Here is a 57,671-nt window from a genome sequence, read left to right on the forward strand (position 1 = left end):
TATTACAACCAAAATATTTCAATCCACGCACTCACATAGAGTGCGACTGGACAACCCTCGCTGCTTAACCGATATGCGACATCGGAATTTCAATCCACGCACTCACATAGAGTGCGACCAGGATAGGCACTAGCAGTAGGTATGAGAAGGAATTTCAATCCACGCACTCACATAGAGTGCGACAGCGAAAATGAAGGAATTCATACCCTAATGATATCAATTCCATGCATTTTCGAAAAAAACGATGCCAAAAAAGCTTGAATCGACTATTGACTTCTAACGAAGAAAGCTAATCCGAATCCATTTCGACAAATTTCGAGGTGCGAAGGACCCGGGGTTTTTATGTGAGCTTCACATTCGCACCGTAACCAAGACAATACACTCAGGATACCACAAAACATTTCTCTGTCCCAGAGAATGCTCTATTTTCTAAAACAATAACGACTCTGCCCCATCAATTACAATTTGTGCACCAGTAATGTGACGCGAATGATCAGAAGCCAAAAATGTCACCAAATCAGCTACCTGCTCGGGTTGACCCGGCCCATCAGCCAACGGTTGCCCTCCTTCGGGAAACTTGACGGGGATGGTAATTTGCTTTAACCCTTCCGATTTCTCCGTGGTTTCATCAATATTCGTCGAAATGGCACCCGGATAGATGACATTCACACGAATACGGAACTTAGCCAGCTCCAGCGCAGCCATTTTAGCAAAACCGGTTTGACCCGCCTTCGATGTGCTGTAGGCTGACATTCCAAAGCTGGTAAAGCGCTGATTTCCATTAATGGAGCTGGTAATAATAATGCTGCCACCACCGTTCTTTTTCAAATGTGGTATTGTATACTTCACCGTCAGGAAGGTACCATCCAGATTCGTGGACAATGTTTGCCGCCAATCCTCAATGCTCAGATCCTCGATCGGTCCGACGACCCCGTTAATCCCGGCATTAGCAAAAATGATATGCAGACCGCCAAATAATTCAACCGCTTCCAGAACTGCTTTTTCCACACGCACCGGATCAGCAATGTCCACGTCAAATGCCCGAGCTGATCCTTCACGTATGGCATTAATTTCTCTTTCCGTCTCCAAAATGCGCTCATTACTTACGTCAAAAAGAGCGACATTCGCTCCTTCTCTGGCCATTTGAATGGCCGTTGCCTTTCCAATCCCAGAACCAGCCCCCGTGATTAGAGCGGTTTTGCCTTCAAAGCGCGCGCCTCCTGCATATATGTAGCTCATATGTATCGCTCCCTTTCAGTAATCTGTATAATCACAAGATTACCCAAAAGGATATACTTTATAATCACCATTTTTGCGCATTTTTTGCTATTCCTTTGCGGTATTTAAGAAAAGGACGAATATTACGCGCATTAGCGCGTCTTTCCTTCTCCTCCTCGTTACATTCTATAAATATCTTAACGAATCGTATTTTTCTATGTATTCATCAAAAAAAGGACGTTATACAACCATGGATATGGATGCATACGTCCTTTTGCTTATTCATTTACCACTGAAGCTCAATAAATGCAGCATCATCATCAAGTCCCCCGGTATGGGATGCGTCCAATAATACCTGTATCTGCTCATCAGGGACTGGCTCGCGAATGGGGTCTAAATCGGATAAACCGTCCGTATACACCTGTAATCTCATAGGCATATCTGCGGGTATGCTTCTTTCGTACCAATGAGGCTTCCCACCAATCGGCCCACGACTTGTAGACCAGCGCTCCGATGTAGAAAAGGTATGATCGAACAGCTCGCTAATTTCCTCGGCACCGTTCCATAGTCGCAAACGTGAATCCCCTTGCCAGGCAAGTCGGAGACGGCCACGGCTACCACGCTTCGGCAGTTCGATTTTACCGCAAATATACATGGACTGGCTTCCCTGACGACGTTTATCTTCCAATACCGAGCGCATTAAGCCTGATTCATGATCCAAAGGCTGCCGATCCAGTTCCTCTGCCGCTGTACCTGCCAAACGTTCAAGGTACACTCTTAACTGATCAACAGACAGATCTTGTCCCCGTTCCATCCAATCCAGTAAAGAGGAACCCAGATAGCGGGCTGCAAAATCTCCTCGGTAACTGAGCCCGACACCATCACACAAGACAAAACAACAGACGGATTTATGAATACGTACTGCGGCGAAATCCTGTCCGCTTTCCCCCATACTGGCAGATTCGGCAGATCTTCCATAGCCATAACGACACATAAAACGACTGTGATGAGATGATAAAGGCTGATCGCCTGTCTGAGAGCTTATGTAAGCAAATTGCTGAGTCAGCCTTGCATTCATTCCCTTTTTTTTGCTCGCGGGGAGCAGGGACAGCAGTGGATTCATGCTTTTACCTCCTTACCGTACAGGCGTTGCAGCCGACATTTGGAACCCAATGGACACCAGTTCCGCACAGGTTCCGGGCAGCATCATAATGGCTCCTTCACCTAACTGATAATCTGCTTCAAACAGCATTTCCCGATAACTTTCAGGCAGTACAGAAGACATATCACGCAATTTCACTGCATGTTCATCCTGCAACGGCGTATTATGCGTCAGACCTTTCCAGCGACGGGGGTCCTGAATAGGCGTTTCCAGCAACCTGTCGGATAAAAATATATTCTCCACCAGTACATTACCGTCCGGTACACTCATGCTCATAATGCGCTTCGCAATCGGTTCCGGATCATCGCCTGTGGAAACCCCATCTGTCATATGACAGACCAAAGGTGCAGGACAGTCCTGCATCCCTGGTAATTCTGCCTGCAAAATACGCTCAGCTTGCAGGAAGGCTTTTGCTGAATCTGAAAATCGTTTGGGTGTCAAATCGGGCAACGAACCAATGGCCGCGATTTCATCAATTCCCTTGACACCATTCAGCAGGTCATACACGTCGTCACTATAAGCTAAAATCGCAATCCGATAGCGTGCTGTCAGCCGATTTCCTTTGGTTGATCGGAAAACCATCTGCCGGATCGCCAACGATATAGCTTCATATACAACGTCAATACGCCGCCGCCCCTCCATCAGCATGTTCATCGACGCGCTGATGTCAATCAGGTAAATGATCAGGGCGGGAGTGCGTTGTGAAGCCTGTATTGTATAATTCATGGTTTGTACATGCTCCCCTCAGTTACCTTCTATCTTCATCTGTTTTGTAGCTATCATTCCGCCCATATATAAACATATGAAATATTAAATTTTAGGCAGTCTAAAATTCGTATCGCCTAAAAAATTATAGATCGAGGAAGCCCGATATCCCACTTCGCCTACAGAACGATAATAAGAAGGATTACTATCATATAGTGTTCTAAAACGCTTCGCAAAGCTCTTTGCCTTCGCAGCGCTTCCACCTTCCTGAGAGGCATATGCCTTGTTGTACAGGGAAATAAGCTGAAGAACGTTCTCCTTGTTTCGTGCATGCATAGACTCTTTTTGCTTTTGTTCCGCCTCGGCTGCTGCCTTACGAGCTGCCTCTTCCTGGGCGGCACGGGTTTCCTGCTCCTTTTTCAAAGCCAAGTATTTTTCATACTTTGCCTGTTGATCATACGCTTTTTGCTTCGCCAACTTGGCAGCCGCCTGCTTATTTTGTTCCTTTTGGGCGAGATAAGCTTCATATTTAACCTGTTGATCGATAAGGGCTTGCTGTCTCTTCTGCTCTTCCTGTTGCTTTTGAGCGGCAAGTACCTGCTGTTTGGCCTGCTGTTCCGCTTCCTGGCGTTGTTTCTCCGTCAGCAATTTTTGAGCGGCTTCCTGCTCGGCTGCCAGCTTTTCCTCGGCCGCCTTTGCAGCCTTCGCTGCCTCTTCCTGCTTGGCCGCCTCGATTTGCCGCTGATTGGACTGATCTGCAAGAATATTCACGGCTGGGATTCCAGCTGCCAACAGAACGACTGCGGCCGCAGTTGTCACGATAAACGCTTTGGAGCGATACCAGGCTTTTGATTTTTCAGGTTGCTCCGGCGTCTTGGGATTCAACTGCTCCTCTAGCCCTGTGATCGCAGCCGACACCTCCACATGCAGAGGACTGCCGTCTTCTACAAAATGATACAACGACCGGTATACTTCCAGCGCTGCAGCAGGTTTGTTCTGCTGCTCCAAATCACGTGCCTGTCGGAACAGCTTGTCCGTTACCCCACGCTCTCCCTGCTCCAGGGCAGCCTGATTTAGCAGTGCAGCCTGTTCAGCCTTGAGCGGTGCAGGTGCTGACAAAGAAGATGCAGCTTCACTGGAAAGGCCACTCACCGCTGCCGATTCTATTGTTTCTGTCGCAGCAGGCTCCGGTTCTATAGCCTCAACTGGAATTTCCTGCTCAGTAACTGCATTAAGTACAACCAGCCATTCGCCAAAAGTAGGGCAACTGCTTAAATCCTGACTATCCCAGGCGCGGCTGAACAATTCTACCACCTTGCTGCCCCAACGGGATTCAAGTGATTTTCGTAAAATAAAATAACGTTCGCAAGGCGTCTGCATTTCATGCTGATCAAAATAACTTTCGCCCCACGCTTTGTCGACTACAACACGGTCAGACCAGCCTAGCATTTCTCCTATAATAATTGCCCCTGCAAAACGGTCTGCATACGCACTCCATAAACCGCTGTGGACGGTACGATGGGCGGCATACCCTGGCGAACCTGCCAATAGAGCGTCTGGACGATCCATTTTAGTACTATACATTTGTTCCACGTCCACCAATTCCACAGCTGACGTACCTTGAGGCAGTTCCACTTCAGAAAAAAACGGAAGCATCACATTCGGCGCCGATAAATCACAGTGCGCCAATCCTTTTTGCTCCATAGCTGAACCGATCCCTGCCAATGCTCTGGCTAAAGCCAGACTATCGGAAGCCTCAAGCTGACGCTGATCTGTGAGACAATCGAACCATGTCATACCGTGAACCCATGGCATCAGCACCGCATACAGCAAATCAGGCTGCTCGGCGATCAGACTTCCGTTTCTTTCTGGAGTGAGCACATCACGCTTGCATACCTGCAAACCGGGAATATCCCCGTATGCTTCCATATGCTCAGATTGATAAACCATAGCCGGGATGCGGAACTTCGGAAAAAACACTTTAAGGGCTTTTGCCTCATGCGGTGCTCCGTTTTTGGCATTCAGTTGGTATACAATTCCCTGCCGCCCTGCTTGAGCATAGGCTAAACCGGGTGCAGCGGGATGTCGTCCAACCACATAACCTGTGCCGTTTATGATCAATTCGTCTCCCGGATTCGGTTGAAAAGACATGAAACATCCCTCTCCTTACATCATTCAGTATGCTAGTTTTCCTCACCTTATTATATACATCTATGGATGGCAAGAAAACCGGGTATCCGAAGATCGCCCGGTTTTTCCTGAACATCCTGTGCCAAACCGTGAGGAATGGCTCACATATTGCTTCTTATAGAGTGGTATATGACAAGTTAATGCCTATCAGGCAAGGCAACTTATTTCGTTTGGTCAACCGTACGGAATTTGTTAGCGATAGCTGTCAATTCTTGGCTGATGCTGTTCAAAGTCGTTACGAAAGCTTGCATTTGTTTGCTAGCTTCCTGAAACTCTTGGAAGAAGCGTTGTTTAGTCATACCTTCCCATTGACCTTCCATACCTGAGATGGACTGTGTCAAACTGGAAACGATCTGTTGGCTTTGCTCACCACTTTGTTTAAATTGGTTAGCCACCTGATCAACCTGTTCTGGGGTAATTAAAATGCGTCCTGCCATTTTTTGCGTCCTCCTTGATGATAAAAATGTTTTTGTTTTATCTAGTTCAAATTGTACTATGGCTATTTAATTCCCTACAAAAGGCAAAGGACCTAATTGTAACAATCCCACTTTTTAACTATAAAACAGCATCTAACAGTATAATATTAACAAAACAACCACCTAATAAGTCCCATAAAGTCGGGAATTGCGAAACGAATCAAGTAAATTTTGCAGTCGATCCAGATTGTCCCGGAACGCGATCCCAACTAAGCGACAGGCTGATCTCTTGTTGTAGACGGATCAGTAAAATACCAATCCTGCGGACTGCTAGAAGACGCCTGCATCAGAATATCCTGATGCAACGTTTCTACATCCGAAGACTGTACACCAGCAATGGCATGTACGACAGACTGCGGGTTTGAAATCAGACTGCCTGTTTCCGAAGCTTGCCCAGGCAGAATAGACGGTGATTGCTGATTCGACCAATCGAGCATTGTGACGGGTCGTCCCAATGGTTGGCTGGCAAATGACAGAATCGTTTGATAGTTGTGGTCAACAGACTGAAACTGCTCTGCCTTTCGGTTCAGTTGTGTACCTGATGTATAGAGGTAAGCATGGATCTGTTCTGACATCCGCTTGGCCTGCATCCAATGATTCAAGATCGCCTCGCGTGCAGATACATCCCAATCCAGCGATTGTAACGCCTGCTCCAAACCTGCTGTTAACTGTTGAATTTGCTCCGCCGCATGCTGTAGCTGCCCGCTAAGCCCCCGAAGCACATCCGGTTCAACTCGAATGCGCATATCCATCACCCTTCTTCTGTCACTTCTTCATTCACTGCCGACTGTTTCAACCAATTTAATAATAAATCCACAAACTGATCTCTTGAAGCCATAGCTGCAATCAGCCAGTCTCCGTTACCACTAGAGCTCATCCGAAATATCCAGTTCATTGCAGGACACAGGACAAAGGCTGCCCGTTGTGATTCCCACTCCCTGCCGTTCCATACCAGCAATTGCAGTTCTCCTTCGGCTACACGAGAACTCAAAGACTGAGCCAGTCTTACAGCCCCCTCTGCATCTCCGCTAGCCTCGGTCAGTTTACTGCTGATCAGAGACACACTTTCTCCTGCCGATTGCTCGTAAATTTTATTAAATGCCTGCTTGGAGAACATAAGTGCGGGGGATTCAGGCACAAGTCGATCTACCCAACCCATTTTATCAATCAATGTCTCGCAAGCCTTTTCCACATTTCCCAGATCGTACAGTCGATACTCATCGGGTTCATCAGCGGATTTCACGAGTTCCACTACACGCTCGTTCGTGCAATGGAGATAGCCTTCAAACCGCTTACCTCCCCGCACATAGCGTATACGGCAAGCCCTGTTGGATAATCCCGCGATAGCGACTCTTGAAAAAACGGTAGGAGGCATTGCTAGCTCTTTGCCCTTATCTACCCGCTTTAGATACCCCTTTTCCAAAAGAGTAGCTTTTACCTGCTCCCACTCTTCCGCCAACTCCTCTGCTAGATAGCCCTTAAACGGATCTTCCACCCCAAGCAGTCTGTCAGAACCCAGTACGCCTGCCAGAAAAAACAGTTCCTTCGCCTTGAGGGTTATTAACTTCTGCTTGGAAGCTTGAAACGTTAACATTATGAGCCACCTCCCTTCAAACTACAACATGCCATCGGTCACGAATTTTCGTTATCCAATCCTCACAGCTCACTTGCTCTGAGAAGGGAATTGCCGCTTTTATCCTGGTAAATTTGCGCCGTACGTAGTATCCCTGCCCAGGTGGCAGGACTTTTAGGCCACCAGCAGCGGCGTTCGCCTCCGAATAAGGGATACGAAAGAACGATAGATCATTCGAATCTAGTGTTCCAAATAGCATACCGCTTTGGCTTGCCTTGACATCATTAAACCAGTCCACACCAAAGGTAGGGAAATCAGATGGCACACCCGAGAGCACGACATGCACATTGCGATCACGTCCCAACCGTACAATGGCGGAGAGCTGATCCTTTATCATAAAATCGTTCAGTTGCTTGCTTAACATATCCGCATCATCAATGACCAGGAGCAATTCGGGATCATTCCCCTCCTTGTTCCGCTGTTGAACGATATCATACACTTTCTGTACCAGAGGTCCCATTTCTTCCTCGCTTTCGGCAGCAGCCTTAACATGAGGAAGATGCCGTAATCTAGATAGTCCTCCGCCTCCATAGCGTGTATCGATCGTATAGACTTCCAATTGATCGGGTGATGTGTAATAAGCAAGCGATATAATCCAGCTCATTAGAAAAGAGGTTTTTCCACCCTCCATTGGACTACCCACTATAAAATTGGGCCCTTCTTTCAGATTCAGGAGAAAAGGCTCAAGATCGTCACTCTGTAGACCTACAGGTACTTCATAAGGAAGTGCACCCGATGGTCCACTTGTTCGATCCCACTGCTGAAGCAGTTCCGACAGTGGAATCCGCTCAGGTAATGGGAGGATGGCTGGTGCGTGCTTGCCTTTCCATTCCTGCACAATGCCAGCAATATTGCGGCGTAACCGTGCTGATCGCTCCGCCTCATCTTCTCCTGGTGAAGGCAATGCCGTCTGGAACTCCAGCGGAGGAACATGCCCTTTAACCAGAGCGCGGCCTGGAATTAACGGTCCTGGCGTTTTGGCTGGTCGTCCTACCGCATAGTAATAGTCACTCGGGTCGGACATTTCAAAAGAAACAGCATTCGGTATGTTACTGCGGAATTTCTCAAACACATCGGTAATCCGGTTCGCTGTAATGATAAACGTAATACCTAGACTGCCTCCTTCTCGCAAAAGAGATTCCAGCAGTTCATTTTCATCTGGATAAGCATTACGGAAATTAAGATATCCATCAATAACTACGACAATTTGCGGAACATCCTCAACAGCAGAACGTCGATAAGAGCTTATTGTTTTGACACCAGCCTCGGAAAGCATTTCCTTGCGTACGGCCACCATCTTGAACAGATAACGGAACAGTCGCTTGATCCGGTCATCCTCCTCAGCCATCATAACAGCCCCGATTTGGGGAAGTTCCCCAAAGTCGCGCATCGTTCGACCCATATCAATGATATAACCGTTCCAATGATTCGCTGCAAAACGCTGAGCCGTGGACATCAGCAATGTATGCAAAAAGGTCGTCTTTCCCATGCCCGGCATGCCATACACAGCCCAATGACCATGATCCAGCGATGCATAAATTGGCTCCTGCCGCTGATTCGGCAAATCATCCACCAGACCAATAAGGGCCTTCAACTCCAAAGGTGATGATGTACTATCTATTTCGGTGCATGCCGGCAGATTTGTTAAATCCAGCAATTCAGGCAGCGGCGGAAGCCACGGTCCCTGAAGTCGTTCGATCCCTGCCTTAGCAGCCTCATTCGCAATATAATCAATAAATACTTGAAGCTGTTTAGGGGCTTCTTCTCCTTTTAAGCCTGAGCTTGCCCGTTCGCCGCCCGTCAGTAGCGCTTCACGTTTCCCGTTCAGTCTCACTTCATGTACAGGTAGTGCAGAAGAAATATCGCTGTTGCCTATATACGGCGCACCGCTCCAAGCAAACTGCATCTCTTCAAACACCTCGTCGCTACCGACCTGGAAATATCCTCGTCCCGGCTTCGTAATCCACGCGGCATTCGGTATTTTCAACATGTCACGGCTATCACCTTCGCTTTGCACCCGTAAGCAGATGCGGAACCTGGAGTTACTCCAGATCTTATCATCTACGACACCTGCGGGCTTTTGCGTCGCCAAAATCAAATGGACACCTAGTGTCCGCCCAATCGCGGCAATACTGATTAGCTCGTCCATAAACTCTGGCTGATCCCGCTTTAATTGTGCAAATTCATCAATAATAATAACCAGATGAGGCAGCGGTTGTTCCTGCCGCTGCCGGAGTAGTCTGTAATATTCATCAATATGCTGTAAATTGCCTGCATCGTTCAATATCTTCTGTCGACGAACCAGTTCTGCTTTAAGAGATATTTTGGCGCGTTCAATCAAATTATTGTCCAAGTTCGTGATCGTACCCACAACATGCGGCAAGTTAACGAACGTGTTGGACATGCCTCCACCCTTGTAATCGATCAGCATAAAAGCAAGATCATGCGGATGAAACTCGGCAGCAAGCGAGGCTACGATGGACTGGATAACCTCACTCTTCCCTGAACCCGTTGTACCGGCGATCAAGCCATGGGGACCATGTCCTTGACGCTCTATCTTATCATGCAGGTTAATCATAATCCTCTTACCGCCTGCTCGCACGCCCATCGGCACAGGTAAGGTATCGGGATGGCGGTTACGTCGCCACCGATCTGCCACGTTCAGTTCTTCCACACTCGCTACGCTCATCATATCAAACAGAGGCAGCACAGCGGGAATGTCAGAAGCAGAGGAACGCTTCAAGCGAATAGGAGCCATGTACCGCGCCAATGCATCGGCTTCCTCTTTTGACAAACGATCCGGTTTAAAACTTTGCTGTTCAACCTCTGCCGATTCTGATTTGCGGGCATATACGCCCTGCTCTTTGGAAGCCTCCACAATCAGCTGACACTGCATCGGCAAAGCCTCTTTACGAGAAGCCAGCACAATCGTACACGCATCAATGGCTCGACCGTCCTCCAGTAACAACGGCAGCAACGGTTCCTCCTCAATCAGCTGGGTGTCAGATAAAACAACGATATAACACGGGACTTCCATCCCTTTGCCCTGGCGATCATTGCGATTATTTTTACGGCGGTTCAGTCTGGCAAACAGAAAATCAGCTAATTGATGTGCACTGCTACTGCGGTCTGACATCATTCTCTGGATGCGGTCATCATCCCACACATGTGGGAGCCAGCGCATCCAAGTCCATTCACTTTCCTCTCGCTCGTCATAGAAGGAAGCAATTTTCACTTCATCTGGCGAGTGACGAACCGTCACCTGTGCCAAAATGACTCTTAACGCAGCAAGGGTATGCTCCCGGTCGCCGACCAATCCAACCACTTTGGATTGAAACAGCGGTAATGCAATGGAAGCAGCGTCTACCAGACGAAATTCCTCTTCCAGCTCATCCGCAGCTCCCAACAAAGGATCTCGGTCATAACCATCTGGACGTGGAATTTGCAATTTAATATGAAAGGGAACTTGTCCAGTCCCAATACGCACCTGCAAAAAGTCCTCATCCTCCGGTGATCGTTCCCAGAGTGAACTATTGCGGTTTTTGACGATTTGAGTGCATATTTGCGGGTCACCGTGAATTTCATATAGTGTGCGAATTTGCTCCTCGCGTTTCATTTCAAGTTCTTCACGATGCTTTTGAAGCTGTTCCCGGTACATCCGGTCCCGTTCCTCCAGATTGCGCTTGTATTCCTTCTTATTATTTAAATAGACGAAAAAAGGAATCGTATAAGATGTAAGCATCATGACCACAGTGACCATCTGGAACATCAAATAGTTACTGTTACCCATCTTGCCTGTTTTGCTCATATATACGTAAAAGCCTATAGTCACCAACGTCATCATTAACGGAATAAGTATAGATATAATAGAAAAAGACGGCTTGCTCGGCTCAGCCGGAGGCCGTAAAATCTCCAGCTTCTCCTCTCGGAGCGCCGGCCTTAATCTCGGGGATCGCTGGTATAATGCATTCAAGACAAAAGTCCCCCTTTTCGCTTACTATTTCATTTTACCAAGGTTTCATATAATTTCATGTGTGTATTTACCCATTTTTTTCACTTTGAAACAGAGAACGCCTTCCATACACAGGCGCTTCGTCCTGAGTTGTCGAAAAAGCGCGCTGAATACGCACAGTACAGCCTTCCCGTAAGCCTGATCCTGTGAGTAGCTGGTTATCCCCCACCCTGAACCAAAGCCCTTCCGGGAACTTTGCTTCCATAATATATTGCATGCCTTCCGCCGGAGGCTCGCCGAAAATGCGCACACCCAGCATCAGCTTTAAATGTTCCACCGAGTATTCATCAGCTACCTCGATGTCAAACCACTCTGTTTCCTGTCGTCCTGAAAGCACGGTCAGGATCATCTGTCATCCCTCCCGATCCTTAATATATAGCAAAGTTCACGCAAAAAGCCTATTTCAACGGAAATATGGCTATCGTAACTGTAGCATCCGACTATTAGACTGTCAATTTGTTACAAAATACCCACTCTAAAAATTAAACAGCGACTTTAGTCATATTCTCTCACATTAGTAGAGTCATTGGTATCAATAATATGTATTTAATCGTTTCTAATACGGCTATATACGTCATTTTGTCGATTAGTTAGAACTAAATTCGATTGTTCCCTAGATTGTTGTGAACACTTTGTAAATTTTTCAGACCTTTATGTTTTTATAAGGTGTTTTTAAGGTAATTTTAAGAAACGGGCACTACAATAAAGCCATGAAATAACTCAGGCGAGGTGATTTTTGTGAGAACATTAATTACATTTCAAAACAAACGTATTCCCGTATACTTCAATCAAGAAAATAAGCAACCGGTACAAAAAACTTTAAAACTTCTAAGTAACACTTTGGAGAATAAAATCTCCAGCGGCAAGCGTGCCCTTCAAAAATGTCTTAACTCTTTGATCAGTATAGAGATTGTCGGTTGTGAAGCCATCCTGCATAGCGTTAGTGAAAATGATTCATTGGCATTGTCCCTCTATTAAGAGGGACTTTTTTTTGTCCACATTAGACACAAAAAAGAGAGGGGCATTTCAGCACCCTCTCCATATCAGCAGCTTTGAAACATGATACATGTGACTTACCGCAGCTTATTCATTTGATCAGACTCTATTTAAAGTATTCTGCGATAACCTTTTTTACCGCCTCGTTCCTTATTCTGCGCCTTCTCAATCCGTATTCTAAACAGTTCTAGTAAATTAGCGCGTGTATGCTCTTCCCGGCAGTTGTCCAGCTTTTTTAAGATAAAACGGTCAATGGACATATGACTCAGGCTCCTTTACAGCAAGCTGCCCCTGCTTTTCAAGGGGATGATCAGGCTATCCATTTTTAACCATTCTGTACGTTGTTTAAACAGGTACGTTCCTTAAGGGATAAAGCAGGCGGGATTACATACCCTTTAATTAGGGTAAATACATAAAGTTTCGAAAATTTTATCACGTTAAGCCTGGAAGCTATGGACAAGGAGCGAGCAGAAACCATGAGTAAACACATGATTACCAAAATAGGCTGGAACCTTTTATGTGCATTCTTAATCCTAACGATGATGGCTGCATGCAGCAGGGAAAAAGCTTCAACCCGGAGTATGGCCCAACATGAAGCTGAAGCACGTGCCTACACCGTAACGGGCAATCCCAACCAAGGCGCATCATCGCTTGATGAACGAGCTGCCAATCATACACCTGTTCATCAGCAAGGCAGCAGCTATGTCGAAATATCAGGTGGCGTTAGCATTGATAAAAATACCGTGAAAGTTACAGGACATTCCAACCTCCCGGCCGGAGCACGGATCAAAGGGAATCTTGCGGTCAAAAACTCCCTGTTAACTGGGTACACGGATGAGACCACTATTCAAAAGGACGGAAGTTTTATACTCCGAGTGCAACGCCCTGGAATACAGGGCAGTATGGATCTGACTGTTCTGTTCCGTCCGGATGATCAAGACAATGAGATACGAAATCTGTATGGCAGCGGTGGCAACAAATTGGAAGGTCCTTATGTATATCAATACGAAGAAAACAAACAGCTTTTGCATGAAGTTCGGATTGGGGCTGAATTTGATCCTGAACAAGAACGCAATACCCCTTTAGTTAAGCCCGTCTGGAACAAACCTAAGGACTACGGTAGCCCTCAAGTGTGGATTAAGCCTGATGTGAAGCAAGAAGGTAACTATTATCATGTATATGCGCGCAGCAATTTGCTGGAAGGGTCAGACGTCAAACTCACGATTGATTTTCCGGGACGATGGCAGTTTGGCTACGATGATCAAACCAAAGTTATGCCTGACGGCTCCTTCAGCATGAGGGTCAAAAAGCCGAGCCTTGCCAACCGTTACACCATAGTCATAAGTTTCGAACCAAACGAAGATATGTGGACCAACGCCAAACAGGCGTATGGTACACAAGGAGAACGTCTTTCGGGACCGTTAGTCAAATCCGCAGACGACAAAGAGGGCTCCAAACAAATTGAAGCCCGTATCCCTATCCAACCCAAATCGTAACTAAACACAGCATCTAACTTAAAGTTACGGCCGTTCGCCATGAAATACGCTTCACAGATACAGCCTATGACGCGGTATCCACGTCTGAGTAGATACAGAATCTAGTGTCGTCTAGCCGCTACGGCTGTATCGTGACTGGCGTGCCTATACTTACCTTTTCCTGAAGCTCAAGCACATCCTTATTCTGCATTCGAATGCAGCCATGTGACACCATCTTGCCAATGGACCATGGCTCATTGGTGCCGTGAATGCCATAATGCGGCTTGGACAGCCCCATCCAGAACGCTCCGAAAGGGCCGCCGGGATTGGGCTGTTTGTTAATAATCGTAAATTGCCCATGCGGTGTCTGTGTAGCCAGCTTGCCAATACCGACTGGATAACTAAGAACAATCTGATCTCCATCTTTCAAATATAAACGACGATCCGATAAATCCACCACAATGCTGTAGTTCGGCATATATTCACCCCTTTATACCATATGCCGACTACAACATAGATTTTCTTATATTTTTACATTTGATGCTTCACTGCAGTTCGGCTTACCACTCCACATCACGTCGCCAGCCGCTTCGCTGATCCCTACGACCCGGGGTTGTGCTTGAACGGCTATCTTTCCTGCGCCGGTCTGCCTCCTTACGCGCCTGATATTCCAGTTCCCGCTGCATTTTGCGATAATTGTTCACTCTGGATTCCGACAATTCCCCTCTCTCTATAGCTTCCTCCACTGCACATCCAGCTTCGCCCTTATGCTTGCAATCTGCAAAACGGCATTGCTGCGCCGTTTCCATAATATCCGAAAAGGTATGAGCGACCCCCATGGAATCATCCCACAGATTTAACTCGCGCATACCAGGTGTATCCAGCAAAACGGCTTGCTTTGCGATGGGAAAAAGCTGTCGGTGAGTGGTTGTGTGCCTGCCTCGACTGTCTTCCTCCCTCACATCCTGTGTCAGTTGAACTTCAGATCCGGAGAGCCAGTTTACTATCGTGGATTTTCCACTACCGGAAGAGCCTGTCAAAGCAACTGTACAGCCAGGTTGAAGAAACGCCTCCAGTTGCTCTCTGCCTTCGTTCTGCAAAGCAGAAATAACGATAACAGGTACACCAGGGGCAACTCCCTCCGCTTCAGCAACCCGTTGTTCGACATCTTCACAAAGATCACTCTTACTCAAAACGACAACCGGGTTTACCCCGCTGTTCCAAGCCATAATTAAATACCGTTCCAGTCTGCGCATATTAAAATCATGATTCAGCGCATTAACAAGGAACAACGTATCCACATTGGTAGCGATTAGCTGCTCCTTCGTCTCAAAGCCCGCGGCCTGTCTAGATATTCGACTTTTCCGTGGCAAGACGGCATGGATGACTGCATCCGACACTTCATCTGGCGTAGTGATTGCTAGCCAGTCCCCTACAGCAGGCATTTCCGCCGGATCGACAATAGCATGTCGTAGCTTACCTGAAGCCGCTCCCCAGCGTTCTCCATCCATTGTGATAAGCTTCACCTTTTGTCCATAATCGGCAATCAAGCGGGCAGGACGTACCTGTGTATTTCCTACGCGTTCCTCAAAACTTTGCTTCCATTGGTCCCAAAAACCGTTCCAGTAATCAGACCAACCGTATTCATGTATACTCATTGTTTTCCTCCTGAAATCATTATTATTTTTTTGATCGTAGTGTTATTCGATCGATCGGTATACATTTTTCTCCCCGCATGCAAACAACGCAAAAAATCCGCAGGGGTTTCCCTGCGGAGGGTATACGATTCAGGCCGATGTGATCCGTTCGTTCACTTAAGCAAGCAGTCTTCACAGACCACTCCCCAGAACCAGCAACTGGATAACAAGATGCCTAACCATAAAAAATCCGCAGGGAATCACTCCCTGCGGATTTCGTTGGTTCTACTGCCAACCAACTGCTAAGCCAAGACTATAGATCTATACAGTCTTTAACCGTGCATCGTCCGTGCGGGAGACAAGTCATTCTGCTGCTGAACCCATCCATTCATGTTCGTACGCATATAACATCGCCTCCTCCTAAAATTTACTTTATCATACAAGTCCATCAATTGTCTGTCAAGGCTGCCCACGAAACTTTTTTGAAATCTTTGTCAAGTTTCGTTTAGTGTACTTGATCCCAGCGCGTCCACATCTCACGCGGGTTCAATTCGTACATTTCCCGTTCCCTGTACATAAACTGATGCATAATCAGCTCACGCCGAATCGTTGCAAAATCCTCATGGTATTGCTTGATCCACTCGTTTAATTCACGTTCAGGATACATGCGGCCTGGCTCCAGCTTTTCTGCCAGCATCTGAAGGACGATTAATTTTTTCTTATACTGCGCAGGGATTTGGCGCAACTTGCCGTCCTTGGAAAAAAAATTGCGTAAGACCGACGCCTCCAGCGTTTCATTCAACTCTGACATCTCTTCCTCCCCCTCTCCTTTTTCGAAAATAAATCGCACCGTCGCCTCGGCATGCTGCCGGATCAGCTCTGGATTCAGTGTAAAATACACCATGTTTTTATCACGTCGTTCCTTAATCAGCCCAGCCTCACGGAGTTTGGAAGCATGATGTGTAACAGTCGGCTGGGACAAATTCAGCTTTTTCGCCAAAGCTTGACCATGCATCTCCCCACGGGACAAAAGAAGTAATATTCGCATACGCGTTGGATCAGCGAGTGCTTTATGATAATTGACCATTTTATCCAGTTGCATCGTTATTGCACCTCTTTTCACTAGTACATACTTGCTATGCAAGCGAATTCAATCACATAAAATAGATATATATCTAATTATATGTTTACTAAAAGTAGCTGTCAATCTTCACCTTCCATCATCACTTTCTGAAAACGGCTGGATATTGTGTTCGCATTGCGGTAGGATTATTATTTGAAAACTTCTCACATACTGAGCTATTTGCTTCAATCCTGAGATCCGTTTTTAATCGTCAAAATAATGTTAACCCTACAAAACAGGCGTAATAAACCAATACAACTGGAGGTTCATCCAAATGTACGACGTAATCATTATCGGTGGCGGACCCTGCGGACTATCCGCTGCAATCGAATGCAGCCGCAGAGGTTTGCAAACTGTCATTATTGAAAAAAGCAACATCGTTCACTCCATTTTTCTGTATCCGACCAACATGCAGTTTTTTAGCACCGCCGAACTACTGGAAATCGGTGATGTTCCATTCAGCACCCCTAATGATAAACCTTTTCGTCATGAAGCACTGGCGTACTATCGTAAGGTAGCCACTCATTATAACTTGAACATTCAGCATTATGAGGAGGCCCAGTCCATTCATCGCCAGGATGACGGTACATTTACCGTACATACCCTGAGCAAAGGGGAAATAACCAAAACGTATTCGTCACGCTATGTCGTTGTGGCTACAGGATATTTTGATCATCCGAACTATTTGGGCATTCCTGGGGAACAATTGGATAAAGTCACGCACTATTTCAGCGAAGCCCATCCCTATACAGGAACCCGGGTCGCAGTCATCGGTGGCAGTAACTCTGCGGTAGATGCTGCAATGGAATTGGTGCGGGTCGGAGCTACGATTGATATGGTATATCGTCGAAGCGAGTTGTCCCAATACATCAAGCCGTGGGTTCGTCCACTGTTTGACAGTATGGTACAAAAAGGGAAGATCACGCTGCACTTAGGCGCACGCATTACCGAAATTCATCCAGACCATGTCGTAGTCACTCCGCTGGACACTGAAGCATTCCGGCTCGAAAATGATTTTGTACTGGCACTGACTGGATTTCACCCGGAACGAAAACTACTGGAGTCTGTTGGCGTCCACATGGCTGAGGATCTGGACAAACCAGAATTTAATCCTGCCACGATGGAAACGAACATCCCAGGTATATATGTCGCTGGGGTCATCGCTTCAGGCAGCAATGCCAATGAAGTGTTTATTGAAACAGGCCGCTGGCACGGGCGACAAATCGCCGAACATATCCAAAGCTAAATAAACGAAGGAGAACATCTGTATGGATTACAGCTCACTTATCTTACTGGTATTGGCTGGTCTTGGGATTGTTAGTGGCAACTCTACCGTGACTATTGCCATGGTTGTATTACTGCTGCTGCGGGTAACCAGCTTTCATTCTGCTTTCCCCTGGCTTGAAAGGTATGGCCTGACAATCGGAATTATTATTTTGACGATTGGGGTCATGACCCCGCTAGCCAGCGGTAAAATCAGTATCAATCAGGTGATGGAGTCTTTCCTGCACTGGAAATCACTGCTCGCGATTGGTATCGGAATTTTGGTAGCCTATCTTGGCGGCCGCGGAGTAACTTTGATGTCTGGACAGCCCATTATTGTGACAGGTTTACTGATCGGGACCGTCATTGGCGTTGCCTTCTTTAAAGGAGTTCCTGTTGGACCTCTGATTGCTGCCGGATTGCTTTCCTTGTTAATCGGCCGCAGCTAAATTCGTACAACAAATATAGGAATAAATGATAGCAATCTGCATGTCGGGCTGAATTCAGTCCCGCTTTGTGGTATACTCATATCGCATAATTTGGTAAATGCAGGAGGCTTGACCGATGTCTCGACAATTTGTAACGGAAGCTGTAATGGTGGCTATATACGGCCAACTACTTACATCTCCCGCCCCTGTGGAATATATAGTGCCTTACACATCACTGCTAGAGCTATACGAATTCCAGGATAGCACAGAGCCGCTCATGGATAATCCTATCGACGATCAACATGTGAAGCGGAAGGTAAGCGAGTTGATCAGTTATTTTGAGGAACCGTTGAATCAGAAAAAAATTCGGCGTGCCCTTCAGATGCCTTGGGCCAAGAGCTTGCCTATTCTATTCGATGCCAATACATCACTCATTATCATTAATGCTGTTGATACTGCGCATTACGGAGAATATTTTGATCCAATTGAGACTGAACTAGTGTTGACAGCTCAACGTGAATCATTACCTATTCTGACGGATCAATTGGACTGGATCCACCGCATTATCGAAGCTTCCGTACCTGTACATGTGTACGACATTGATGATTTTGATTTTGCACTCGATGGCCCGATACTTAACAACCCTTAACATACGACATACCCGCCTTAACCACAAAAAAGCGGCGGAGCATCATGTACAGGTTCATCTCCTGTAACACGATACTCCACCGCTTTTCTTGTCCAAGAACAACTATTTGCACGCTATGATTGACAGTAGAGCGCTAAGCTTGTCCATCCTCAACATAGGTGTAAATAATGTCATCATGTTCCTCCAAATACTTAACTTCCAGATGATGGCCCTTCAGATACCAGTAATCCTGGTCCTCCATATAAAACGTAATGCCAGCCGCTTCATGCTGTAATACGGGGTGCTGCGGAGGCTCTACGGCAATTCCCAGAGAAAAGCCTGGATGCAACCCGCCGCCAGAGCTATAGCGAACAAAAAAACGGATCGAATCTCCACGATTCAAACTAAGCTCCTTAATGTACCACTGTGCCGCAGGTTCAGTTACCTGTATGCTCATACGTTATGCTCATCTCCTTGTACAATGACGTCTGCCAACTATATCATAGCATCTTTTAGAATGACCACCAACCGTCCCAACCCAGCGAGCTTCTTGGACAAGTCATATACATTTTTTTGAAAAAGGTTTGACAATTCGCAAAAAAGGGTGTTAAGATTCAACCATACGAGATCCATTTTGAAATTTATTACCAATTCGAACGATTACTCATGTTAGAATGAACCCATTTTGAGGAAGAAAGGAGTGTTACCGGTGCTAAAATTTCCTATTGCATTTTACCCACATCTACAAACACAACAACTTCATACCGGAGCATCTCCCCTGTCGCATCCTTCATAATTGGGCCATTCACGTTGTATGGTTTAATACGAGTGGCTGCCTGCGTTTGAGCAGTTTTTCAGTGGTGAGTGTGCTGAAAATACCTGCGCGCCATATGATATTGAGATTTAAGGCATATCGTCTGCGGACGGTATGCCTTTTTTGCGCCTGTTGCCGGATCATATTTGTGGTAGCAAGCCGCTGTTGTTTCTTCAAAATGGTACACAACTCTCGAAAGAACTTGTCATGAAAGGATGGGATTCCTCTTGTTTTCGGTACTTAAAAATTTAAGCTGGTTTTTTAAAAGAGAACGAAGCCGATACTCCATTGGATTGTTTTTGCTGATAGCCGTTGGTGTGCTGGAGCTTGCTCCACCTCGGCTACTAGGTAGTGCCATTGATGAGATTGTGCGCGGTTCGATTTCCTGGTCCTCACTTTGGCGTTATATTTTGTACATCATAGGCATTCTAGCCGTCATCTACTACATTACGTACATATGGATGCACAAGCTGTTTGGTGGTGCCAATCTGGTGGAGCGCTTACTGCGCACACGCTTTATGAATCATCTACTGCGGATGACCCCTCCATTTTTTGAACGTAATCGTACTGGTGATCTGATGGCTCGTGCTACGAACGACCTTCGCTCCGTAGCAAGTACAGCGGGCTTCGGCATGCTGACACTGACAGACTCTACGGTCTATCTGAGCGTTGTATTAGTTGCCATGGGTACCCTAATCAGTTGGAAGTTGACACTGGCAGCTATCCTGCCCCTACCTTTTATTGCACTGGCTATGAGCATTTACGGTAAAGCCGTTCACGAGCGTTACACACTGGCACAAGATGCATTTGGTGATATGAACGATCAGGTGTTGGAATCCGTAGCAGGCATCCGAGTCATTCGCGCCTATGTGCAAGAGCGAATGGACGAAAAGCGTTTCGCTGATATTACCGACGATGTATTTCGTAAAAATCTGGCTGTCGCTCGGATGGATGCTCTCTTTGAACCAACGATTCGTTTATGTGTAGGACTTAGCTATGTCATTGGACTCGGTTATGGTATTTATCTGGTATTTCATAACGATATCACGCTAGGCGAATTGGTCTCCTTTAATATGTATCTAGGAATGATGATTTGGCCGATGTTTGCCATTGGAGAGCTGATTAACATTATGCAGCGCGGTAGCGCTTCCCTGGACCGGGTCAATGAAACTCTCGATGTCCAGCCAGACGTTCAGGATGCAGCTCAACCTGTTCCAGTGGACCGCCTCGAATCCATCAGGATGAAAGACGTTACCTTCCGTTACCCTACTTCTACTATTGACAATCTGTCACATGTGAGTCTGGAGCTCAAACGCGGAGAAACGCTAGGCGTCGTCGGTAGAACCGGCAGCGGGAAATCCACTCTCCTCAAACAGCTTCTGCATGAATATCCGACGGGTAGCGGTGATATTTTAATCTCCGGCATACGTCTGGAGGACATTGCAGTAGAACAACTACACAGCTGGATCGGCTACGTGCCGCAAGAGCAAATTTTGTTTTCCAAATCGGTGCGCGAGAACATTCAGTTCGGGAAACCTCGTGCAGATGATGACGACATTATGGAAGCTATCCGTACAGCTGCCTTCGACCAGGATTTAGGTACCTTGTCTGATGGGCTGGATACACTGGTCGGAGAAAAAGGTATCGCCCTGTCCGGCGGCCAGAAGCAGCGTGTTTCGCTGGCACGCGCCTTTATCGGTGATCCGGATATTCTATTGCTCGACGATGCACTATCTGCAGTAGATGCCCGGACGGAAGCAAGGATTATTGACAATATCCGACGTAAGCGCTCGGGTAAAACAACCTTGATCTCCACCCACCGCCTCTCTGCTGTAGAACATGCAGACCGGATCGTCGTGCTGGAGCAAGGACGCATTATTGAGGAAGGGACCCACAGCGAGCTGCTTCAGGCTGACGGATGGTACCGACAACAGTATGAACGGCAACAAGTGGAATCTGATCTGACCTCAGGGGAGGTATCCTAATGAAACCTAATATCGGCAAAAGGCTATTCCAGTACGCGCTGACGAGCAAAGCAGGCTTTATTGCCGCTCTCATCGCTTTGGCTATCGGAGTAGCCGCCGAGCTCGCTGGTCCCTTCATCGCCAAAACGATGATTGACGACCATATGCTCGCTATTGAAAAACCATTTTATGAAACAACTAGTGTGGACGGAACTGTAAGCTATGCTGGAACCCACTTTAAGCGTGAAGATCGCTTTGAGTCCGGGGAGACCAAAGGTCGCGAAGCGAGGATTTTACAAGTTGGGAAATCTTTCGTATTTATCGATGGCTCGGTTAAAGTGGCTGACGGTAACCGCTCCTTTACGAACGGAACGCTGACTGTGACACGCGGCTCCGACACCTTTCGCTATGAAGCTAAGGCTCTGACAGCTGATGAACTGTATAGCTTTTACAAACCGGAAATGCCCGGTATCTTTCAGCTGATTGGCTGGTATTGCTTCTTCCTGATTATTTCCATTTTTGCTGAATTCGGCAAAACATACTGGCTGCAATCCTCGGCGAACAAGGTCATTCAAAAGCTTCGGCTTGATCTCTACGCGCACATCCAGCGGTTGCCAGTTTACTTTTTTGATAACTTGCCCGCAGGCAAAGTCGTATCCCGTGTTACGAATGACACTGAGGCAGTCAAAGATTTGTTTGTGGCTGTGCTCTCAAATTTCACTTCAGGGATTGTAACGATGGCAGGAGTATATGTTGCACTCTTTTTGCTAGACTTCAGACTGGGTCTTATCTCTCTGTTTATTGTACCGTTATTGATCTTGTGGATTATATTGTATCGCAAGGTCGCCACCCGCTATAATACAATCATTCGGTCCAGACTCAGTGAAATTAATGCGATTATCAATGAATCGATTCAAGGGATGTCCATTATTCGCGTGTTCCGGCACCAGAAACAAACGCAGCAAGAGTTTGAAGAACTGAATGATGACTATATGAAGCATCAGAATAAAATGCTGAATTTGAACGCCTTCACTTCGCACAATTTAGTCAACGTGTTAAGAAATCTCGCCTTTGCCGTCGTGTTGTGGTATTTCGGATCTGAGGCGCTCGGAACTACAGGTAGTGCTGTTTCACTAGGCGTATTGTATGCCTTCGTCGATGTGCTGGGTCGACTGTTCCAACCTATGACGGGTATGGTCAACCAACTCGCCGTACTGGATACTTCCATCGTATCCTCAGGACGCGTATTTGAGTTGATGGACGAAACTGGAGAGCCGGTGACGGACGGCACGATGCCGCGCTACAAAGGCCAGGTAGAGTTTAACGACGTTTCCTTTGCCTACAAAAAGGATGATGTACTTAAACATATTTCCTTTACTGCACAGCCCGGGCAAACAGTTGCCCTTGTCGGACATACCGGATCAGGCAAAAGTTCGATTATTAACCTGCTATTCCGGTTCTATGATCCGCAAAAAGGAACGATCACCATTGACGGAACATCTGTCAAAGACATCCCTAAGCAATGGCTTCGCCATCATATGGGTATTGTTCTTCAAGATCCATATTTGTTTACAGGTACGGTAGCCTCTAATGTCAGTCTCGAAGACAGCCGAATCACGAGAGAACAGGTGAATAAAGCACTGCATGACGTTGGAGCCGACAAATTGCTGGCCCATTTGCCGCAAGGATTCGATGAGCCTGTTATTGAAAAAGGTAGCACTTTATCAGCCGGGCAACGCCAGCTTATTTCCTTCGCTCGTGCACTAGCCTTTGATCCCGCAATTTTAATTCTGGATGAAGCTACTGCCAATATTGACACCGAAACGGAAGCGCTCATCCAATCCGCTCTTGAGGTACTCAAGAAGGGACGTACGACCTTTATCATTGCTCACCGTTTGTCCACCATTCGCAGTGCGGACCAAATTTTGGTGCTTCATCGGGGTGAAATTGTTGAACGGGGCAGCCATGACGAACTTATGGCTCAAGGCGGTCGTTACTTCCAAATGTATCAGCTCCAGTCGGGAACAGTTGCAACAGATTCGGCTTCATCCTCTGCACATGCTGCGCAAGATGACCTACTTGCAAGCAAAGTCAGCATTTAAAGCTTGAATAGCCCTATTGCTTAGGGCTAACGATTAACATTTGGTATAAAAAAAACCAGCAAGTCTCCCCTACAAATTGGAGGCTCGCTGGTTTTATTTATATCTATAACATAGGGCTCGTAATTTTATTTAGCTACAGACGTGCCTGTTCCTGTGGGCGGAAGCACTGTTCCATCTACTGCTTTAAGCGTAACCTTATACTTGCTGTCTACCAATGTGCTTGTGTGGGTATCCGTAATGACCTGAATATTCATTTCCCCTGGCTTTGGACTAGTCAGCTTGTAGTAAATTACTGCATTCGTATCATCTACGTAGTCGATGTGATCCACTTCAATGCCGTAACCTGGATTAGGTGCCTGCAGACGGGTGATTGTCACTTTGTTCTGCTCGTCATTTGCCTTCTCTATACTCATACTAATGTTATTTTGTTGAACCGGATCTACAGGCTCAGCCGGATTTTCAGGAGTAGCTTCAACCGTTTTATGACTTTGTACAAATTCGGATGCGTTATAGACCATTTCTGCTGCCTCCATCCGCGTTACTTTACGATCCGGGTTAAAGTTGCTCTGTTCGTCCAATTTTGCAATTTTGGTCAATAGCAGGAATTGAACGGCTGCGTTTGATTCCTGGTCTAGTTTTTTGCCATCCGCTACATTAATTAACATACGGACAGTTGGATATTCACCCGTTGCACTCACTGCTTTATACAGAATATTCGCAAATTGTTCTCTTGTCATACGGGTGCTTGGATCAATATCTGGTGACAAAGGGATTTGGTGTTGGGCTGCAATCCGATAGGACTGGGCATACCATGCGGAAGCCGGAATGTTTGCAAAGGAACCCGTTGTGAAATCAGGCATTACCTGAAGATCCATCGCACGAACAACCAAGTGTACTCCTTGTGCATACGTGAGCGTTTGATCCGGTGCAAATTTATCCTTGGTTATTCCTTGAATAATTCCTTTCTCCTGAAGTGAGTTTACGATCTTCTCCTGTTCAGCTCCCTTTATATCACGAAAAGCAGAGGCCGACGTAGCTACTGCCAATGAGCAGATGACAAGCAGGGCAGCTGTCACGCTTTTGTTCTTTTTCATGAGATACACCTCCATGTTTACTTTGCTTCTACACTTACCGACGCAATAAAAGCATCAAATGTTTCAAATATGCACAAATTGGTTGCAAAACAGTGGAATACCTGCGTTTAGTGTACCCGTCTAACTCTTTTCTGCTCACAATCTTTATACATACCCAAAAGTGCCTGTAACCGATTTATTTTTTTACAGTATTCCTTTGGAAGATCCAGGTCTGGGTAGCAGTCATCCCGCCAGCAAAAACTCGCTCCCCTTTGTTCGCTTTGCTTACATCCGATTTGGCGCTTTCAGACCAAGAAGTTGCAGCGCGCATGCCAGAATATCGGCAGTTTGTTCCGCCAACCGAATACGCCACTGTCCACCATCGTCAATCCTTTCCTTGGCGTAAAAACGGTTAAACGCCTGAGCCGTATCCAATGCAAATCTCGCAATTACCGATGGCTCCAGTTGGCGAGCCGCACGTATCAGTTGTCCGTGATAGCGACCCAACTGCTTAAGCAGCGCCCAACCTGCGTCACCCAACATTCCATCCGATACGTCATTCAAATCACGAGAATGGCTATCTTGGACAAGGTCGTTGTCGCTAGGATTAGTATTAACATCAACATCGGCGCGAGCGTGAGCTTTCTCCAGAAGGCTGCGAATGCGCGCATGAGTATACTGCACATAAGGCCCGGTCTCGCCTTCAAAGGTCAGCGCCTCCTCCAACGAAAAATCCACTTCATTCAGCCGGTTGTTTTTTAAATCACCAAAAATAATCGCCCCGATACCAACGTCCTCAGCTACTGCCTGTTGTTCCTGCAAATCGGGGTTCTTCTGAGTAATGATGGCTTGAGCACGCGCTATAGCTTCATCCAGCACCTCCTCCAGTTTGACAACTTTTCCGCGTCTTGTGGACATTTTCTTACCCGCAAACCGCATTAATCCAAACGGCACATGCTCACATTGCTCCGCCCAAGCCTCCCCTGCATGCTTCAGCACCGCAAACACCTGCTGAAAATGCAACTTCTGTTCTCCACCAACGACGTACAGCAACCGATCAGCCTTCATCACTTCATGACGATAAATCGCTGTTGCCAGATCACGTGTCGGATAAATGGTAGTCCCATCCTTTTTTAGAATAAGACACGGAGGCAGTTCTTCATCTTCCAGACGAACCACGAGCGCGCCATCACTTTCCTCCAGCAATCCTTTTGCTCTTAATTGAGCAACAACTGCCTGCATCTTATCATTGTAAAAACTTTCTCCCAGCACATGGTCAAATGTAATGTTTAGACGCTGGTACATACGATCAAATTCACCCAGACTAACTTCAACAAAAAACTCCCATAGTTGTTGAGCCTCAGCATCCCCATGCTCCAAACGTCGGAACCACTCGCGGCCTTCATCCTCCAAAGTCGGATCATGCTCGGCCTCCTGATGAAAACGAACATATAGCTTCAGCGATTCACCAATCGGATCATGTTGTAGCTGCTCCTCATTTCCCCATCTTTTATAGGCCGCAATTTGCTTGCCAAACTGTGTTCCCCAATCCCCAAGATGATTCACACTAACTGGAACATATCCGGTTTCACCAAGAATACGATACAAGGCAGCACCGATAACAGTAGAGCGAAGATGACCGATACCAAACGGTTTGGCAATATTGGGCGAGGACATATCAATAACTACCCGCTGTCCGTGCCCGATATTGGGCCTGAGGAAATCGGCCTTGCTCAATTCAGCAAGCATAAGTGGAATATGAACAGATCGATCCAATGTTATATTTACATAGGCACCCGATGCTGAAGCAGTTAAACCTTCTTCATGATTCACTAGCTCCGCCAATTCCAGTGCAATGTGCTGTGGAGACTTTCGAAACTTTTTGGCCAGCACAAAACAGGGAAACGCCACATCTCCCCATTCGGGCTGCGGAGGCACCTCAAATAAAGATACAATTTCTTTCTCCTCCAAGCCCGTATGGGCCAATATCGCTTGAGCAGCAATCCTCATCAACATGATCTCTCTCCTCTTTTTATAGAATCTAACAAAAAAAGCCCCCGCCTCTTGAAATAATTCAAGAGACGAGAACTTTAATATCCCCGCGGTACCACTCTTCGTAAATCGGTTGTGTAGTTACAGCTAACTTACACAAATCGCGATTTCACTCCAATGACTAATAACGGTGTCTGCCGGGCTGATCTACTAGAAGTTCTGCTCGTTGGATCAACCGTCTCCCGGGTGCGCTTCACATCGGACCTCATACCGGCTTACACCTCTTCCGGCTCGCTGTAATGATACGGCTCCGCTGCTACTCTCCCGTTCCATGACGTTAATTCCAATCATTATACAAACCTATTCAGTAGAAAGCAACCTATTATTTCCTCTTCAGGCACTAGTTCCATATATGTAATTACACTGCCACCAATTGGCGGCACGCCTGAACGCAACGACGGCAGGCTTCTGCACAATGCTTGCAATGATCATGGGAATGCTTGCTGCATTCAGCAGCACATACCTCACAGGCCTTGGCGCACAGCTCACAGATTTGCTCGGCAAAATCCGTTCCACGCTGCAGCATTTGAGCAGCAAATCCGCATATTTCTGCACATTCCCTACTCACTCGAATACATTCACGCAGCATAGCTAAATCATATTCCTTCAAACTCGCTACGTAACATACATTGCAAGCGTTCATACATTCCAGGCAAGCATCCACGCATTGTTGGTATGAATGATTCATATTACATTACCTCCCAGTTGTTGACCCTGCTGTACTATTACCCGCTGACCCTTGAGATTAATCATTTGATGTGCGCGCTTTCAATAAAATAAAAACAAAGTAATCCCGACTTATGTAAGGAAGTGTACTATATTCCAGTGTGCAAGTGCAAGGATATTAATCACATGGATTTTTAGCCCCTGTTTCTGACTTGCATACACTCAGTCATTGCTCTATTGTAAAAAGTGTATGTCTAACCACCGATCAAGGAGTGAGCATTTCAATGAATATGTCTTCTGTAGAGGAGCATCGACAGGAATCCCCGCAACAGGTTAATTGCATGGTCGTGACTGTCTCGGACACCCGCACCGTGGAAACAGATACTGGGGGACGACTGCTCATGGATCTACTAGAAACCAATGGATATAAGGTTGTTCGATATGTCATCGTCAAAGATGACTACGAAGGTATTCAGCAGTTAGTATCCGAAGCAGCGGCACAGGATGAAATCGAGGCTGTACTTTTGACAGGCGGTACCGGTATTTCTCCACGTGATACTACATATGAAGCCGTCTCCTCTCTACTGGATAAGGAACTACCTGGCTTTGGAGAAATCTTCCGTTATTTAAGCTTTGCTGAGGACATTGGTTCAGCAGCTATCTTAAGCCGGGCTGTAGCTGGCACTGTGGGCCAGACAGCTGTATTTTCTATGCCTGGCTCACGCGGAGCCGTTCGTTTGGCAATGGAACGCATTATTGTCCCTGAGCTACGACATGTGATGAGAGAAATTTATAAATAAGCTCCTATTTCCTACATGCCGCGACACAAAAAGGCACCCCATATATTCATGAGGTGCCTCTTCCAACTATTCTTTTTCTTCAACTTCGGGCTGCATATAGCTATCGATCAGCTTTTGCTTCAGCTCCCATACCTTCTCGCTCAGATTTACACGATAAATTTCAGGGTTCAGCTTCCGCAAATATTCTGGCCAAAACAGTTTCAACTGTGAAGTATGGTAGGCACGAATTTCATCCAGCTCAGGAAGCTCATATACCTTCTGTCCATTTATAAAAATAGGCTCAAGCATTGGTACGGCTTCATAATTTTCTACATACTTCTTCATATACGGATGCAAAGGGTTAAACAGCTTCAGGCGCTTACCATTACGCGGACGCTCTTCATCCGGGAAAGAAATATAATCGGCCACAGCTCTCCCTTTTTTCTTATCCACAATGCGATATACATCCTTCTTGCCTGGTGTGGATACTTTTTCTGGGTTACCCGAGATCTTAATCGTCGGCAACATTTCGCCATCAACTTCACGCTCAACCAGCTTGTACACCCCGCCAAGCGAAGGTTGATCTGAAGCCGTAATAAGCTGTGTTCCTACACCCCATACATCAATACGTGCCCCTTGGGCTTTCAGGTTAAAAATCGTATTTTCGTCCAAATCATTGGAAGCTACGATTTGTACGTAATCTAAGCCTTCAGCATCGAGCATTTCCCGCGCCTGAATGGATAGATAAGCCAAGTCACCGCTATCCAGACGGATTGCATTCATACGCTTGCCCTGACTCTCCAGCATTTTTGCTGTCCGAATCGCATGAGGAACACCACTTTCCAGCGTGTCAAAGGTGTCTACCAACAGTGTAACCTGGTCTGGTAAAACCTTCGCATACACGTCAAACGCCTCCTGCTCCGTCATAAAGGTCTGCACCCATGAATGGGCATGTGTTCCCTTCGTCGGGATTCCAAAGTGCTCGCCTGCCAGCATATTAGAAGTCGCGTCAAAACCTGCCACATAAGCTGCTCGTGCTCCCCAAATCGCCGCATCTGCTTCCTGCGCACGCCGTGTTCCAAATTCGAGCAGTGTATCGTCACTTGCCACCTGCTTGATGCGCGATGCCTTTGTCGCAATGAGTGTCTGATAGTTCATAAAATTCAGTAATGCCGTCTCGACAAGCTGCGTTTCCATAATCGTTCCTTCGACACGTACCAGAGGCTCGTTTGGAAAAACAAGTGCCCCTTCTTTCATCGAATGGACTGTTCCACCAAACTTAAACTGGCGCAGCGCCTCCATGAACATGGGATCGTAATTCTCCTCCTGTTCAGACAGATAGCGAATGTCCTCTTCTGTAAACCGCAAATTTGCAATATAATTCACAATGCGTTCCAGACCAGCGAACACGGCGTATCCATTACCAAAAGGGAGTTTACGGAAATACGCCTCGAACACAGCTTTACGCTGATGACTTCCGTTCACCCAATGGGCGTACATCATATTAATCTGATATTTATCTGTATGTAATGCGAGGCTCGTTGACTGCATCGTAATCATCCTCTCTGACTGTCCCCAGGTTTGTGGCAGCGTACCGCCTCATCTGCCCAGATTCAGCAATATCCGGCTCCATTTTGTTATCGGACATTGGTGCACAATCGTTAAGTTATTTTACTTCTTCTGACGTAAAACCGTATCCTCAGCCGACCGTACCGAAGCTCCAAGACTTCCCTCAAAATGACCCAAAGCCCAATCATGTCCAGCTTGATTAAAGCTCGCCACAGCGTCCTTGTATACAGTAATAGCAAAACCTTTGTTATAAGCATCTACAGCCGTATGCAGCACACATATATCTGTACACACACCAATTAGATGAACTTCCAGAACACCACGTTCACGCAGCCTGAGCTCCAGATCTGTGCCCGCAAAAGCACTGTACCGTGTTTTATCCAACCAGTAGATAAGATCACTTTGTTGCTCATAAAGGCTACGTAGCTTGCCATACAAATGTCGTCCGTTGGTTCCACGTATATTATGTGGAGGAAACAGCTTGCTCTCCGGATGATAAAGGTCGTTCTCCTCATGCAAATCCACAGCCATGACAACAAAGTCCCCTTGATCCACATATGCCTGCGTAATTGCTGCGATCCGTTCATCCAACTCAATCGCAGGTTGTCCTACAGGCAAACTACCGTCCACAAAATCTTTCGTGTAATCAATAACAATTAGTGCCTGCATCGTACGGTCAGCTCCTTATCCTCAAAGTGATATTGTACGTTCTATGCGTAACCTATTACATTAGGCGTTACGTGTAGATAGATAAACGCGGTACTCTGTCACTAAAACGGTACAACTGTGCCGGTCTTTGTGAATACTGGTTGGAACTGAGCGGTTTGCCATTCTCATCACGCACCTCTTCCAGTATTCCCTGCCTGCTACGAGTCGATGTTATTTTGCGAATAAAGTTTGGCTCTTCGAAATCCGGTACGACACTCTGAATCACCTGATATAATTCACCCAGTGTAAAATGTAGCGGTAAAAACTGCTTGGCTATCGTCGTCTGAAGCATCTGCAACTGAATTTTGCGATAAGCATCTACAATGATATCCCGGTGATCGAATGCCAGCTCCAATTCCTCCAACGCTTCGCGGATCGTGAATAGCCCAACCTCGGAAGCATCATCGGCCGCCTGACGCTGTTCCAACATCCATTCTTCTACTAGCGCAAAAAACGCATGCGATATGATCCACCCGCGCGGATCACGTCCCGGTCCACTATATACACCCAAATACTCCAGATGCCCGCCGTCCACACCCGTTTCCTCTAACAGCTCCCGCTTGGCAGCTCCATACATGGATTCATCTTCCTGACAAAACCCTCCAGGCAACGCCCAGCGTCCTGCAAAAGGCCAACTGCGGCGCTTGATGAGCATCACTTTCAGCTCACGAATCGGCAATGTCTTTGTTACCGTCTTGCGCTCCCGCTTCGTTAAGGTAAACATAACGATATCCGCCGGAGCTCCATCCGGGGTACGGTATTTCTTAATGTTGTACGACGCCTTTTGCGCCTCTTCGTTTATACGATTGCTATCCATTGGCATCACCATATTATATCGTTTTGATAAATTCATTATGACATAATAAAAATTTTTGTCAAGTGTCAGGCCTTACCTGAATCACTTGCTTGTGTACGTAATACTCGGAAGGTTGCTGTAGATGTAGAACCGAGTGTGCCTTCACTATCTCTTACTTCCGCCTCAGTGGTTATCGTGCGACCTCCTTGATGAAGAATTCGCGCCCTAACCTCCAGTCGTCCTTGCCTCATGGGTGACAAGAAATGAACATTCAGGTTCGTCGTTACACATGGATCCATATTTCGTGAAGCCATACTGACCATCCCCATCGCCTGATCCATCAATGAAGTAAGTACACCCCCATGGACAATACCCATCACATTGGTATGCTCTTGTTTGGCCTCCAAAGCGATCTGTACCTCGTTTGCATCAGCTGCAATCAGTTCACACCCTAAATACTCCCAAAAAGTATTATTCTCTCCCTCTAGCATCTTACCCAACTTATCCATTACCTTGCTTCCATCCCTTCTATGTTGTCCCATTTCTCTTGAAGTCCTATAACCATATACGTTGGCAAAATGCTTTCGAAAAAAAGGCGTGGAAGCTACGCCTCCACACCATAGATTTCATTCTAATCACTGCAATTCGACGAGGAAGTGCTTTTTCCCTCTTCTACGTTTACCTTCTCAGCAACGGTATCACGGATCGCCATAATCACCATTTGCAGTAGCTCATTAATTTCCACCTGACTCTGCTGAAACTCCGTTACAATTGGAATACCGTCAAGCTCTTCCTGTAGCTCCTGAAGTTCGGCCTCTATTTTGGCAATCATTTTTTGATTCTTCAAGGATTCAAATGCTACAATTTCCTTTTGCTTCTTTTTCATCGTTGCAATCAGTTGCTGGATGCGCCCATGATCCTGAATCTTTTCTTCTGCTTTTCGGAATACCTGTACTTCCTCACTGCTACCCAAAATACCTGCCAATTCTTTGGCTTTTGCCAATATCATTTCGCGATTGACCAAATGATCATGCTGGCGCGCCGCCGATTGAAGTTCTGTTTGTTGCAACCGCTCCTCTGTCATTGTCCATCGCTCCTTTTCTCACTTAGACGGCCTTGCACACAGCCCTTTACTCAGACCGCATGCAACCCGCTAGAATATTCTTTTATCCGTTAACTGCTACAGCCGTTTCAACCAGATCACCTTTGATGTAAAAGGTCATAGGTTCCGTAATTTTCACTTGAACAAAGGAACCAATCAGATCCTTAGAGCCCTCAAAATGTACAAGCTTATTGGAACGGGTCCGACCGGCAAGCACTTTGCTGTCATTTTTGCTCTCGCCTTCCACCAGCACTTCAACCACTTCGCCACGCAATCGACTATTAAAGCGAAGGCTGTTTTGGTTCACAGCAATGTTCAGACGCCGGAGACGCTCTTTTTTAACCGACATAGGCACATTATCTTCCATCGAAGCAGCTGGCGTACCTTCACGTGGTGAATAAATAAATGTGTAGGCAAAGTCATAGCCGACCTCGCGCACCAAAGATAGAGTATCTTCAAACTGCTCGTCTGTTTCGCCCGGGAAACCTACGATGATATCTGTTGTCAGAGAAACATGCGGAACAGCTGTTTTAATCTTCGCAGCCAGTTCCAGAACACGCTCACGGGTATATTTTCGGTTCATTTTCTTCAATATATCCGTATTACCGGATTGAACAGGCAGATGGATATGCTCCACCAAATTGCCACCCTTACCAAGCACTTCAACCAAATGGTCATCAAAATCACGTGGATGTGATGTCGTAAAACGTACACGCGGGATATTAATTTTGCGCATATCATCCATCAGATCCCCGAATCTGTAATTCAAATCTTTCAAATCCTTGCCATAAGCGTTAACATTTTGCCCCAGTAAGGTGATTTCTTTAAAGCCTTGACGTGCCAAATCCCGTACTTCAGCGATAACATCCTCTGGACGGCGGCTTCTTTCCTTACCACGTGTAAAGGGAACAATGCAATAGGTGCAAAATTTATCACAACCGTACATAATGTTCACCCAAGCCCGCATACCCTCGCGCTTCTTCGGCAGGTTTTCGATAATGTCGCCTTCCTTAGACCACACTTCGACCACCATTTCTTTGCTAAAGAGTGCTTCCTTGACGAGCTGAGGCAGACGATGAATATTGTGGGTACCAAAAATCATATCGACAAAACCGTGTTTTTGCATAATCCGGTTAACGACATTCTCTTCTTGTGACATGCAGCCACACACGCCGAGCAGCAGTCCTGGCTTTTCTGTTTTGAGATGCTTGAGGTGACCCAGCTCGCCAAACACTTTATCCTCCGCATTTTCACGGATAGCACAAGTGTTCAGTAAAATGATGTCTGCTTCCTTCCGATCCTCGGTTGCCTGGTAGCCCATTTGCTCCAGCAAGCCTTTTATGGTTTCGGAATCATGCTCGTTCATTTGGCAACCGAATGTGTATACGATATAATGCTTTCCCTCACCGATATGCTTTAGCTCATCCGGGACTGCGTTATCATATAATACCTGTACATCCTCTTTACCGCGTTGCTTTTCTTTTCTATGGTTCGGCTCCGCCATAATGTTGATTTCACGTCCGCGAATACGGATCTTTTTGCTATGCTCATCTTCAGAAATAATCTTCGCATCCGAGAAATCAAAATATTTGGAGTAATCTTTTGTTTTCTTTTCCATTCCTTAGTCACTCCTTACACCATCTATTTCACGAGCTAATTTGTGATTTTACTGTATCTTTAGGCTTGGTAAATTTATTTTAGTTCTAAAAAACCTTTAAAAAAGGCATTACACTAAATTATAGCATGATTTATAGGCCATCGCCATAGATCAGCCGCAGATACCATTGAGTGCAATGTGAACTCATGTTCTTTTTGTACATTAGTGAAGTATTTGTGAATTATATAGTATGTAAAAAGCCCGATTCTTTTGCAAGAATCGGACTCTTTAAGCCTTCCGGCATTTAAATACGTGTATATTAGTCTACGATTTCAGCGTTGTCACCGTTTTTCACACCGGCTCCGTTCGCTTCATCTGTATCAATGTGCATATCCAAAGCAAAAGAATCGGACACACGTGCAAGAACATTTTCAAATACAAGGCCACGTTCGCCGCCGACACGTACTTTCAGCAACTGCTTGTCCTTAATGTCCCATTTAGCTGCATCAGATGTATGGAAATGAATATGGCGGGCTGCTACAATCACGCCTTCTTGCAGTTCCACTTCACCAGCGGGTCCTTTTACCGTGATTCCTGGTGTACCATCAATGCTACCAGATTCGCGTACAGGTGCTTTTACACCAATAGCAAAGGAATCAGTGCGAGAGATTTCCAATTGGGATGCGGGACGAGCAGGTCCCAAAATGCGAACCTTATCAAATTGACCCTTAGAACCAATTACAGCTACCGTTTCATTTGCGGCAAATTGTCCTGTTTGGGACAAAGGTTTAAATTCAGTTAATTGATAGCCTGCTCCGAACAAAATTTCAATATGCTCTTGAGTCAGGTGAATATGACGGGCTGAAACGCCGACAGGTACGATTTTACTCATCGTGTGGTCACTCCTTTTTCTCTATACAATACTTTACACATCCATGCTATTATACTCCTATTTTGCCAAGAAAGAAAAGGAGAGCGTATAAAGTTCCCTTTTTCGCCCTAATCAGCGTTAAATATCGTCCATAGAAATCGGATCAAACCGTCGTTTTAGCGAACAAGAGAAAGAAAAGCATGATTTCAGCTACGATGAGATGAGGGGGAACGACAACAAATATATTAAGAATAAACAGGACACAGAGTATTCCAGTTAAGAAAAAAATGACTCTGAGACGAGGTTTCAGATGACTTAATCTGTACTGATGAAATACCAGCAAAACCGACAAAAAGTAAATAAAAACAGAAGCAAAGGTAAAGCAAAGCACAAAGATATAGTCTACTTGTCCCAAAAACAAGAGCTGAATCGAAGCAGCTAGCATGCTAAGGGAAAGATAAATAAACAAATGACCATAAATAATAGTCTGTCCTGCTGATTGTTTTGATTTATCTACGCGCTTCTCCATATTCTCAAAATATTGCCACCAGATTGCGATGACTAATACAAAAGCCAAAGCAGCAAATACAATAGAAGAAACCGTAAAATGATCGGATTGTAAAACAGAAAGCATACTTATCACAGATTCGCCAAGCAAAATTAAGGTGAACTGTGCAAAGCGTTCTAAAAGATGCTCCGTATGGATAGGTGTGATCACCAACTTTTTACGGCCAATCAAAGGAACGAGGATATCAATAGCTATACCTGTATATAAAATCAAATATCGAACCCAAGAATCAAAGAAGAGGGAGAAACTAGAAATGACTATTCCAATCCAAAAATAAATTCCGAAAAAACGAGCTGTTTCCTGTTTATGAGCCGTTTCTTTGGGTGCCGAAAGTAAATATTGAACGACAGTCAAACCTCTTAACCCAATATAGCCAACAAAAAAAGATACATAATACGCATCAAAATCTATATTCAGGCTGGCGGTCATGATCAACACGAAAAACAATTGCAGGATCATAAAAATTCGATGTGTTATACTGTCTTGCCCAAAACGATTGTTGTAGACCGTTTGCCCCACCCAAGCCCACCATATTGGGATAAAAATCATAATAAACTTTTCCATATGTTCCCATGAGATACTACCATGCTCAACATGTAGCAAAACATGAGTGGCCTTGGAGACAGCAGCTACGAACAACAAGTCATAAAAGAGCTCAAGCCAGGTAACCTTTTTTATCAACATTATGTAATGGAGCCCCCTCTGATATGGCGGTGCAGCATGGTGACCCGTCAGTCTCGCTCCAACGTCTGCCGTATTTCTGCAAATGTTATTTTAGCACCATGCAATTCTAAGATGCTCCAATTATTTCGTAATCCTTCTCGCTTTGTCAAGAGTGTTCGCAGCTAAAAATTCCCTCTATAAATAGCTATTTAAGAAGAAATTTTGGAAGGCAGATTCGTTTGCAAGTATTCCAGCGCATGTCCTCCCAGCCATCCCTTGACCAGCTCCTCAGGGTAATGCTTCAGCAGCAGTTCTGCAAAAATCGGATATTTCCCCGAATGCTCCAGCCCTTGCACATGGTGCTCGATACCGTCAAAATCAGAGCCAAACATCAAATGCCTTTCGCCGCCTAATGAACAAATATGCTCAATGTGTGGTAGCAGATCCTCAGCAGTTACCATGCCCTGCTCTTTGAGAAACATTGTGACGAAGGTCAAACCAATCCGTCCGTTACGAGCGATCAGTGCACAAATCTGTTCATCCCGTAGATTTCGAGGATGAGCACACTTCGCAAAGGCATTCGAATGCGAAGCAATGGGCGGTAGAGTGGCCTCCTCTAGCACCTCCCAGAAGCCCTGTACCGACAAATGCGATACATCTAGCAGCAGTCCCAGGTCATTACAGCGATTGACCAAATCGCGCCCCTTGCTACTCAGCCCGCCACCTCTATGTTCCATAATGCCGTCAGCTGCCCAGTTCGCATAATTCCATGTCAGTCCAATCAATCGTATTCCCATGGCATAGCACAATTCTGCATAAAACGGGTTCCCTTCCAGCGCATCTACCCCCTCCAGTGAGAGCAAAGCCCAAGGTGCCCATGTATGATCCGTCCCATTACCATCCACATACGTTATCTTTTCCATGCGCTTCTCTTTTCCTGCCTGCTTTACTTGCTCCTCCTGATGCACTGCGGACGTATTTTTACACATTACCAAGTCTTCCTTCCACAGCAATGGTCTCAACCCACCTGAGATAGAGGTAACATGCTGCCTGAACAGCTCAATTTGACGAATCACATGCTCAAATCTTGGCGTGCCCAATACCTGAGAAATATATATAGCAAATGTTTGCAACCGCACGTTACCTTCTAGCAAACGTTCTTTTGTGACATCAAGCGATGGATGACTGAAATCGATCTGCGCATCGAGCTGCATTTTACATAACACATCACAATGAAAGTCAACAACTGGCCAATTCACTTTTAGCTTATCATTCATGCATCTTACCTCCATTTAGAGATTGAAGCATCACAAATTTATTTTAAAAATCATAGTAACAGACTCACAAAGCAAAAAAGCCCGTTTACAAATCGTAAACAGGCTCAGGCAACTTACATTTATTATCTTGGCTCTACAATCAATTTGATCGCAGTCCGATCTTCTCCATCAATAACAATGTCTGTAAAAGCAGGAATACAAATCAAATCCACTCCGCTTGGTGCGACAAATCCCCGGGCAATGGCTACCGCTTTAATGGCTTGGTTTAGTGCACCCGCTCCAATCGCCTGTAATTCTGCATTTCCGCGTTCACGCAGTACTCCTGCGAGTGCGCCTGCAACTGAATTGGGATTGGATTTTGCTGATACTTTTAATACATCCATAGTAAGTACCTCCCCTGGGAATGATGATGGTTTGATTCCACTATTAGATGTTATTCGAGGGTCAGCAAAAAATTCCTGCTTTTTGGTGACAGTTTTCCTTATTCTTTCCTTAAGTAGCTCACAAAAAGGTTAATCCATCCGCCATTCATCTTCTTTGAGTCTGATTTTCTGAATTTTGCGGGCTTTTCCATCGTTATCATTCAGCTCTACGCTGATGGCATGAAAATGCCATTTGCCCATGTCCACTTGAAAACGTACTGGAAGCTGGGTCTGGAATTTCTGTAACACAGCCTCTTTCTGCATCCCAAGCACTCCCTCATAAGGACCTACCATTCCCGCATCTGTCTGATACGCAGTTCCTTGTGGCAAAATCGTATCGTCATTGCTCTGTACATGTGTGTGCGTACCTACCACGATTGAAGCACGTCCATCCAAATGCCAACCCATAGCGATTTTTTCCGAGGTTGCTTCGGCGTGGAAATCAACTAGGATATGTTTATGTTTTTTGCGCAGCTCATCGACAATTTCATCTGCTGCACGGAATGGATCGTCAATAGCTGGCAAAAAAGTTCTACCTTGCAGATTAACAATAGCCAGCTCCTTACCTCCACCTTTTACAACGGTATAACCCCGTCCTGGTGTTCCTGGTGGAAAGTTAGCCGGGCGGATGATCCGCGGCTCATCATCTATAAAATCAAATATTTCCTTATTGTCCCAAGTATGATTTCCCATCGTAATCCCATGAACGCCCCAATCAAAAAACTCTCTGGCGATGGCTGGGGTAATTCCTCTTCCCGAAGCCGCATTTTCTCCGTTCACAATAATAACATGCGGGTTGTATTTTGATTTTAGCGAAGGGAGATTCTCCCTCAGTGCCTTTCTGCCTACACTGCCGACGATGTCTCCAATAAATAATACGTTGATAGAAAGCCCTCCCTAGTCTGCCTTACATAATGAAAAGTGGCCCTACAAGCAGCGGCCACTTTTCATTGAAATGCTTTTATTTTGCGTATTCTACCGCACGGGTCTCGCGTATGACGGTAACCTTGATATGTCCCGGATAGTCCAGTTCATTCTCAATCGTTTTCGTAATATCGCGGGCCAGTCGGAATGCTTCCGCATCATCAATTTTCTCTGGCTGTACCATGACACGAACTTCGCGTCCGGCTTGAATCGCGTATGATTTTTCAACGCCTTCAAAAGATTCGGAGATGCGTTCCAGCTTCTCAAGACGACGGATGTACGTCTCTAGCGTTTCACGCCGCGCTCCCGGTCTTGCTGCTGACAGGGCATCTGCCGCCCCAACCAGCATGGCGATCACTGAAGTCGCTTCGCAGTCGCCGTGATGTGAGGCAATGCTGTTGATGACGACCGGGTGTTCCTTGTACTTCTTCGCCAGCTCCACGCCAATTTCAACGTGCGATCCTTCCACTTCATGATCCAGCGCCTTCCCGATGTCATGCAGCAATCCTGCCCGTCTTGCCAGTACAACGTCTTCGCCCAGTTCCCCGGCCATCAGACCTGTCAAGTATGCAACTTCCATCGAGTGCTTCAATACGTTCTGTCCGTAACTTGTACGGAACTTGAGACGTCCCAAGATCTTGATCAAATCTGGATGCAAGCTATGCACGCCCACCTCAAAGGTGGCCTGTTCACCATACTCACGGATTCGTTCGTCCACCTCTTTACGGGATTTTTCCACCATCTCTTCAATACGAGCCGGATGTATCCGTCCGTCCGCTACGAGCTTTTCAAGCGCAGTACGCGCAATCTCTCTACGAATCGGATCAAATCCAGACAAAATAACAGCTTCCGGCGTATCATCAATAATGAGGTCAATTCCTGTAAGGGTTTCAAGTGCACGGATATTACGGCCTTCGCGCCCGATGATCCGGCCTTTCATTTCTTCGTTCGGCAATGTGACAACAGAAACCGTCGTTTCTGCTACATGATCTGCCGCACAGCGTTGGATGGCCAGTGTGATGATTTCACGAGACTTTTTGTCCGCTTCTTCTTTGGCCTGCTGTTCAATTTCTTTAATCATCTGAGCTGTTTCATGACGAACTTCCTGCTCTACGTTGGTCAGAATAATACTTCTTGCATCCTCCATCGTCAGATTGGAAATACGTTCCAACTCAGTTACCTGACTCTTGTAAATCAAATCAATTTGCTGCTGGGTTTCATCGATTCGTTTCTCTTTGTTGGCCACTTGTTCTTCTTTGCGTTCCAGCGATTCCAATTTTTTATCCAGCGATTCTTCTTTTTGCAGCAATCTTCGTTCCTGTCGTTGAATTTCATTGCGACGTTCACGAGTTTCTTTTTCAGCTTCGGCACGGATGCGGTGGATTTCATCTTTCGCTTCCAATACCGTTTCCTTCTTCAGCGCTTCTGCCTCTTTTTTCGCGTTCTCCACGATTTGCGCGGCAGCTTCTTCCGCACTGGAGATCTTAGCTTCTGCAATAGATTTGCGAATAAAATAACCAATCCCGAACCCAAAGAATAACGCGGCTACAGCAACGAGAACGAACCAGATCGCAGTCATCATACTGTTCACCTCCCCGTTGGTTCCTCCAAGGCATTCCTTGGGACTTTTTGCAATTGTCACATTTACTTTGATCGTCAAACTAAGACAACGACACAAGGTCGTTTCATTTCATATGCACATGCTTTCACATGTACAATTCCGCCTGGCATAGCGGCATCACTTGTTATTTGGCGATGAGAACTCACCGTGGATTCCGCTTTTTTGGAAGGAAAAAGGGCGTTCCACAAGTATCGTTTCATATATATTTTATTATTTGACAAATGGCATTGTCAAGGGAATGCAAACATTAGTAGACTACCATGCAGCTTTCCATGTAATAACTAGCTCATCCTATCCGTTCATACTAGCCAAAGGTTCAGCAGCCGTTTGGCAACTATTCCTCCCACTGCAACAATTCCTCGTCATCTGAAGCAGCGTCATGCTCGGTCGCAGTGAGATGATTGACTACCCGGCGTGTCATATCCCCCGAATATCCGCGTCTCATGAGAAAAGGGTATGTTTTCCTTTTTTTCTCCATTATATCACCACGTACCTGATTCCATTTCTTACGTCCGACCGTCAAAGCGCTCTCCCACTCCTCATTATCGGTGATCTCACCTAACGCTTCGCCAATAGAGGCTTTAGAGATGCCCTTCTGACGAAGTTCTTGCCTAACCCACATCTTCCCCTTACGTTGGCTTGTTATGCGCTGCCTTGCCCATTGACGGGCGTATAAATCATCATCTACGAGTTGTTCCCTATGGAGTCGGACCATTACTTCGTCAATAACAGACTGATCCAGTTCTTTTTGCGCTAAACGCTGGGCAATTTCCTGACGTGTGCGAGGCTTTCGCCCCAAATAGCGAAGCGCAAGTACATAAGCCTGTTGCTTTTCATCTGCCAGAACGATATCTTCCAGTTCTTTTTTATCAAATGACGTTCCTTTGAACATATTGTACTTGATCATTACATCTTCTAATACAGACAGTGAATAAGGACCAAAATGTATGATATACCTTCCATGTTTGCGTCCCTGTCCCTGCTCTACCCTAGTAATCATCAATTCCTCATGATCCGGAAAAAGAGAAATCCCTTGTTGCTTATTTGCTTCCGAAGTGTATTCATCTTCATCGTCCAACTGCAATATATTTCCCTCACTTTGAAATTCACGAAAGCAGCCTTTGAACACCTGCTACGCAAAAGTTAGATTCCACTGACAAAGCAGACTCTAGTTGATGCAAAAATGCCCTGCACAACTGTGCAGGGCATCAGAATCATGCTATTCAAACGGACGGTGCCATAACCCTGGCCCCAGTTCACAAACCAGGATTCACCGAGCTTTATTCAAGCTCCAACAATTCCTGTTCTTCCTTCGCTTGCTGTGCCAACTCTTCTTCTGTAGGCGGAGCAACCGTCGTAATCAGATTGCTGGCCACCCGAATTTTTTGTTCGATCGTACTAGCAATATTCGGATTTTCCTTCAAAAATTGCTTAGCATTCTCACGTCCCTGACCAAGGCGCTCACCTTCGTAGGAATACCAGGCTCCGCTCTTGTCGACAATGTCATGCTCCGTACCGATATCGATCAGGCTACCTTCTTTGGAAATGCCCTCACCGTACATAATATCTACCTCAGCCTGACGGAAAGGAGGGGCAACTTTGTTCTTCACGACTTTAATACGTGTGCGGTTACCCACAATGTCGTTACCCATTTTCAAACTTTCAATACGACGAACATCCAAACGTACCGTAGAGTAAAACTTCAAGGCACGTCCACCTGGTGTTGTTTCAGGGTTACCGAACATAACACCTACTTTTTCACGTAGCTGGTTAATAAAAATAGCAATGGTTTTCGACTTATTAATGGCTCCAGAAAGCTTACGCAATGCCTGAGACATCAAACGTGCTTGAAGACCAACGTGGGAATCTCCCATTTCGCCTTCAATCTCTGCCTTGGGCACAAGTGCCGCTACGGAGTCAACAACTACAATGTCTACTGCTCCACTACGTACAAGAGCTTCGGCAATCTCAAGCGCCTGCTCTCCTGTATCTGGTTGCGATAGTAACAACTCATCAATATTGACACCCAGCTTGCTTGCATACGACGGATCAAGCGCATGCTCGGCGTCGATAAAGGCGGCTTGTCCGCCTGTTTTTTGCACCTCTGCGATAGCGTGAAGAGCTACTGTCGTTTTACCGGATGATTCCGGTCCGTATATTTCAATAACCCGGCCTCTTGGAAAGCCGCCCGTTCCTAACGCAATATCCAAAGCAATCGAACCACTGGGGATCGTTTCCACTTGCATGTGGGTAGACTCACCCAACTTCATAATGGAACCTTTACCAAATTGCTTTTCTATTTGACGGAGCGCCATATCCAGCGCAGCACGACGATCTGACAATAAACTCACATCCTTCATTGTTTGTACTTTAATAATACCTTGTTTTGACACGCTTGCCAAGCATTTTTTCGAACATACATTCGTTTTTTTTGTTCACACAGCTCTCTTCTACAATTACACCTGTCTCTTAAAACAAAAAAAGAACCGCTGGCAAAAGGCTTTGCAACGGTTCTTCCGATAAGAAGATTATATCATGAATATCTATCTAAAACAACTCTACGACCCACACTGTACATAGATGTTTAAGAGAGTTTCTCGTTCTCTACCAGCCTGCGCCACAATCTGTACAGGATTGCTTTGACTGATCGCAGTCGGATTGTTTCACGGTTACCACTCAGTCTCAGTTCATGTACTTCCGTTTCCTTGTCGCGTTCAGCAATGCCAATATACACCAAACCGACTGGCTTCCGTTCGGAATACCCAGGCCCGGCAACACCAGTAACTGAAAGTCCAAAATCGCTGTCCATGATCATTCTCGCCTGCTCTGCAAGCACAAGGGCTACTTCCTTACTCACTGCACCTGGCGCTTGATCCCCTTCCAAATAATCATAAGGCACGTTGAGTAATTTCATCTTCATTTCATTGGAATAGCACACGATGCCACCTTGAAACATAACAGCACTGCCAGGTATAGAAGTGATGTGTTCCATCAGCATTCCACCTGTACAGCTTTCTGCCGCACTCACAGTGAGCCCGCGTTTGGCCATTAGATCTACGATAACCTTCTCCAGCGTAACATCTTCACTTGCATACATATATTCCGAAAGACGCTGCTGAATTTCTACTTCCGTAGCCGTCAGCTTAATTAGTGCTTCACTTTCGCTGGCCGCCTTGGTGGATATACGGATCGTGACTTCCCCTTCCTTGGCATAAGGAGCAATCGTGGGGTCTGTCTGGGATTGGATCAGATCTAACAAATGGGTTTCAAGAGCTGACTCACCGATCCCTGCAAATTTTAGCATTTTTGAATAAATTGGCATTTCCTCACCGCTCAATGCCTGCTGAAGCAACCAAGGTTTCGCTTGGTTTGCAAACATGGGTTTGAGTTCCTTAGGCGGTCCAGGCAAAACTACATAAAATTTACCGTCCTGTGCAATTGCGTCGCCCACAGCTAGCCCTGTCTCATTTTCAAGCGGAGTAGCGCCTTCAATAGAAAGCGCCTGCCGGCGGTTATTCTCGGTCATTTCTACCCCACGGTTACGGAAAAACTGATCTAGCTTGTCCATTGCAAGACGATCTATGTGCAATTTTCGCCCCAATACAGACGCTATCGCATCTTTCGTCAAATCATCCTGAGTCGGTCCCAGACCACCGGAAAACAAAATAATATCCGCACGCTTCTGAGCAATTCTTATCGCTTCCTGAAGCCGATCTATGTTATCGCCAACTACAGTCTGAAAATATACATCGATTCCGATTGTAGCCAACTCTTGTGACAAATATTGAGCATTTGTATTCACTATTTGTCCGAGCAATAACTCTGTACCTACTGCAATTATTTCAGCTTTCATCAATTCTTCCTCCTGTACTGCGAATATTATGGGAATTATGTAAAGAAACAGCAATAAGTTTAGTCCCTATTGCTGTTTCCATAAAATTTATCCTGTTAAACTTTGGAGGAGCTCAGCAAGTGGATATTTTTCACAAAATAATCAATACCCGAATAAATGGTGATCAACACCGCTGCCCATATCGCTATTAAATCAAACGGGATACCAAGAAAAACAAACGGGAAATTATTAATGAGCAACGCTACAATAGCAACGATCTGGATGATCGTCTTCAATTTGCCCCAATTACTTGCAGCAACCACAGAACCATCCAGTAAGGCAATCTGACGCAGACCCGTAACCGCAAACTCACGGCTAACAATCACAACGACAATCCACGAATCGATTTTTCCCATTTCTACCAAGGAAACCAAAATGGCGGTTACCAAAAGCTTATCAGCAAGGGGGTCCAACAGCTTGCCCAAATTGGTGACCATATTATTTTTACGTGCCAAATATCCGTCAAGACCATCCGTGCTGGCTGCTACAAGGAAAATGATAGCCGCAATCAGCTGATTATACGGCAGCTTGAAAGCTCCGATCTCAATCGGCGGCGGATAAAAATCAAAGTCCACCAGCAAAGCCAGCATCATCACCGGAATAAGGCAAATCCGCGTTATTGTAATTCTGTTGGGTAAATTCACAACACACTCTCCCCTGATTATCGTACTTGATTACAAATGGCAGTTTTCGGATTAAATTCAATCCTATGTAAATCGCTATCGACGAGCGCTATACACCTGAATTGTCTGCATTTTCGTTACAAGTATAATATGGCACAAAACGCATGTCAAAATAACCTGCCGCACATCAAGCAACGTTTTTTCCTACAAAATGTATGAGGGAAAACGGCTTTATTTCATGTTTGTAAATTGAAGCTCCAATGGCAAATCAGCTTTACGCAGCAATTGAATGATCGCCTGTAAATCATCCCTGTTTTTTCCGGTCACTCGGATTTGATCACCTTGAATCTGACTTTTAACTTTTAGCTTGGAGTCCCGAATAAGAATGTTAATTTTCTTGGCATTATCCTGATCAATTCCCTGCTTAAGCGAAAGACGCTGACGCACTGAACCTAAAGAGGCGGGTTCCAATTTGCCATACTCCACATTTTTAAGGGACAGACCTCGTTTGGCCATTTTAGATTGCAAAATATCAATCACCGCATTCAGCTTGTATTCGTCTTCCGATGCAATCGTAAGAGCTTCTTTCTCAAGCTTAAGGCTACTTTTGCTATCCTTGAAATCAAATCGAGTTTCAATTTCACGCTCCGTCTGATGAACCGCATTTGTTAACTCCTGCATATCCATTTTGGAGACGATATCAAATGAATTTTCTGAAGCCATCGTTTCACTTTCCTTTCCACAACAAAGTTCAATATCTAATTATAGGCTAGTCATTTACAAAAATCCAATAATCCGTTGACTAAAAAGGCGTTCTTGCCAGTTTTCCTGACAAAAACGCCTTTATTTCATTTACGGTCAAAATATCTAATTATGGCTTCGTGTTGGAGTTCGGAACATATCCAAAAGTCCAAGCACAATGTGAGCAAGACCAAAGCCCAGTATGCCATAGCCCCATGCATTCGGTGTCAGATAATAGCCCAGTAAACTGACAATTATACCGAGCCCAGTCACAATCCAGCTGACGGTCATAACGTATACACCTCACTTTGCGGAAAATGAAATGACTGCCTTTCCAGGAATTACAGTCATTAGTATTTCCTCGCACCAAGGCGTTTATTCACCATCAGTAGTTGTAGAATCTGTACTACTTTGTGCTGAATCCGTACTGCTACCTGTCGTAGAATCTGCAGGTGAACCCGTCACCCCTGCACTCGTTCCGGTTGAAGAAGCTTCTCCTTGCTGGATCAGTACACGAGTAGTCGATTTATTATCTGTTATCGGTTGACCTGCTACGGAAATATCTGTGGCAGAAGACCGTCCTGATTTGATATATAAACCTTCTGGACCAATATCGAATGACATGGCATCTCCACTTTTAGTCATACCATAACTCAGCTTTTCTCCACGGGAATTTTCTCCCTTGTACACTTCAAGCCAGCTTTCGCCCGTCGCTTTAATATCAACCTTGACCGCAGCTCCCGTTGAACTGGAAACTTTAAAAATCGTCGTCTTGCCTTGCTTGCCGTCCTGTGCCACAGTTACACCTTGTTGTGGCGTAGTCGTATCCGGCTGCTGTCCAGTATCTGGAGTAGTAGCACCCGTACTCCCCGTACCACCTGGCTGAGTTTGGCCGGTTTGCCCCGCATCAGGAGTCTGCCCACCAGCACCATTTGGAGCCGTCGTTTGACCATTGTTCGGCTGTGTCGTAGTGGTATCAGGAGTAGACGTGCTTGGTGTGGTGCTTGGTGTTGTACTTGGTGTTGTAATCGGCGTTGTGTTTTCTGCTGTTTTTGGAGTTGAATGGTTGTTGCTCACCCAATAAGCATAAATAACCCCAACAATGAGAACTAGAAAAAGCCACATTAACGCTGTAGGCAACCATTTAAGATTACCAATCGTGGCGGGACGGCTGGAGCGTTTCTGTGTAACAGGCTCCATGACTGCTTCCGGCTCAGGTTCAGGCACATTGCTTTGATGCCCTTCCAGAATCTCATCGGGGTTCAACCCGACCGTTTCAGCGTATGTTTTAATAAAAGCTCTGACATAAAAGCTTCCCGGCAGCACTTTGTAATCGCCCGTCTCAATGGCTTCCAGATAACGTTTGCGTATCTTCGTCATTTCCTGAACATCGTCAAGGCTCAATCCTTTTTGCAGCCGGGCCTCCTTTAATTGCTGACCCAGTTCTGACATGTCATCATCTCCTTGTGTAATTACGCTTATTTAAAGATCTTCTGTATAACTGGCTGTAAAGGTATCATAAATAATTTCCTCAGCCGGATTATTGCGAAGCTCAATAATGATATTGAAATCGTCAAAGCTGTATCCTGATTCACGTACAAATACATCAGGATGCTCAATCACTTTAGTACTTGGCATACTCATGATTTCCTGAAGCAGATGATAATGTCTTTCATTTGACCGAATTGTACTCACAATACCATCAATAATAAACACATTGTTTGGGTTCATTTCTTCTTCAGAGAGCTGACTGCGTACCGTCTGTCGTAGTAACGTTGAAGACACAAAAGTCCAACGCTTCATTGCGCATACGCTACTGGCAATAATGGATTCCGTTTTGCCCACACGCGGCATCCCGCGAAGACCGATCACCTGATTGCCGTCCCTCTTTAATACTTCACCCAAAAAATCGACCAGCAACCCAAGCTCATCGCGTGTAAAGCGAAATGTTTTACGATCATCCGAATCCCGATCGATGTAACGGCCGTGTCTTACTGCCAATATATCAACCAGTCTCGGAGCACGTAAGGCCGTGACTGTAATGTTGCTCGCTTTTTTTAACGTGTCTCCGAGAATGCGTATCTTCTCGTCATCGTCCGTTTCAAGCAACATCCCCCGTCTTTCGCCTTCAACACCGTTGATCGTCAGTATATTAACCCCCAGAATACCAAGCATGGAAGCAATGTCTCCCAGCAGTCCGGGTCGATTTTTATGTATCTTGTACTCCATGTACCACTGTTTCGTTTCTTCCGTCACGTTAGCACCTCATTCACATTCAAACCGTCAACAACTCCAAATCAAAGCATTATTGTATCATAAAATAACATCTTTCGACAAAACCAATTATTGAAATTTGATAGGCTGCATTGTGTTGTAAGCCTCAATCACGTTTATGATATATAAATTACAATGGAATTACAAGAACAGCTCTGTAACCATTACAGAAAAGCCCCCAAAAGGGAGCTTTTCATGTTGGTTCCTACTTATGCGTTGCTCTTGGCCAATTTAACCATTAGCCGGGCGATGGTGTGACGCTCGTCCTCATCGGCAACTCCCCACAGTTCTTTCAGTGCGCGGTTGGAGTGGTTGGCTGGATCGACCTTCTCATCCAGAAAATCACCAATTTCATAAGCAAGCTCAGAAATGGTATCTTGGCTGATTCCCAGCTTCTCCGCTTGCTCTACACGCTGACCGAGGAACTTTTTCCAAACATCAAAATTCTGAACAACTGTTGACATACTTAAATCCTCCTTAGATGATTCAGATTTAAAATCAACAGTTGTAATATGCTCTTCTCAGACGCTTACTATACTGGTGGATTCCTCCAAGCGCTATTTCCCTTAAGTCACCCATCCTCCGTTAGGACTTATGACCTGGCCATTAATATAACCTGACTCAGGAAGCGCAAGAAAATAAACTAGGGACGATATTTCATCAGGTCGAGCCAATCGTCCAGCAGGAATTTCTTCTTCCAAACTGGTAATTTCGCCTTCATCCAAATGATCCAGCATCGACGTATCCACTGCACCTGGAGCTACAGCATTCACTGTCACCCCGGAAGGTGCTACCTCTTGAGCCAGCGCTTTAGTGAAAGCGTTAATGCCTCCCTTGGTGGTGGAATACAACACCTCGCACGAAGCACCACATATCCCCCACACGGATGAAACATTCACAATGCGGCCATAGCGTTGGGAAATCATATGTGGCATAAAAACCTGCGTGCACAAAAAGGTTCCCTTAACATTGACAGCCATCACTTCGTCCCATTCCTCTTCCGAAACATCTGTTAACAGCCCATAATGAGATAGTCCGGCATTGTTCACAAGAATATCCGGCTTCATCCCGTGATTATCCAGCTTTTCACGCATGCGTTCGATCTGCTCCTTGCTCCGCAGATCCGCTGACACGGTCATTACCTTGCCTGAATAAGCCATGCAACGACGGGCAACTTCATTTGCTTTTTCATGGGACTTCATGTAGTGAATGACCACATTCATCCCTACAGCTGCAAAACGCTCAGCAATAGCCGCACCAATTCCGCCACTTGCTCCTGTAATCAGCACGGTTGTATCGCCAATCGCTTTTAGTTCTCCGCCCTCGGTGGTCATCGTTTCCCTCTCCCTGGACATTACGGACTCACCACTAGTGATATTGCGAGTTGATCCCACTGGATATGGTCTTTCAGACGGCGATTTACATCCTCAAGCGTGATACTTTCATAAATCGGAAGCAGTTGGAAAAAATCGCTGCCCCGGAAGCGATGTCTTGTAAATTCATGCGCAATATTTTCTGGTGAATTGAGTGTACGCAGATAACCACCGATTTTCTTTTTGCGTGCCCGTTCAAAATGTTCTGCTGCAAAGCCCTGCTTCTGGATGGACTCCACCTCTTCACGTATTCTCGCCAACAGCCGATCCGGGTCTTTGGTATCCCCACCGATTGCAGAGAATGCATATTGCTGCGTGCTATTGTACTCATGACCAAAACTGTCCGAAATCAGATCCTCATCGTAGAGCTTTTGATACAGTTGTGTACTGGAGCCAAACAGGAGATCTAGCATCAGCTTGGTTTCCAGATCATGACGGAGCAATTCTTCACCCGTTAGGCCTACTTCAGCCTCCTTAAATCCAAACAGTAGCTTTGGCAGAGAAACGGCCAGCTTTACCTCACGACGTGGTTCTGCAACTGTAGTGGGTTCATCGTCGAAAATCTGCTCGATCTCTCCCTGCGGCTTATAGTCCTTTTTAGCCTGATTGTTACGTACCAGTTCTATTACTTCAGCTGGATCCACTCCGCCCACTACAAAAAGAATCATATTGCTTGGATGGTAGAAAGCTTCATAGCAACTGTACAGCGTTTCCTTTGTAATCGTACTGATGGATTGAACAGTACCTGCGATATCAATATGCACCGGATGGACCTTGTACAACGCCTCGATCAGACCAAAGTAACTCCGCCAATCGGGATTATCTTCATACATATTGATTTCCTGGCCGATAATGCCTTTTTCCTTCTCTACATTTTCATCTGTAAAGTAAGGATGCTGCACAAAATTGACCAGGGTGGTCAAATTTTCTTGAATACGCTCGGTTGCCGAAAACAGATATACTGTTTGATCAAAGCTCGTAAATGCGTTCGCCGATGCCCCATTAGAAGAAAAGGTAGCAAAAATATCGCCTTCAGGCTCTTCAAACATTTTATGCTCCAAAAAATGGGCTATGCCATCCGGCACCTTTACGGGCTGTTGACCTTCTACGCGGAAATGATTATCAACCGAGCCGTATTTAGTCGCAAATGTGGCGTACGTCTTCTGAAAACCCGGTTTGGGCAACACATAAACGTGTAAACCGTTATCCATTACTTCATAGTACAGCGTTTCCTGCAAATGCTCATAAGGTATATGCTCCACCGCTATTCCCCCTTCTGGTCTCTCAAGAAATAAATAGTGTCCAGTCGGAACGTCCGGGCGGCATCCTGAACATCCTGCACCTTGACTGCCTCCACCTGACTCAGCAGCTCATCTACCGTCCGCTCTTTACCGGAAAGCTGTCTGTTAAAATCATAGGCGATCATTTCAAAAGCGGAATCCTGCATCTCCTTCAGCAAGTTGCGAATCATCGCCTGCGTTTGGGTCATTTCCAGCTCGGTAATCGCTCCATTTTGCGTATCTTCCAGTTGCTTGCGGATAATAGTAACCGCTTTTTCATAATTAGGAATTTCGATACCAGATTGAATCGTACCAATCCCTTTATGCCCGTCATACCGCGATGAAGCGTAATACGCCAAACTTTCCTTTTCCCTTACATTAACGAACAGCTTTGAATGCGGATACCCGCCCAAAATGCCATTATACATCAGAGCGGAAGCATAGCGATCGTCTCCATACGTAATAGGGGTGCGCAACCCCATGTTGAGCTTGCCCTGGTTCACATCAAGACGCTCTACAACGGTTTGAACCTCACGCTCTACTGACTTGGGCTGTTCTGGAACATACCCTGCTTCCGCTGAACGATTCAATTGAAAATAGCGATCAACAAACTTCTCAACTTCTTCCAGCGTCGTATCTCCCACAACGTATAAATCCATGCTGGCATGATTCAGCCATTCTCCATAAGCCTGATACAAGCTCTGTGCATCTATGCTGTCCAGATCGGATCGTTGACCAAGAGGGTGCAGACGATAAGGCTCATCTTTGCACATTTCCTCCATACAGCGCTCACCAGCATAACGTATTTTATCGTTAACTATAGATTCCAGCTTTTTACGCACATTTTCTCGTTCCTGCTGGACGTATCCCGTTTGAAATGCACCATTTTCCAATGCAGGCTTCGTCAGCACTTCTCCGAGAAAAGCAAACGAACGATCCAGCAAACTATCCGGACTGTTTACAAAGCTGTCATTAATCGTATCCATGCGAAATTGCACGATCTGATAATCTCCACGTTTGTATACATCGAATCCGAAACCCGCGCCATACAATTGTTCTAACTGTTCTCTGAATTGTGTAGTCTGCGGATACGATTCTGTACCCCGTCGCAGAACGAAAGGTACCAGCCCCACTCGGGTTACGGTTTCCTCACGTAGCGGAGTACCTACATACAACGATATGGCAAACGTCTTAAAGCGCTTGGTCGGCAGTACATGAATCCTCAGTTGTCTGCGTGTGCCACGCTCGAAACCTGTTTTGTTCAAGTCCAAAACTCCTTTGTGACGTCAATTTGCGTCTAGCCTTTGATTAGCATTAGCTGCTGTAAATCATCCTCCTGTAAAGAGGTAAAGTGTACCAATCTTTATTCTAACCATGCAAAAGCCAAGAAGCAACCGGAGACAAGCTCCCGGCTGCTTCGGCGTTTTACATGCAGAAAATATGCTCCCCAATGGTTTTCACCTGCGGACGGGACCAAATCCATTTGGAGGTGGCTGTTTTTGGGTTAAAATAATAAAGACATCCTCCGCTTGGATCCCAGCCGTTCAGTGCTTGGCGTACCGCCTTTTGTGCAGTCTCATTCGGTGTGAGCCAGATTTGGCCGTCTGCTACAGCTGTGAAAGCTCCTGGCTGAAAGATCACTCCAGATGGTGAGTTGGGAAAGCTGGGTGACTTAACCCTGTTCAAAATAACAGCCGCGACGGCAACTTGTCCTTCAAATGGCTCGCCGCGGGATTCACCGTAGACCGCGTTGGCCATAATTTTAAGATCATTTTCAGATAGTCCCATGGTGTTGGCCGATCCCATCGTTTCATCATTTTGATCCGCTTTATCGTTATTGTCCGCTGTTTGTCCCTGAGCGGAACCTTGATTGTTACGATGCATAGGAGTTTCCGTTGGCTTCCAGTTAGGAGTAGCATTCACCAGCTTTAATTTCGTTTTTGCTCCGACCACTCCATCGGGACGGATGCCAAATTCCTTTTGAAAACCCTTGACAGCTTTTAGAGTACTGCTGCCAAAATGGCTGTCCACTTTCCCGCCAAAAAAGCCCAGCAACTTCAAACGTGATTGCAACTCATATACATCCTGACCGTAAGATCCAAAATCAACCGCTCCCGAGCTGAATGTCGGCTGGGAAGGTTGCGCTGCTTGTACTTTCTGCTGTGTGCTCAGCGTCTCTGCTTGCTGCTGTGCAGAGTCATTTTTAAAAAGTCCTGTGTACGTAATAGCCGAGGCTGCGAGGATACCCGTGCAAATCCAGACCATTGTCTTTTTCATATGCTGCGCTCTACCTTTCTTTTGTGGGATTAACAGGATGGCTACGTTTATTATGACAAGCTCCGCTTAAAGCTATTCACCCTTTTAATCTTCTTTCAGCAGGTAGTCGCCACACCTCAAAAAAACATCACAAAAAACGCTGTTTGTTCACTTGGAGTTGTCATATTAGAACAACCACCATGCGAACAAACAGCGTTTTAATGTAGTGCTGGATAGAGATAATGCTTAGGAACTAACTTTATTTTGCTGATATTGCTCCATTGAGATAAGGACCTCACGGGGCTTGCTGCCCTCGTAAGGGCCGATGACTCCGCGAGCTTCCATGGAGTCAATCAGTCGAGCAGCACGTGTATAACCGATCCGCATACGGCGCTGAAGAAGCGAAACGGAAGCTTGTTTAGCCTCTAAAATGATGTTGACAGCCTGATCGTACAGCTCATCCAGCATTTCATCTGCATCAGCCGATACCTCTTCCACCTCCGGCACAAGCGTTTCATCATACTGCGCTTCACCCTGTTCACGTACATAGTTAACAATATTTTCGACTTCTTGATCGCTCATGAACGCTCCCTGAACGCGGACAGGTTTGGAAGCCCCCATTGGCATGAACAGCATATCACCACGTCCGAGTAGCTTCTCGGCTCCGCCCATGTCCAATATGGTACGGGAGTCTACCTGCGAGGAAACGCCGAAGGCAATACGTGAAGGAATATTGGCTTTAATCACCCCGGTAATTACGTCAACCGAAGGTCTCTGGGTTGCAATGATAAGGTGGATGCCTGCTGCACGTGCCATTTGGGCAAGTCGTGCAATCGCATCCTCCACATCTCCCGCAGCTACCATCATTAAATCTGCCAACTCGTCCACAATAACGACGATGTAAGGCAGAAATGCATCCGGGTTATCTTTCATCAGATTATTATAGCCCTCAATATTACGGGTTCCTGATTTGGAAAATAACTCATATCTTTTTTCCATTTCAACTACAATTTTCTTCAATGCAAGTGAGGCACGCTTTGGATCAGTCACGACCGGAGCCAACAAATGCGGGATTCCGTTGTACACGTTCAACTCCACCATTTTAGGATCGACCATCAAAAATTTGACCTCATCCGGCTTTGCTTTGTACAAAATACTCGTGATGATCCCATTGATACACACTGATTTACCCGAACCTGTTGCCCCAGCTACAAGCAGATGGGGCATCTTGGCCAAATTACCAACAATCGTCTGTCCTGCAATATCACGTCCGAATGCAATGGATAAATTGGAAGTTGACTCCTGGAAAACGGTTGTCTCCATTACCTCACGCATCGTGACAATGGAAACTTCATTATTCGGAACCTCAATTCCGATAGCAGATTTGCCAGGAATCGGAGCCTCCATACGGATATCTTTGGCAGCAAGCGCAAGCGCAATATCATCCGTCAGACTCACAATGCGGCTGACCTTTACTCCAATGTCCGGCTGAATTTCATAACGCGTTACGGCAGGGCCACGGACAACCTCCAGCACCTTCGCCCGCACACCAAAGCTTTCCAGCGTTGCTTCCAGCTTGCGTGCCGTTTGCATGTAATCCTTTTGTCCCATACCTTTGCCTACGTTTTGTGGTTTAGCAAGCAAACGAAACGATGGGAGCTTGTAAGGTTTAGGCGGCGGCGGAGCCGGAATAGCTGTATGGGTACCTTCAGCCTCTTCGCCTGCAACCCCAGTTGCAATCGTCTGAGCTTGTCCCTGAGCACCTTCTAATGTCCCCTGGATCGTTGTCGAATCATCCATATCCGTATTCGCATGGGCATCCACAAAGTCATCATCCAGGGATTCATCAATAATGGAAGTTGTCTGCTCTGCCCCTGTCAGGGACTCTCCAAATTCAGCTTCCGGTCTTCTTTCCTCATGCTTTACTTGTTCGAAGAAATCCCTAATAATCGGCGACCTTTTTACCGGAGTTGCAGCTTCCTCCTCAGCGTGTTCGACTACGTCAGACAGCTCTTCACTCTGGTTATCGTTTCTCCACTGGGCCTGCGCGTCCTCAGCTTCATATGGAAGATCATGATCATCCTCATCCGTATTGACGGAATGCTTCTCCTTGTCCGCTTTATCTGAATTTTTGAGACCAAACAACTGAAAGAAAATCGGTTGTTTGCGTGCAGGAGGCTGCATTTCGTCAAAGTCATCATCCATGTCTTCCTCATAGGCAGGAATCGGCTCAGACTTGATTTTTCTATTTCCACTACCTTTGCTAGATGCCGAAAGCGGAGTAGCTTTACCAGTCCATTTTTTACGCACGCTTCCCCCGACTGTCAGCAGCTTGGTCTTTACAATCCGTACCAAATCCACATAGGACAGTTGGGTCATCAGCATGAAACAAATGACGAACATAACAATCATGATCAGTTTAGCTCCTGTGAGACCAAACAGCCACAACAGAACAGTAAGCTGCAATGCGCCTACGTACCCCCCGCTGATATCCTTGTTCAGCATTGAGGTATGGCCCTGCTGGTCAGGCGACAGCAACTGCTCACGCATATCTATATGTATCTGGGTCATCACTCCGCCCGGCTGAAGCGCGTTGATCGGCCCCAAACGCTGCTCCATAGATGAAATAGAACTCATAAGTGTAAAGGCAAATACCAACAGGAGCAAACCCGTTTTACGCGAGTTCCACTGGTTCGGCCACTTGCGGTGAATCATCACCATCAGACCATAATAAATGCCAATGAGAGGGATAACAAAATAGAATTTCCCCAGTACGAGCCCAAACATCTTGGATAGCGACCGACCAACTGCCGCTTCACCCGACAACGCAATGACCGCTAATGTAATCAGCACAATGCCGTAAATTTCAAATTTTAGAACTCCGCCAAATGCGGCTTTCTTTTTTCTTTTTCTTCTTCTGGACATACAAGGTCACCCCCCAGAAGAATATTATACCACGTCACCCGGTATCCGCACATATGTTCTTTTTCAGCAGTAAATGACCTATTTCTATACTATTCGACACCTTCTACGACCACTCGATAACTTGACCTGGTCCATAACGCGGATTCAGGTAGGCTTCCAGCGGACAGTCCAACAACCGTACAATGATCCCCCGACGACTTTCAAGCGGCTGTACCTGCATAAGTAGACCGTCTACCCGAACCTCTGCAAGCTCCTCAGCCTCTTTCCACATCCCTTGCCATACCATTTCCATTGGCATCACAGTATATAGTGTCATTGAGGTAGCTCCCTGCTTTGCTCCCCTGACAGTGTCTCTGTAGGAGTTCCTGTGGGACTGGGAGAAAAAGGAGCATACGGAGCCTGCTGTTGAATCCCAGCGATCCCGTTTTGCTGACGCCGCGTTTCAATAATGGTGTTCAGCTGTTTTAAAGCCTCTCCGATGCCTCCAACCGCGTCCATCAATCCATACTTCACTGCATCCGCTCCCCCAACCGCTGTACCAATATCGCGGTTTAACTCACCGGTTTTAAACATCAGTTCCTTAAACTGCTCTTCTGTAATACGAGAATGAGAAACGACGAAGCGTACAACACGTTCCTGCATTTTTTCCATGTATTCAAAAGTTTGTGGTACTCCAATGACCAGACCGTTCATCCGAATGGGATGAATGGTCATCGTCGCACTCTCCGCAATGTAGGAATAAGTGGAAGACACAGCAATCGGCACACCGATGCTATGCCCCCCACCTATGACAATAGTCACCGTTGGTTTACTCATCGATGCGATCATTTCAGCAATAGCCAGTCCTGCCTCTACATCACCACCAACTGTATTCAGCAAAATCATTAATCCTTCGATACGAGGATTTTGTTCTGCCGCTACCAACTGGGGAATAATGTGCTCATATTTTGTCGTTTTGTTTTGAGGCGGTAAAATGAGATGCCCTTCAATCTGACCGATAATCGTCATGCAAAAAATATTGGACTCGCCTCCAGGCATGGAAGTTTGACCCAGCTGCTGCAAAGCCTCCATAGCAGGTAAAGCGGGTCTTTGCCCAATTTCTGGTTGATCTGGCGCTTCCGTTTCCTCGTTGCCAGATGTTAGATTGCTGTATTGTTCCATATGGGTGATCTTCCTTTCGCTTTACGCATCTATATGACCCGTATTCACCCTATAGTATGGGATGGAAATGGAATATTTTATACCCGACCCCATGCTTTTCCTTGTCCCGCAAAATCAAAAAAGCCTCTCCTCCCGCGGAAACCGTCCAATATTTCCTGCGGGAAGAGAGGCGACTGTGTGCCTGTGACTTAAGTTTTTAATTCAGGTTTTTGAACAAATTTCAATTGAATCACACTTCCATTATAATTGGCAGGATCATCGGTCTGCGACGAGTTTGCTCATACAAGAAGCGACCTAGTGCATCCTTGACATTTGTCTTGAGGGAAGCCCATTCATTTACATTTTCACTCATGAGCTTATGCAGTGTACTTGAGACAATACGATTTGCTTCATCCAGTAGACCTTCCGATTCACGGACATATACGAAACCGCGGGAAATGATATCTGGGCCTGATTTAATCGTTCCGTCTTGCTTGCTCAGCGTGACAACCACCACCAAAATACCGTCCTGTGACAGCAATTTGCGGTCGCGCAATACGATATTTCCTACATCCCCTACGCCTAGTCCATCGATCAGTACGTTGCCTGCTGTAACTTTACCAGCTCTGCGTGCTCCGCCATTCTGAATTTCA

At 46.0% G+C, this 57,671-nt stretch carries 55 protein-coding genes, 1 CRISPR repeat array and 1 other annotated feature (1 of these 57 cut by a window edge); of the genes, 8 read left to right on the forward strand and 47 right to left on the reverse strand.

Annotated elements, in window-relative coordinates; all coding sequences use genetic code 11:
* Positions 1 to 15: 15 nt before the first annotated feature.
* Positions 16 to 183: a CRISPR direct-repeat array (repeat unit 32 nt; unit sequence ATTTCAATCCACGCACTCACATAGAGTGCGAC).
* A 246-nt stretch (positions 184 to 429) separates the two neighbouring features.
* The 9 genes from BM358_RS00935 to BM358_RS00975 all read right to left on the reverse strand — a co-directional run bounded on the left by BM358_RS00935 (position 430) and on the right by BM358_RS00975 (position 11,745).
* Positions 430 to 1,239, reverse strand: a complete 810-nt coding sequence (locus tag BM358_RS00935) for an SDR family oxidoreductase (protein WP_028542686.1) — start codon at positions 1,237 to 1,239, stop codon at positions 430 to 432.
* 265 nt (positions 1,240 to 1,504) lie between these two features.
* Entirely contained in the window at positions 1,505 to 2,341 is an 837-nt protein-coding gene (locus BM358_RS00940) for a hypothetical protein (RefSeq protein WP_028542687.1), read from the reverse strand.
* Positions 2,342 to 2,353: 12 nt separating this feature from the next.
* Positions 2,354 to 3,106, reverse strand: a complete 753-nt coding sequence (locus tag BM358_RS00945; RefSeq protein WP_013309992.1) for a vWA domain-containing protein — start codon at positions 3,104 to 3,106, stop codon at positions 2,354 to 2,356.
* Between the two features lie 84 nt (positions 3,107 to 3,190).
* Complete coding sequence (locus BM358_RS00950; RefSeq protein ID WP_028542688.1) at positions 3,191 to 5,236, reverse strand: serine/threonine-protein kinase; 2,046 nt, start codon at positions 5,234 to 5,236, stop codon at positions 3,191 to 3,193.
* A 200-nt stretch (positions 5,237 to 5,436) separates the two neighbouring features.
* Positions 5,437 to 5,712 carry a WXG100 family type VII secretion target gene (locus BM358_RS00955; protein ID WP_013309990.1) on the reverse strand — a complete coding sequence of 92 codons (276 nt, stop codon included), beginning with the start codon at positions 5,710 to 5,712 and terminating at the stop codon, positions 5,437 to 5,439.
* Between the two features lie 248 nt (positions 5,713 to 5,960).
* Positions 5,961 to 6,497, reverse strand: coding sequence for a WXG100 family type VII secretion target (locus BM358_RS00960; RefSeq protein WP_028542689.1), 537 nt, complete (start codon positions 6,495 to 6,497; stop codon positions 5,961 to 5,963).
* A 5-nt stretch (positions 6,498 to 6,502) separates the two neighbouring features.
* The gene (locus BM358_RS00965; protein WP_028542690.1) at positions 6,503 to 7,345 is read right to left on the reverse strand and encodes a hypothetical protein; all 843 of its coding nucleotides are present in this window, start codon (positions 7,343 to 7,345) and stop codon (positions 6,503 to 6,505) included.
* Between the two features lie 16 nt (positions 7,346 to 7,361).
* Positions 7,362 to 11,357 carry a type VII secretion protein EssC gene (essC, locus tag BM358_RS00970; protein ID WP_028542691.1) on the reverse strand — a complete coding sequence of 1,332 codons (3,996 nt, stop codon included), beginning with the start codon at positions 11,355 to 11,357 and terminating at the stop codon, positions 7,362 to 7,364.
* Positions 11,358 to 11,424: 67 nt separating this feature from the next.
* The gene (locus tag BM358_RS00975; protein WP_023988263.1) at positions 11,425 to 11,745 is read right to left on the reverse strand and encodes a hypothetical protein; all 321 of its coding nucleotides are present in this window, start codon (positions 11,743 to 11,745) and stop codon (positions 11,425 to 11,427) included.
* A gap of 389 nt (positions 11,746 to 12,134) precedes the next feature.
* Here BM358_RS00975 and BM358_RS00980 point away from each other — a divergent pair, with 389 nt between their 5' ends.
* Complete coding sequence (locus tag BM358_RS00980) at positions 12,135 to 12,374, forward strand: hypothetical protein (protein WP_013370782.1); 240 nt, start codon at positions 12,135 to 12,137, stop codon at positions 12,372 to 12,374.
* A 128-nt stretch (positions 12,375 to 12,502) separates the two neighbouring features.
* Here the strand turns inward: BM358_RS00980 and BM358_RS26350 are convergent, their stop codons facing one another.
* On the reverse strand, positions 12,503 to 12,652 hold the full coding sequence (locus tag BM358_RS26350; RefSeq protein ID WP_023988262.1) for a hypothetical protein: 150 nt from the start codon (positions 12,650 to 12,652) through the stop codon (positions 12,503 to 12,505).
* Positions 12,653 to 12,868: 216 nt separating this feature from the next.
* Here BM358_RS26350 and BM358_RS00985 point away from each other — a divergent pair, with 216 nt between their 5' ends.
* Positions 12,869 to 13,888 carry a hypothetical protein gene (locus BM358_RS00985; protein WP_028542692.1) on the forward strand — a complete coding sequence of 340 codons (1,020 nt, stop codon included), beginning with the start codon at positions 12,869 to 12,871 and terminating at the stop codon, positions 13,886 to 13,888.
* 118 nt (positions 13,889 to 14,006) lie between these two features.
* On the opposite strand, the gene BM358_RS00990 is transcribed toward BM358_RS00985, so the two are convergent.
* From BM358_RS00990 to BM358_RS01000, 3 genes are all read right to left on the reverse strand, one after another.
* The gene (locus tag BM358_RS00990; protein ID WP_023988260.1) at positions 14,007 to 14,345 is read right to left on the reverse strand and encodes a L,D-transpeptidase; all 339 of its coding nucleotides are present in this window, start codon (positions 14,343 to 14,345) and stop codon (positions 14,007 to 14,009) included.
* An 82-nt stretch (positions 14,346 to 14,427) separates the two neighbouring features.
* The gene (rsgA, locus tag BM358_RS00995; RefSeq protein WP_028542693.1) at positions 14,428 to 15,525 is read right to left on the reverse strand and encodes a ribosome small subunit-dependent GTPase A; all 1,098 of its coding nucleotides are present in this window, start codon (positions 15,523 to 15,525) and stop codon (positions 14,428 to 14,430) included.
* 484 nt (positions 15,526 to 16,009) lie between these two features.
* The gene (locus tag BM358_RS01000) at positions 16,010 to 16,606 is read right to left on the reverse strand and encodes a DUF2087 domain-containing protein (protein ID WP_023988258.1); all 597 of its coding nucleotides are present in this window, start codon (positions 16,604 to 16,606) and stop codon (positions 16,010 to 16,012) included.
* A 295-nt stretch (positions 16,607 to 16,901) separates the two neighbouring features.
* Here BM358_RS01000 and BM358_RS01005 point away from each other — a divergent pair, with 295 nt between their 5' ends.
* The 3 genes from BM358_RS01005 (at position 16,902) to BM358_RS01015 (ending at position 18,967) form a co-directional block, all read left to right on the forward strand.
* Positions 16,902 to 17,873: a YpdA family putative bacillithiol disulfide reductase gene (locus BM358_RS01005; RefSeq protein ID WP_023988257.1), complete on the forward strand. Its 972-nt coding sequence runs from the start codon at positions 16,902 to 16,904 to the stop codon at positions 17,871 to 17,873.
* A 22-nt stretch (positions 17,874 to 17,895) separates the two neighbouring features.
* Positions 17,896 to 18,339: a DUF441 domain-containing protein gene (locus BM358_RS01010; protein ID WP_013309978.1), complete on the forward strand. Its 444-nt coding sequence runs from the start codon at positions 17,896 to 17,898 to the stop codon at positions 18,337 to 18,339.
* Positions 18,340 to 18,454: 115 nt separating this feature from the next.
* Positions 18,455 to 18,967, forward strand: a complete 513-nt coding sequence (locus tag BM358_RS01015; protein WP_028542694.1) for a hypothetical protein — start codon at positions 18,455 to 18,457, stop codon at positions 18,965 to 18,967.
* Between the two features lie 133 nt (positions 18,968 to 19,100).
* Here the strand turns inward: BM358_RS01015 and BM358_RS01020 are convergent, their stop codons facing one another.
* Positions 19,101 to 19,403 carry a HesB/YadR/YfhF family protein gene (locus BM358_RS01020; RefSeq protein WP_013309976.1) on the reverse strand — a complete coding sequence of 101 codons (303 nt, stop codon included), beginning with the start codon at positions 19,401 to 19,403 and terminating at the stop codon, positions 19,101 to 19,103.
* Positions 19,404 to 19,751: 348 nt separating this feature from the next.
* Complete coding sequence (locus BM358_RS01025) at positions 19,752 to 19,937, reverse strand: hypothetical protein (protein WP_226887697.1); 186 nt, start codon at positions 19,935 to 19,937, stop codon at positions 19,752 to 19,754.
* Between the two features lie 50 nt (positions 19,938 to 19,987).
* On the opposite strand from BM358_RS01025, the gene BM358_RS01030 reads away from it, so the two are divergent.
* Entirely contained in the window at positions 19,988 to 21,745 is a 1,758-nt protein-coding gene (locus tag BM358_RS01030) for an ABC transporter ATP-binding protein (RefSeq protein WP_023988255.1), read from the forward strand.
* A complete protein-coding gene (locus BM358_RS01035; protein WP_028542695.1) occupies positions 21,745 to 23,826 on the forward strand; it encodes an ABC transporter ATP-binding protein in 2,082 nt (693 codons plus the stop codon). The genes BM358_RS01030 and BM358_RS01035 overlap by 1 nt, the downstream gene beginning before the upstream one ends.
* A 125-nt stretch (positions 23,827 to 23,951) precedes the next feature.
* Here the strand turns inward: BM358_RS01035 and BM358_RS01040 are convergent, their stop codons facing one another.
* From BM358_RS01040 to BM358_RS01050, 3 genes are all read right to left on the reverse strand, one after another.
* Positions 23,952 to 24,920: an S-layer homology domain-containing protein gene (locus BM358_RS01040; RefSeq protein WP_028542696.1), complete on the reverse strand. Its 969-nt coding sequence runs from the start codon at positions 24,918 to 24,920 to the stop codon at positions 23,952 to 23,954.
* 264 nt (positions 24,921 to 25,184) lie between these two features.
* Positions 25,185 to 26,915, reverse strand: coding sequence for an arginine--tRNA ligase (gene argS, locus BM358_RS01045; protein ID WP_028542697.1), 1,731 nt, complete (start codon positions 26,913 to 26,915; stop codon positions 25,185 to 25,187).
* Positions 26,916 to 26,973: 58 nt separating this feature from the next.
* Positions 26,974 to 27,232, reverse strand: a binding site (T-box leader).
* A gap of 77 nt (positions 27,233 to 27,309) precedes the next feature.
* Entirely contained in the window at positions 27,310 to 27,639 is a 330-nt protein-coding gene (locus BM358_RS01050; protein ID WP_023988251.1) for a four-helix bundle copper-binding protein, read from the reverse strand.
* 262 nt (positions 27,640 to 27,901) lie between these two features.
* On the opposite strand from BM358_RS01050, the gene BM358_RS01055 reads away from it, so the two are divergent.
* Entirely contained in the window at positions 27,902 to 28,417 is a 516-nt protein-coding gene (locus BM358_RS01055) for a MogA/MoaB family molybdenum cofactor biosynthesis protein (RefSeq protein WP_023988250.1), read from the forward strand.
* Positions 28,418 to 28,483: 66 nt separating this feature from the next.
* On the opposite strand, the gene BM358_RS01060 is transcribed toward BM358_RS01055, so the two are convergent.
* From BM358_RS01060 to BM358_RS01195, 29 genes are all read right to left on the reverse strand, one after another.
* A complete protein-coding gene (locus BM358_RS01060) occupies positions 28,484 to 29,947 on the reverse strand; it encodes a nicotinate phosphoribosyltransferase (protein ID WP_028542698.1) in 1,464 nt (487 codons plus the stop codon).
* Positions 29,948 to 30,067: 120 nt separating this feature from the next.
* Entirely contained in the window at positions 30,068 to 30,634 is a 567-nt protein-coding gene (locus BM358_RS01065; protein WP_028542699.1) for a cysteine hydrolase family protein, read from the reverse strand.
* A 67-nt stretch (positions 30,635 to 30,701) separates the two neighbouring features.
* Positions 30,702 to 31,490, reverse strand: a complete 789-nt coding sequence (locus BM358_RS01070; protein WP_023988247.1) for an NUDIX domain-containing protein — start codon at positions 31,488 to 31,490, stop codon at positions 30,702 to 30,704.
* A gap of 65 nt (positions 31,491 to 31,555) precedes the next feature.
* Positions 31,556 to 31,978 carry a PaaI family thioesterase gene (locus BM358_RS01075; protein ID WP_023988246.1) on the reverse strand — a complete coding sequence of 141 codons (423 nt, stop codon included), beginning with the start codon at positions 31,976 to 31,978 and terminating at the stop codon, positions 31,556 to 31,558.
* Between the two features lie 122 nt (positions 31,979 to 32,100).
* Complete coding sequence (locus BM358_RS01080) at positions 32,101 to 32,553, reverse strand: YlbF/YmcA family competence regulator (RefSeq protein ID WP_023988245.1); 453 nt, start codon at positions 32,551 to 32,553, stop codon at positions 32,101 to 32,103.
* 82 nt (positions 32,554 to 32,635) lie between these two features.
* On the reverse strand, positions 32,636 to 34,189 hold the full coding sequence (miaB, locus tag BM358_RS01085) for a tRNA (N6-isopentenyl adenosine(37)-C2)-methylthiotransferase MiaB (RefSeq protein WP_023988244.1): 1,554 nt from the start codon (positions 34,187 to 34,189) through the stop codon (positions 32,636 to 32,638).
* A 298-nt stretch (positions 34,190 to 34,487) separates the two neighbouring features.
* Positions 34,488 to 35,060: a phosphate propanoyltransferase gene (pduL, locus tag BM358_RS01090; RefSeq protein ID WP_023988243.1), complete on the reverse strand. Its 573-nt coding sequence runs from the start codon at positions 35,058 to 35,060 to the stop codon at positions 34,488 to 34,490.
* A gap of 142 nt (positions 35,061 to 35,202) precedes the next feature.
* Positions 35,203 to 36,291 carry a low temperature requirement protein A gene (locus BM358_RS01095; RefSeq protein ID WP_028542700.1) on the reverse strand — a complete coding sequence of 363 codons (1,089 nt, stop codon included), beginning with the start codon at positions 36,289 to 36,291 and terminating at the stop codon, positions 35,203 to 35,205.
* Positions 36,292 to 36,479: 188 nt separating this feature from the next.
* Positions 36,480 to 37,547, reverse strand: a complete 1,068-nt coding sequence (locus tag BM358_RS01100) for a dipeptidase (RefSeq protein WP_028542701.1) — start codon at positions 37,545 to 37,547, stop codon at positions 36,480 to 36,482.
* A 122-nt stretch (positions 37,548 to 37,669) separates the two neighbouring features.
* Positions 37,670 to 37,930, reverse strand: coding sequence for a stage V sporulation protein S (locus tag BM358_RS01105; protein ID WP_007430104.1), 261 nt, complete (start codon positions 37,928 to 37,930; stop codon positions 37,670 to 37,672).
* A gap of 129 nt (positions 37,931 to 38,059) precedes the next feature.
* Positions 38,060 to 38,854 carry a TIGR00282 family metallophosphoesterase gene (locus tag BM358_RS01110; protein ID WP_013309959.1) on the reverse strand — a complete coding sequence of 265 codons (795 nt, stop codon included), beginning with the start codon at positions 38,852 to 38,854 and terminating at the stop codon, positions 38,060 to 38,062.
* Positions 38,855 to 38,930: 76 nt separating this feature from the next.
* Positions 38,931 to 40,475, reverse strand: coding sequence for a ribonuclease Y (rny, locus tag BM358_RS01115; protein WP_013309958.1), 1,545 nt, complete (start codon positions 40,473 to 40,475; stop codon positions 38,931 to 38,933).
* A gap of 373 nt (positions 40,476 to 40,848) precedes the next feature.
* Complete coding sequence (locus BM358_RS01120; protein ID WP_028542702.1) at positions 40,849 to 41,598, reverse strand: regulatory protein RecX; 750 nt, start codon at positions 41,596 to 41,598, stop codon at positions 40,849 to 40,851.
* A 196-nt stretch (positions 41,599 to 41,794) separates the two neighbouring features.
* Positions 41,795 to 42,856, reverse strand: coding sequence for a recombinase RecA (gene recA, locus BM358_RS01125; RefSeq protein WP_023988239.1), 1,062 nt, complete (start codon positions 42,854 to 42,856; stop codon positions 41,795 to 41,797).
* 242 nt (positions 42,857 to 43,098) lie between these two features.
* On the reverse strand, positions 43,099 to 44,367 hold the full coding sequence (locus BM358_RS01130) for a competence/damage-inducible protein A (RefSeq protein WP_028542703.1): 1,269 nt from the start codon (positions 44,365 to 44,367) through the stop codon (positions 43,099 to 43,101).
* Positions 44,368 to 44,462: 95 nt separating this feature from the next.
* Entirely contained in the window at positions 44,463 to 45,050 is a 588-nt protein-coding gene (gene pgsA, locus BM358_RS01135) for a CDP-diacylglycerol--glycerol-3-phosphate 3-phosphatidyltransferase (protein ID WP_013309954.1), read from the reverse strand.
* A gap of 210 nt (positions 45,051 to 45,260) precedes the next feature.
* Entirely contained in the window at positions 45,261 to 45,752 is a 492-nt protein-coding gene (locus BM358_RS01140) for a YajQ family cyclic di-GMP-binding protein (RefSeq protein WP_013309953.1), read from the reverse strand.
* Positions 45,753 to 45,896: 144 nt separating this feature from the next.
* Entirely contained in the window at positions 45,897 to 46,061 is a 165-nt protein-coding gene (locus tag BM358_RS26355; RefSeq protein WP_023988236.1) for a hypothetical protein, read from the reverse strand.
* An 84-nt stretch (positions 46,062 to 46,145) separates the two neighbouring features.
* The gene (locus BM358_RS01145) at positions 46,146 to 47,222 is read right to left on the reverse strand and encodes a helix-turn-helix domain-containing protein (protein ID WP_028542704.1); all 1,077 of its coding nucleotides are present in this window, start codon (positions 47,220 to 47,222) and stop codon (positions 46,146 to 46,148) included.
* Positions 47,223 to 47,252: 30 nt separating this feature from the next.
* Positions 47,253 to 48,026, reverse strand: a complete 774-nt coding sequence (locus BM358_RS01150; protein ID WP_013370747.1) for a DUF3388 domain-containing protein — start codon at positions 48,024 to 48,026, stop codon at positions 47,253 to 47,255.
* 227 nt (positions 48,027 to 48,253) lie between these two features.
* Entirely contained in the window at positions 48,254 to 48,508 is a 255-nt protein-coding gene (locus BM358_RS01155; RefSeq protein WP_013309950.1) for a DUF3243 domain-containing protein, read from the reverse strand.
* A 102-nt stretch (positions 48,509 to 48,610) separates the two neighbouring features.
* Positions 48,611 to 49,378: an elongation factor P 5-aminopentanone reductase gene (ymfI, locus tag BM358_RS01160; RefSeq protein WP_023988234.1), complete on the reverse strand. Its 768-nt coding sequence runs from the start codon at positions 49,376 to 49,378 to the stop codon at positions 48,611 to 48,613.
* 20 nt (positions 49,379 to 49,398) lie between these two features.
* Positions 49,399 to 50,679 carry an EF-P 5-aminopentanol modification-associated protein YfmH gene (gene yfmH / locus BM358_RS01165; protein WP_028542705.1) on the reverse strand — a complete coding sequence of 427 codons (1,281 nt, stop codon included), beginning with the start codon at positions 50,677 to 50,679 and terminating at the stop codon, positions 49,399 to 49,401.
* A 2-nt stretch (positions 50,680 to 50,681) separates the two neighbouring features.
* Positions 50,682 to 51,962 carry an EF-P 5-aminopentanol modification-associated protein YfmF gene (gene yfmF / locus BM358_RS01170; protein ID WP_023988232.1) on the reverse strand — a complete coding sequence of 427 codons (1,281 nt, stop codon included), beginning with the start codon at positions 51,960 to 51,962 and terminating at the stop codon, positions 50,682 to 50,684.
* A gap of 160 nt (positions 51,963 to 52,122) precedes the next feature.
* Positions 52,123 to 52,974 (reverse strand): spore cortex-lytic enzyme, encoded by an 852-nt coding sequence (gene sleB, locus BM358_RS01175; protein WP_028542706.1) that lies wholly within the window; start codon positions 52,972 to 52,974, stop codon positions 52,123 to 52,125.
* Positions 52,975 to 53,199: 225 nt separating this feature from the next.
* Positions 53,200 to 55,878 (reverse strand): FtsK/SpoIIIE family DNA translocase, encoded by a 2,679-nt coding sequence (locus BM358_RS01180; protein WP_028542707.1) that lies wholly within the window; start codon positions 55,876 to 55,878, stop codon positions 53,200 to 53,202.
* 103 nt (positions 55,879 to 55,981) lie between these two features.
* Entirely contained in the window at positions 55,982 to 56,194 is a 213-nt protein-coding gene (locus BM358_RS01185) for a YlzJ-like family protein (RefSeq protein WP_023988229.1), read from the reverse strand.
* Positions 56,191 to 57,039, reverse strand: a complete 849-nt coding sequence (locus BM358_RS01190; protein WP_023988228.1) for a ClpP family protease — start codon at positions 57,037 to 57,039, stop codon at positions 56,191 to 56,193. Before BM358_RS01190 ends, BM358_RS01185 begins: the two co-directional genes overlap by 4 nt.
* Before the next feature lie 229 nt (positions 57,040 to 57,268).
* Positions 57,269 to 57,671: the 3' portion of a ribonuclease J gene (locus BM358_RS01195; protein ID WP_013309942.1), read on the reverse strand. The gene runs 1,277 nt beyond the window's last position; the window shows 403 of its 1,680 coding nt (coding positions 1,278–1,680); its start codon lies beyond the right edge, outside the window; it ends in the stop codon at positions 57,269 to 57,271.

This window comes from Paenibacillus sp. cl130, from assembly GCF_900116035.1.
Classification (GTDB): Bacteria; Bacillota; Bacilli; order Paenibacillales; family Paenibacillaceae; genus Paenibacillus; species Paenibacillus polymyxa_B.

Coding starts and splice junctions, on each gene's coding strand:
- BM358_RS00935 (WP_028542686.1), bottom strand. CDS start 1,239: ATGAGCTACATATATGCAGGAGGCGCGCGCTTTGAAGGCAAAACCGCT.
- BM358_RS00940 (WP_028542687.1), bottom strand. CDS start 2,341: ATGAATCCACTGCTGTCCCTGCTCCCCGCGAGCAAAAAAAAGGGAATG.
- BM358_RS00945 (WP_013309992.1), bottom strand. CDS start 3,106: ATGAATTATACAATACAGGCTTCACAACGCACTCCCGCCCTGATCATT.
- BM358_RS00950 (WP_028542688.1), bottom strand. CDS start 5,236: ATGTCTTTTCAACCGAATCCGGGAGACGAATTGATCATAAACGGCACA.
- BM358_RS00955 (WP_013309990.1), bottom strand. CDS start 5,712: ATGGCAGGACGCATTTTAATTACCCCAGAACAGGTTGATCAGGTGGCT.
- BM358_RS00960 (WP_028542689.1), bottom strand. CDS start 6,497: ATGCGCATTCGAGTTGAACCGGATGTGCTTCGGGGGCTTAGCGGGCAG.
- BM358_RS00965 (WP_028542690.1), bottom strand. CDS start 7,345: ATGTTAACGTTTCAAGCTTCCAAGCAGAAGTTAATAACCCTCAAGGCG.
- BM358_RS00975 (WP_023988263.1), bottom strand. CDS start 11,745: ATGATCCTGACCGTGCTTTCAGGACGACAGGAAACAGAGTGGTTTGAC.
- BM358_RS26350 (WP_023988262.1), bottom strand. CDS start 12,652: ATGTCCATTGACCGTTTTATCTTAAAAAAGCTGGACAACTGCCGGGAA.
- BM358_RS00985 (WP_028542692.1), top strand. CDS start 12,869: ATGAGTAAACACATGATTACCAAAATAGGCTGGAACCTTTTATGTGCA.
- BM358_RS00990 (WP_023988260.1), bottom strand. CDS start 14,345: ATGCCGAACTACAGCATTGTGGTGGATTTATCGGATCGTCGTTTATAT.
- rsgA (WP_028542693.1), bottom strand. CDS start 15,525: ATGAGTATACATGAATACGGTTGGTCTGATTACTGGAACGGTTTTTGG.
- BM358_RS01000 (WP_023988258.1), bottom strand. CDS start 16,606: ATGCAACTGGATAAAATGGTCAATTATCATAAAGCACTCGCTGATCCA.
- BM358_RS01005 (WP_023988257.1), top strand. CDS start 16,902: ATGTACGACGTAATCATTATCGGTGGCGGACCCTGCGGACTATCCGCT.
- BM358_RS01010 (WP_013309978.1), top strand. CDS start 17,896: ATGGATTACAGCTCACTTATCTTACTGGTATTGGCTGGTCTTGGGATT.
- BM358_RS01015 (WP_028542694.1), top strand. CDS start 18,455: ATGTCTCGACAATTTGTAACGGAAGCTGTAATGGTGGCTATATACGGC.
- BM358_RS01020 (WP_013309976.1), bottom strand. CDS start 19,403: ATGAGCATACAGGTAACTGAACCTGCGGCACAGTGGTACATTAAGGAG.
- BM358_RS01035 (WP_028542695.1), top strand. CDS start 21,745: ATGAAACCTAATATCGGCAAAAGGCTATTCCAGTACGCGCTGACGAGC.
- BM358_RS01040 (WP_028542696.1), bottom strand. CDS start 24,920: ATGAAAAAGAACAAAAGCGTGACAGCTGCCCTGCTTGTCATCTGCTCA.
- argS (WP_028542697.1), bottom strand. CDS start 26,915: ATGTTGATGAGGATTGCTGCTCAAGCGATATTGGCCCATACGGGCTTG.
- BM358_RS01050 (WP_023988251.1), bottom strand. CDS start 27,639: ATGAATCATTCATACCAACAATGCGTGGATGCTTGCCTGGAATGTATG.
- BM358_RS01055 (WP_023988250.1), top strand. CDS start 27,902: ATGAATATGTCTTCTGTAGAGGAGCATCGACAGGAATCCCCGCAACAG.
- BM358_RS01060 (WP_028542698.1), bottom strand. CDS start 29,947: ATGCAGTCAACGAGCCTCGCATTACATACAGATAAATATCAGATTAAT.
- BM358_RS01065 (WP_028542699.1), bottom strand. CDS start 30,634: ATGCAGGCACTAATTGTTATTGATTACACGAAAGATTTTGTGGACGGT.
- BM358_RS01070 (WP_023988247.1), bottom strand. CDS start 31,490: ATGGATAGCAATCGTATAAACGAAGAGGCGCAAAAGGCGTCGTACAAC.
- BM358_RS01075 (WP_023988246.1), bottom strand. CDS start 31,978: ATGGATAAGTTGGGTAAGATGCTAGAGGGAGAGAATAATACTTTTTGG.
- BM358_RS01080 (WP_023988245.1), bottom strand. CDS start 32,553: ATGACAGAGGAGCGGTTGCAACAAACAGAACTTCAATCGGCGGCGCGC.
- miaB (WP_023988244.1), bottom strand. CDS start 34,189: ATGGAAAAGAAAACAAAAGATTACTCCAAATATTTTGATTTCTCGGAT.
- pduL (WP_023988243.1), bottom strand. CDS start 35,060: ATGAGTAAAATCGTACCTGTCGGCGTTTCAGCCCGTCATATTCACCTG.
- BM358_RS01095 (WP_028542700.1), bottom strand. CDS start 36,291: ATGTTGATAAAAAAGGTTACCTGGCTTGAGCTCTTTTATGACTTGTTG.
- BM358_RS01100 (WP_028542701.1), bottom strand. CDS start 37,547: ATGAATGATAAGCTAAAAGTGAATTGGCCAGTTGTTGACTTTCATTGT.
- BM358_RS01105 (WP_007430104.1), bottom strand. CDS start 37,930: ATGGATGTATTAAAAGTATCAGCAAAATCCAATCCCAATTCAGTTGCA.
- rny (WP_013309958.1), bottom strand. CDS start 40,475: ATGATGACTGCGATCTGGTTCGTTCTCGTTGCTGTAGCCGCGTTATTC.
- BM358_RS01130 (WP_028542703.1), bottom strand. CDS start 44,367: ATGAAAGCTGAAATAATTGCAGTAGGTACAGAGTTATTGCTCGGACAA.
- BM358_RS01140 (WP_013309953.1), bottom strand. CDS start 45,752: ATGGCTTCAGAAAATTCATTTGATATCGTCTCCAAAATGGATATGCAG.
- BM358_RS26355 (WP_023988236.1), bottom strand. CDS start 46,061: ATGACCGTCAGCTGGATTGTGACTGGGCTCGGTATAATTGTCAGTTTA.
- BM358_RS01145 (WP_028542704.1), bottom strand. CDS start 47,222: ATGTCAGAACTGGGTCAGCAATTAAAGGAGGCCCGGCTGCAAAAAGGA.
- BM358_RS01155 (WP_013309950.1), bottom strand. CDS start 48,508: ATGTCAACAGTTGTTCAGAATTTTGATGTTTGGAAAAAGTTCCTCGGT.
- ymfI (WP_023988234.1), bottom strand. CDS start 49,378: ATGACCACCGAGGGCGGAGAACTAAAAGCGATTGGCGATACAACCGTG.
- sleB (WP_028542706.1), bottom strand. CDS start 52,974: ATGAAAAAGACAATGGTCTGGATTTGCACGGGTATCCTCGCAGCCTCG.
- BM358_RS01180 (WP_028542707.1), bottom strand. CDS start 55,878: ATGTCCAGAAGAAGAAAAAGAAAAAAGAAAGCCGCATTTGGCGGAGTT.
- BM358_RS01185 (WP_023988229.1), bottom strand. CDS start 56,194: ATGACACTATATACTGTGATGCCAATGGAAATGGTATGGCAAGGGATG.
- BM358_RS01190 (WP_023988228.1), bottom strand. CDS start 57,039: ATGGAACAATACAGCAATCTAACATCTGGCAACGAGGAAACGGAAGCG.